Source organism: Blautia sp. LMAG:89 (assembly GCF_008679485.1).
Taxonomy (GTDB): Bacteria; Bacillota; Clostridia; order Lachnospirales; family Lachnospiraceae; genus Blautia_A; species Blautia_A fusiformis.
Map to the genome: position 1 here is coordinate 1 of NZ_NANC01000009.1, position 57,671 is coordinate 57,671.

A 57,671-nucleotide genomic window follows, 5' to 3' on the forward strand; every position below is an offset into this window, starting at 1 on the left:
ATACCACCGGGGCGGTTGCCCCGGCAGGAACTTTTCTCTTATTATAACACCAATCTTGTGAAATCACAATTTATTCTTGTAGCCTGCCGCTGATACCGTCTGGATTGTGCATTCCCTTTCTTTTTGTTCCCTTTAATTAGCCATGAACTGTTTTATTCCTTGTGACTTTACTGATGTGCGATAAAGAAGTAATAGAAGTGTAAAAAATTTTGCCGTTCCTATCCGGCACTTAGCTCTTGTGTCGGACAGGTCGGGCGGTTATTCGGGCAAGTCCACCTTGCCAACAAAAGAATAATAAATCTCAATGTCCTGTCTGCGGGTCTTGTTCTCGTCATAGCTGCACTCATGTACAACGATTTTCTCTACAAACTCCCGCAGCAGAGTAGGGGTAAGTTCTTCAAAGCTGGTATGCCGCCGAACAACATTCATAAACTTTTCTGCGTTCACGGTGGCTTCCTGTGCTTTGGAAAGCTCCGCTTGGATAGCAGCGGCTCTTTCTTTCAGCTCCCGTTGTTCTGCTTCATAGTCTGCCGACAGCTCTGTGAAACGCTCGTCTGATATGCGCCCGGTCACGCTGTCCTCATACAGCCGCTTGAAGATAGCGGATAACTCGGCTATACGTTTCTCGGTGGCTTCCAGCTCCTTTTTCTTGGCGGCGTTCCTGCGCTTGCCCCCGTCCTCGTTCTGCTCAATCAAGAGCTTCATAAACCGAGCTTCATGCTTTGCCGCATAGCTTGTCACTTTCCGCAGATTGGAGAGTACACCAGCGGTCAAAAGGTCGGTGCGGATGAAGTGCGCCGTACAGTCATGGGTGCGTTTCTTGTAGTTGCCGCAGATATAACAGTCCTGCTTGCGCTTGTCCGTCTGGTATCGCTGCTGGTACATGACGCTGCCGCAGTCCGCACAGAACAGTATGCCGGAGAACAAGCCCACTTCATCATAGCGGTTGGGGCGTTTGCGCTGCTTGCGAAGCTCCTGCACCCGTTCCCATGTCTGGGTGTCTATGATAGGCTCGTGGTGGTTCTCGAAAATCACTTGCTTTTCCGGGGGATTTTCTACACTGTGCTTGACTTTGTAAGAAAGTTTTTCTGTCTTGAAATTTACCAGACAGCCTGTGTATTCCCGGTTTTCAAGGATATGCACAACGGTATTGGTCGCCCACTTGCACTCATAGCCGGGGTGGTAGCGGCGAGTGCTGCCCGTCCTGCGGTATTCCAGCGTCCCCGGCGTGGGGATTTGCTGCTCTGTGAGCATACGGGCTATCTTGGTCGGACCGTTCCCGGCAAGGCAGAGGTTGTATATCTGCTTGACTACGGGTGCAGCTTCCTCGTCAATAATGAAATTTTCGTCCTCGTCCATGAGGTAGCCATACACAGGCTTGCTTGTGATAGGCTTGCCACTCATGCCTTTTGAGCGTTTTACTGCTTTGATTTTCTTGCTCGTATCTCTCACCAGCCATTCGTTAAAGATATTCCGCAGCGGGGCAAAGTCATTGTCGCCCTGTGCGCTGTCCACTCCGTCATTGATAGCAATGAAGCGGACGCCTTTCTGTGGGAAAACCATTTCCGTGTACATTCCCACTTGTAAGTAGTTTCGCCCTAACCTCGACATATCCTTGACGATAACTGTCCCGACTTTCCCGGCTTCAATGTCCGCAAGCATGGCTTGAAAACCGGGTCTTTGAAAGTTCGCACCAGAATAACCGTCGTCCGTGTACCAGCGCAGATTGGAAAAGCCGTTCTGCTTTGCATAGGTTTCAAGGATACGCTTCTGATTGGAAATGGAATTGCTTTCGCCTTGCAGCTCGTCCTCATGGGAAAGTCTTGGGTAAAGGGCGGTAATTGGTTGTTGGTTGGTCTGTCTTAACATAAAATCCTCCGTTTCCGACAGCCAGCCCCACTATTCCGTACCTTGATTGTACCACATGGGGCGGCTGTCTGTATAGCGGCAAAAGCGTCAAATCTGCTTCTTTATGGTCGGTCAAATCGCCGTTTTTTGTGTAGCAGCTTCCGCTTCCAGCACTTTCATCATCTTGTCGGCTGCGGTGTCGGTTGCACCCTGCTTGAAGAAGCCGGAAACGGTAAGGACGGAGTTGCCCATGCGGATTTCCGTCACACAGTCCGGGCGGCGGTCTGTTTTGGTGGTGCTTGTCTGTTTGGTTTCTGTCATAGGCTCTCCTTTCGCTGCTTCATCAGTTGCTTTAATCGTTCCAGCTTTTCCTGTGCGGTTTCCTTTCGGAAGTTGCTGCCCGTGAAGCGGACGGGGGCGCACATGGAAGTCAGCCTGTCATAGATACGGGCGTGGGGCGTGTCCTGCGGGTGCTGCAATTCCTCCAGCGTGAGGTTGGTCGTAGCGATCAGCGGCTTGCCGCTTCGGTAACGGCTGTCAATCACGCTGTAAACCTGTTCCAGCCCGTATTCCGTCCCTCGCTCCATACCGAAATCATCAAGTATCAGCAGAGGGTAGCTGCAAAGGCGGGAAATATATTCGTTCCTGCCCTCAAAGCTGGCGGCAAGGTCATTGAGTATGGTTGCAAAGTTTGTCATGCAGACGGCAACCTCTTTTTCCATAAGGGCGTTGGCGATACAGGCGGCAAGGTAGCTTTTTCCTGTCCCCACGCCGCCCCAGAACAGGTAGCCGATATTTTCAGCCTGCATGGTTTCCCAGCTATCCACATAAAAGCGGGCGGTTTCGGTCTGCGGGTTTCTGCCGTTGTCATGCTCAAATGTCCAGTTCCGCATAGCAGGGTCGGTAAAGCCCCGGCGTTTCAAGTCCTCCACTTTTTCAAGGTGCTTCTGTCGGCTTTCGGCGGCTTGCTGCTTTTCACGGGCTGCTCGCTGGCAGTCGCAGTCTGTTGGGTGGCGGTCACGCCCGAAACAGGTCTTTCCCTCTGCAAAGTAGGCTTCTTTGGGCGTATGGCACTTGCCGCAGTATAAAAGCCCGTCCTCGCCTGTGTAGTCCTCCGCTTCGGCGGTAGTGGCTGTAATGTCCGTAATCATAGCTTCCATCTCGTTTTTCATAAGCTCTCGCCCTCCTTGCATGAATAATCGGGTATGCCCTGTTTCGGGGCAGCCTTGCCTTTGGCAGTGTCCTCCTGCGCCCACTTGTAAATGGTGGCTGCATGGCTGTGGTACTGCTTCCCGGTGGAAGCGATATGGCAGGAAAGCCGGTCAATATAATACTCCCACTTGTCGGGCAGCTCTGTTTTCAGCCCGGAAAGCTCTGTATCGGTCAGTATCACATTGTTGTATCTGCCATAAGCGGCGGGGGCGGGGTGTCCCGTTTCTCCCTCTCTCTCTTTTTCTATCTCTATCTCTTTCTCTAACTCTATCTCTTTCTCTGGTGGACGAATGTCGGACAAATGTCCGCCTTTTGTCCGGGGCGGTAAAAGTGCCTTGTTTTCCAGCCTTGCAGCCCGTTTTCGCTCGGCTTCGGTAGAGGACTGTCCTATCATCAGCTCAATGTCGGTCATATAGAAAGCCCCGCTGTCAAGCTGCTCCACAAGCCCCAACTGCCGGAAAATCTCTAAAGCCCTCTCAACTGTCCCTATCTGGTGGCGGGTCAGTGTCGCTATCATCTGCGCTGTGTAGGGGATATGCTCGTCAAGCTGCAACTTCCCGCCGTTTTTCAGCGATTTTAAGTACAGCTTCAAGAGAATATTGGAATATAAAATCCCGTCTTTCATATCTTCCAGCAGTACAATGGAGTCGCTGTCAAAAAAGTTCTCTTTCAGCTTGAGGTAGTAATACTTGCGGTTATCTGCCATTGTCCCTGTCCTCCTTTTTCCGGCGTTTGGAGTAGTAGCGGGGGCAGAGTATGATAACCGCCCGGAAGCTCTGCTTGCAGCTATGGGTACAGCTCCGGCAGAGGTCGTTGTATGTGATACGGTCGCAGGTGGTATTCCCGATTTTTACTTGCCGCAGGAAAAAAGACCATTCCAGCCGCCGTTTCTTGCTCATTCTTGGCATGGGTGCGCTCCTTTCTGCCGTTTCCGCTGGTGTGGCGGTATCGGCGGTAATTCTGTATTATCTCGGTATCATTTTCGGGGTTTTTCTGCCCTGTAAGCCCGTTAAAAAATCCTTTGGTATTGCGGATAGGGTACGGGGCAGCCCCCTTGTTCTGTATGGGTTCGGGTACATTTTGGGGTGGTTTTTATCGCTCCTGTTCCTGCCTTTTCACAGGCTTGCGTTCCCGGCGTAAAATCTGGTCGATATTGCCCTTGACGGTCTGTAAGCGGCGGTATTCCTCCCGTTTTGCCCGGTAATCGTTATAGCCGCTGTTTTTCTCTTTGATAAGGCTTTCAATCTCTGCTTGCAGGGCTTTATAGCTCGGCAGCTTGGAAATGCCGTTCTCCCTGAAATAACGGGCGGCTGCGTCTGCTATGATAAAGTCGCTTTCGTGCTTCTGACGGTAGGCTGCTTTTGCTTTGGCGTTTTTCTGCTGTTTCAGCCCGTCCCGGACAGGGCGGGTCTTGGAATAGGCAAGCACCTGCCGTTGCAGCTCCTTTTTCCCGTTCAGCGTCTTTTCCACCTGCTTCAGCTCTGTAAGGCTTTCCCGCATGGCGGCATAGGCGGCAGAACAGGCTTCGTCCAGTTCCTCCGGGGAAGAAAAGCCGTACTGCTGGTAGGCGGTAACGGTAGTTGCCATTTGCTTTAGATTGTGCTTTGCCGCCCAGCGGTCATAGCCCACGCCCTTGCCCTCGGCTCGCTTGGCTTCCCGGTCAACCATGCGCTGCAAGGTGTTGTCTGCCGGGGTAGTTTTTGTGGGTTTTTCCCCTTGTGACGGCTTTTTAACTGCGACAAGGTATTCGGGTATGGCTTTGGTCTGCTCGGTGGCTTTGTGGGCGTTCTGCGTGAGCAGGGCAAGGACAGCAGCCTTGTCAAAATTGTCCCCCAGCTTCCGGGCTGTGATAGGCTTTGTCCTGTCCGGCGTGAGGTAGGAAAACCGCCCCCGGCTCTCCTTGACGGTCACGCCCTCCCGCAGCAAAAGGGAAGAAAACTCATCAAAGCTGCCAGCTTGGGAAAGTGCCTGCCGTATCGTCCGGCGCAGCTTCGCCTTGTCCGTTTCAAACTTGGTGGGCTTGGTCGGCTGTCCTGCGGCTTCTCTGACAGCGTTCTCTTTATCAAGGGCAAGCTGCCCTTTCTTTGCCGCCCAGTATTCCCGTTCCGTTATCCGTTCCTTGCTGCCGTTTAGGAGGTCGATTTGGTAAAGCCCCTCCCGGTGGCACATCTCCATGACTTCACTCTTGAAATATTCCATAGCGGCGTTGGTGCAGCGGTGCTTGCAGCCCGCCCTTGTGTCGGCTGGTCTGTCCATGTAGGGCAGAAGCGTGACTTCATAAATCCGCAGGGAGTTGATGACGATATGCACATGGATATTGCCGCTGTGGTTATGCCCGTCCGGGTGGGTGCATACAAGGGCTTGGTGTCCGGGGAAATGCTCTTTACAGAACTTCTCGCCCAGCTCCTGCGCATGGTCTACGGTCAAGCCGTTGTCTGTCCCGTCCCGTGGGTCAAAGCTGATGATATAGTGGTGGCTTTTCACATCTTCCCGTTTTTGGTTTTTCTCATAGCGGAGATTGGCTCGCATACAGGCAACGGCGAAATCCTCGTCCCCGCAGTTAAGGGAAGAAATGCGGTAATCCTCCCTCGGTATCAGCCGCCCGTTTTCATCAAGGGTGGGCTTCATGGTAAACTCGTCATGCTCAAATGTGAGGTAGGCTTCCGCTGCGCCATAGTCCGCATTTTTAGAGCTGATATGTTTGAATGTTGCCAACAGCGTCACCCACTTTCTGCAAGACTTCAAACTTTAGGGCGGCAAGGTCGGAAACCGCCGCCCGTATTTCCCCGGCAAGCTGCGGATAGGGACTGTGCCACTCGTTCAGCGTCCGGGCTATCTGGTTTAAGTTGCCGCCGATCCTGCCGTATTCGGCGGTCAGCTTCCCGACAGCGGCAAGCAGCTCGTCATTGACGGGGGAAACAGTTATGATGGGGCGTATGGCTGCCCCGGTTATGGCTTGCCGGATAAACTCGGCTTGGCTCATGTTGCAGGCAGAAAGCCTTTCCGCAAACTCGGCATATTCTTCCTCGGTCATGCGTGTCTTGACTACATGGCTTCGGTGAGGCGTATTGTATCGCTTTCCTATGGGTATCAACTCCTTTCACTTACCGCCGTTTTGTGGGCGATTTTTTAAGTATTTCTTGGTGGGATTTTCAAGCGGCACAAGCCGCATAGCAGGGTTTGGGGAAGGCACTCCCCAACAAGATTCCCGCAGGGGCAAAATGAGCGATAAGCGAATTTTGGCACCTCGGTAGAATCTTGCTCTCCGTGACTGCAAACTTTCTCTCACTTCCGTCCGCCACTTTTTTGGAAAACTGCAACCACAAAAGTTTGTTTCTCTTTTTCTGCTACTACTAATCCTGTAAAGGGCATTCCTGCCCGCTTTCGCTAAAATGACACCGGACGCAGTGGTTTCTACCCGGTGTTGGAGAAATCCTTTCTCTTTGCCCTCTACTACGGGTAAATGCTCCAAATGCCAAACACCAGGGCAGAAAAATTCCCTCCTCGCTTACTACTACAACCGGCAGGGGGCAAAATGGCCGGGAGCGGAGCCGGACAACAAAAAAAGCAGTAAATCTTTTTCAAGACTTACTGCTTTCGCTGGCCGCGTCGGTGGCGGCTGGTATTCAGTTTTTATGACTTGTCCGGTGGTTCGTCAAGCCGGAACTTGAATTGACAGTCAATTAACCGCTGCTTTACATAGTCCTCCACCTCGGCGTTGACCTGCCCGTTCACTTTTGAGAAATAGCGGATATATCCGGCGTAGTGGAGCAGGACAGCGTTCACGGCTTCTGGGTCGCCCTCACGGGCTTTGAGGATTGTTTCATAGGGGAGAAGTCTACTCATACCGGCTCACCCCCATTTCTTCGCGTAGCCGCTGCAAGGCAAGCTGGATATGCCGCCCCGCTGTGCTGCGTGACCGGCCAATACACGCGCCGATCACGCGCTGCGGCTGGCGCAGAAAGTAATAGCGCAGGATTTCTTCCCGCGTCTGCTCCGGCAAAACAGAGATCGCGTCGGCAAGGGCGGCGTTGCAGAGCAGGACGGTCTGACCGCAGACGGTAAATGGGTATTCCTCGTCCGGCTCCGACGCGGCAAACTGGACAAACTTCTCGTTCATCAGATAGTCAAGGGAAACTTGCCGTTCCCATTGCCGTTTAAGCTTCAAAATCTTGTCCAAGGCGGCACAGCGGATAACAGTCTTGCAAAAGGCGTTGTACCTGCGCTGGATATATTCTTGATAGGCTATCTGGTCGGTCATGGAAATTCCCCTTTCTGAATAATAGTGCGGGGCGGTGGCACTTCTTGCTGTCGCCCCTTGATTGCCTACCAGCAAAGGCGGGCGGGGCTGTCAACGGCTGCGCATATGCGCCGTTCATCTTGACCGTTGACTGGCTCGGCTGGGTTTGCTATTTACCCGACAAACTTGAATTTATTTTAAGCTATCACGTTTTACCTTCTTAAGCCTTACTATCATTACCATAGGAATTTCTTTGTTGGTTTTAAAACATTCTTCATAAAATCCATCAATGACAAATCCAGCTCTAAAACAAAGGTTAAAAATATCTTGTATGGAACGATGATAATAAATCTGCTCTTTCGGTTGCCCTTCAATCGCTATATCATAGTAACTGTGCGGTGTCATATATTTTTCAGTCAACGTGACAAAACAAGGGTGTTGCGTTGCAAAGACAAAAATTCCGCTTTCCTGCAACAGTTCATAAACAGCCATAAGAAGTGGTTCAATATCCGTAATATCCATAATTGCCATATTAGAAACTGCTTTCGTAAAGGCTCGATTTCTTTTTAATTCTAATATACTTTTTCTATCGGTCGCATCCGCCACACAAAATTCAATTTGTTTTGCATATTGTGATTGCCGTCTTTTAGCCAATTCTATCATTTTTTTGCTGTAATCAAAAGCGACAACCGAAGCGCCTCTTTGTGCAAGATACGAAGAATAATTTCCATTGCCACACGCAATATCCAAAATGTAATCCGCAGGATTAGGAGATAGAAGTTCCGTTACTTTGGGACGCACTACCTCTCTGTGAAATTCATTAGATTCGTCACCCATTGCATTATCCCAAAATTGTGCGTTCTCCTCCCAGATTTTTTTACTTTCCTCTGTTCCCATGTTCTCTCCCACTCCCCAAATTTGCTTTTTTGCTTCCATTAAATCTTCCTTACTATATTCCATTGTTACCCTCCATAACTTCTGATTGTTGCCGTCTTGACGATTATGTATCTTTACATTACCTTCTGAAACATATGGCGCACCTTGTCCAGGCGGCTGTTTGGACGGCGGGGCTGGATGACCGGCTGACCGACAGCGGCCTGATATCCTTTCAGCTCTGTAAGGCATACGCTCCGCCCGTTGGTGTAAAAGGCCAGATCAGTACGGTATGCCTGTATACAGCGGGCGGGAATCTCGCCAGTAAAGACAACTTCATCCTTTTTTACCTGGGCCGTTTCGATGGTGGCACAGTATTTCGGTGCATCATGATAAGCCCTGGAAAGGTATTCCTGGGGCGCATAGAGGATGAAGGAGAGATAAGGTTCCAGCAGCTGCGTCCCCGATTCCTTCAATGCCTGTTCCAATACAATCGGGGCCAATGAGCGGAAGTCCGCCGGCGTGCTGACCGGACTGTAATAAAGCCCGTATTCAAAGCAAATCTTACAGTCCGTTACGTTCCAGCCGAACAAGCCCTGCTCCAGCCCGTAACGGATACCATCCCTGACAGCGTTTTGAAAACTCTGGTTCAAGTATCCCAGCGAAACCCGGCTCTCGTATTGTACACCGGAGCCAAGCGAGAGTGGTGTAACAGACAGTCCTATGGATGCCCAAAACGGGTTGGGCGGCACCTCGATATGGATGGTGTGGCTGGCTGCTTTGAGCGGCCGCTCCATATAAATGACGGAGGGTTCCTTTACCACTGTTTCAAGCTTGTATTTTTCCGACAGCAAAGCGGAAACAACCTCCAACTGCACCCGGCCCAAAAAAGAAAGAATGATCTCATGGGTGATGGAATCCACTTCGCAACGCAAAAGCGGGTCAGTATCCGCAAGTTGCGTAAGAGCGTCCAGCAGCCGTTCTCTTTGCGCTGCCGTTTTCGGCGCAATCGTCGTCCGCAGCATGGGGAGGGGGTCCTCGCGCCACCTTTTACGAGGGAGCCGGGTTTGGTCCCCTAATACATCGTTTAACCTCACGCTGTCGCTGGGAAGGATAACAATTTCACCCTGATAAGCGGTGTCTGTCCGAACAATTTCCCCTTTGGATGGAATACGCATCTCTGTGATTTTCAGCTTTTCTCTCCCGGCCAGGGCCACCGTATCCCGCAGGCGCAGCGTTCCGCTGTATAACCGTAGATAGACACGCCGCTGGCCGCAATCGGTGTACTCAACCTTGAAAACGCTGCCGCATAGGGCGGCGCCCCCCTGTTCCCCAATCGGTTGGAACAGCCCTGTCACCGCATCCATCAACGGTTGAATGCCAAGGCCATTTTTGGCGCTGCCATGATAGACTGGGAACAGGGAGGCGTCTTGAACCCGCTGCTGTTCCTCCCGCGCAAGTTTTTCCCGGCTGATTGGTTCTCCTGCGATATACTTTTCCAATAATTCATCGTTATTTTCGATGACCGCATCCCATGCTTCTATGTCGGTATTTTCCTCCAGGACTATTTCCGGGGACAGCGACACCGTCTGCTTGATGATAATATCGGCGGAGAGCTTATCCCGAACAGACTGAACCACGCTCTGCAAATCAACGCCAGCCTGGTCGATCTTGTTGATAAAGATAACGGTGGGAATGTTCATTTTCCGCAGGGCATGGAACAGAATACGGGTCTGGGCCTGCACGCCATCTTTAGCGGAGATCACCAAGATGGCCCCATCTAAAACAGCCAAAGAGCGGTACACCTCCGCCAAAAAATCCATGTGGCCGGGCGTATCCACAATGTTAACTTTACATCTGTGCCACTGGAAGGAAGTGACTGCCGCTTGAATGGTAATCCCACGCTGCCGCTCCAAAAACATGGTGTCCGTCCTCGTTGTCCCTTTTTCGACGCTCCCCGGTTCTGAAATGGCTCCGCTGGCATATAGCAGGCTCTCCGTCAAGGTCGTCTTTCCAGCGTCTACATGGGCAAGAATTCCAATATTGATTATTTTCATGTGATTGTCCTCCCTTTACAGCCCCAAAGGGCATAAAAATCCCCAGCAGTAAAATACTTTTACCACTGGGGATTATAAGTTGCGGACATACACATATACAGCATACACCTGTTTGTGATTGCTGTTTTTGGGGATATGTCAAAATTGATAAGGCAAAAGTATTCTTAAATTGGGTACAAAAAACTAAGCCCCTACAAAAGGAGCTATCATAATCCTTTGTTCCCACTATTTGATTATAGTTTTATTTAAGAATACCTTGCCGCATATTTTTTACTCCTTTTCTGGATTAAATCATTGTATCACATCAGTTTTAGGAAAGCAAGTACCTAAAAGAAATTTTTCTTCCCCTTATATGTAACAATCATACCGGCTTCCTAGCGTTCAGAATGTTTTCTGCTGTCTGCTGTGGTGTTTGGTTGGAATTGTCCAACCAAAAGCCGATCCGTGGTGTTGTCTGCATTTTACTAAATACAAATTCAATGTATACAGAAAGATATAAGGAGTGGGAGGGATTCCGCCGTAGTTGGCATTGTAGGAAAATCCAAAAGTTTAGATTTTCCCACAATGCTTATCTTTTGGTCTTTGGTTCGGAATAGTGTAGTGCTGGCGGTCTATCTCTTGTTTTCGGTTGCTTGCTTCCTTACCGTACATGAGCATTTGCACCTGGATTGTCCGTTCCATATCCTTCCAGCAGATTGATCACTCCCCAAGCTGCAAGTCCGGCTCCGATCGCACAAACCAATGTTTTTAAGGTCGTAATTGCCGTTGTAAAAAATGCCATAAGTGTACCTTTGGAAAACTTACATTTTCCAATCCTTTCTTAGATTTTTTCCAGAAAGGGAAGAAAACACTATATAAACCCTGCCTTTTGTGCTACACTAAGCATAGGATTTTCTACTTGGAAAATTCCTCACACGTACAGTCGGTATATTCATTTTCGTCGATGGATACCGACTGTTCCTTTTTTCCAAATTATTCATGATTTCCTCCCATAATCCACTTCCCGACAATTTGTCGAGAAGTTACATCTGATACAGTTCCACTTCATCCTCTGGTTTTAATATCAGATTAGTACTCAGATATTTTTCAATATCAAAAGTATTCTTTTTGTCATAATCGGACAGATATTTGTAGTTTTTATGTTTGCAAATATCGTATTTATTTGAGAAAAATGGTCTGACACCTCTCACCTGCAGAATACATTTTCCCCCGTCCATGACTGCTATTTCATCCTGGCTCATCAACTCCTTTCCTGTTTTCTGGTAGTTCATTCCATAAGACCGCTGACTGCCTCTCGTATCCGATGTGTTATACAGATCTATGGTTTCTTTTCCCAAAATCTCCGCTATTTCCTTTAATGTCGTTTTTTCCTTTCCCCCCAGGAATAAGGTCGTATCACAGTTCCCTTCGATGGTATCGGCATTATCCTTATAAATTGCCTTAAGCTGAGACTTTGACTGCAAAATAATAGAAGCTGAGATTTCCCGGCTTCTAATCGTAGCAATTAATTTTTCAAATTTAGGAATTTGTCCGATGTTCGCAAACTCGTCAAGGAGACACCTCACATGAATTGGAAGTCTGCCTCCATATACATCATCAGCTCTGTCACAGAGCAGATTAAAAAGCTGTGTGTACATAATAGAAACAATAAAATTAAAGGTATCATCGGTATCTGAAATAATAACAAACAATGCAGTTTTCCTGTCACCAACCAGATCCAATTCCAGCTCGTCATAACTCATAAGCTCCCGCAGTTCCGCAATATCAAAGGGTGCGAGTCTTGCACCACAACTGATCAGAATAGATTTTGCTGTCTTACCGGCAGCCAGCTTGTATTTTTTGTACTGCCTTACTGCAAAATGGTTCGGGTCTTTCTGCTCCAATTCATCAAACATCAGATCTACTGGATTCTTGAAATTCTCATCATCTTCCCTGGCTTCTGACACATTGATCATTTCCAACAGAGTATTAAAATTCTTTTCTTCTTCCCTGCCTTCATACCAGATATAACGTAAGCGTCAAATAAAACAGTGTATAGAAAAATAACCGTCAGCCTTTTATACTAAAAGGTCAACGGTTATCGACAGAATTCTTTTACAAGAGGATTCCAAGGCAGATAATCATCCAGATATTCAGGATGTTCAAGAAAAGCACTCCCCGGCATGTCGGACAGGATATATTTTATATATTTCATCGGGGCAAGCCCATTCGCTTTCGCTGTCTCTACCAGTGTATAGATTCCTGCACTGGCTTCCGCCCCTTTCGGACTGCCGGAGAACAGCCAGTTCTTTCTGCCGATCACAAAGGGACGGATACAGTTTTCCGCAAGCGAATTACTGATGGAACAATTCCCGTCTTCCAGATAATTCCAAAAACCTTCACGGTTATTTAAGGCGTAATGAAAAGCTTTTGAAAGTTTGGATTTCGGCAGCTCTCCGATGGCACTTTTTTCTGCCCATGACCAAAAAGCCTCGAGAAGCGGTTTCTCGCGGATAAGACGTTCTTTTTTCTTCTGATCAGGAGGGAGCGCCTCCAACTCTGACTCTATGTTAAAGAGTTGATTCAGACGGAGGATTGCTTCCGCAGGTTTTGATGCTTCCGAATTATGGATGTCTTTTGGGAGCGCATCCACGAAAGCCCGGCGCAGATGCGTATAGCAAAGACATCTTTTTACTCCTGAAACTGCATTGTATCCGGAGTAAGCGTCTGTATGGATATAACCTTCATATTCCCTCAGAAACGCTTCCGGATATTTCCCGCTTCGTCCCGGCTGGTACTCGAAGTAGCGGATGGGATTTACGGCATCTCTGATGCTGCAGTAAACCCACATATAGGAATCGGACGTATTTTTCCGTCCCGGTTCTTTCAGCACCTGTACATGTGTTTCATCGATATGAAGGTATCTCTGTTTCAGAAGTTCCAGCTTCAGACGGTGGACGATGTGTACAAGCCAGTCCCGATAGACAACCAGAAGCCAGTTTGACATAGTCGCTCTGCTTAAACGTAATCCCAAAGCCTCCCATTCTTTTTCCTGTCTGTACAGCGGGATGCTTAATTCAAACTTCTGGTGGATGAGCCAGGTGATGGTAGATGCAGATGCCAGAGAATGCAGGACGGGAGGATATGGCACCGGAGCCTTCTCCATATAAGGAGTTCCGTTTTTCCGGCATGACCTGCATTCATACGTTTCCCGGTAATGGTCAATCACCTTGAGTTTTGCAGGGATAAACTGTACTTCCGTGCGGACGAATTCTTCCCCTACTTTCACCATCGTACTCCCGCAGTTATCGCATATCTGTTCCCTTTCATCTATGGTATGGAGTACTTTGCTGTGAGGGAGATTTTTTACCAGTTCTTCCCGCTGACCGGTGTACTTCCTTTTACGTAGGTGCTTCTCTATCTCAACAAGCTCCGGTTCGTGTGCATCAGGATCCGCACAGGTTTCGATTTCATTAAAAAGAGACATCTGCCCCTCGATTTCGAGAGTAGATGTCTTCTCGGATTTTGTTCCATAAAGTTTACGGGTCAGGAAATCAACCTGCTCTTTCAGGAGCCGGACCTGCTGTTCCAGTTCTTTGATATGATTTTTATACTCCTGTTCCGTAGCTGACATAACCTGAAAACCCTTTCGTTTCGATAAGATTATTATACCATAGAATCGTCAGATTTCCCAGCATTTCTAAGGATTTTCAGTATTTTCAGACTTATGCGGGAGCCATTTCTGAACTGCCTTTGGCTGCTCCGGGTTCAAACCTTCCAGAAGCCAGCGTAGCTGCTGATCAGAAATCTGTTTTGCTTCTTCGCCGGTCCGCGGCCATTGGAGACGTCCGTTTTCGTACCGTTTGTATAAAAGGCAGAAACCGTCTCCCTCGTAATGGACTGCTTTGATCCGGTCAGCCCTCTTTCCACAGAACAGGAATAAGGAATTGCTGTAAGGATCCAGTTTGAAGTTGTACTGGATGATATCCAGCAAGCCATTGAGCTGCTTCCTCATATCGGTGTAGCCGCATCGGATATAGATTTTCTCCACATGGGAAAGATCTCCTAACATGACTGCACGGCTTTCAGAATGTTTTCCAGCATCTGGGCAGATGTGCCTTCATAAAGTTCCACTGTTATGGATCCGATATGAAGTATGGCTGCAGGAGTGGAACGGGAAATGTTTCTGTCCGGAAGTGAAAGCTCCGCAAACTCAGCCGGGGATTCCGTTAAAGCAGTTGACTGTTGGTCTGTACACATGTGGATGCCGTTTTTCTTGCGGGGCAGTTCTTCCAGGGCAAGCTTTCGAATTTTGGAAAGCCAGTAATAATAACTTTTCAAAGAGATATCGTGTTGTTCACACCAGATCTGATTTGTCAGTCCGGAGGCCCTGCATTGCTGTATTACATCCAGCCAGTATTGAAGTTTCACCTGTTTGTCTGGAGTCAAAGAAGAAAGATCCATAAGCCTGCTCCTTAGATTAGATTTAGAGTTTTTAGAGTCAACTCCCAAAACTCTAATCAATAGTTTACATGCAACAGCCAGAAATTTCGATACACCCTCTTATTGGACGCTTACGATATAACCAATCAGGGCACAATAATAGAGTTTTTCCGCCTTTACCCAAAAATCCTCACCCGATTGCTGCCCTTCACCTTTGGTGTTAGCAATAATGGTTGTTACCAGTTTTAGAATATCTTTTTCACTGCGGATATATACAAATGGATTATAGTGCATGGATTTTTTGAAGTTAATTGTATTCAAAACTTTGATTTTATACGGTTCGTATATAACTTTTCCCTCTTTGTCCCGCACGATTTTTCCATTCTCATCCGTCATCGGACTGCCTTTTGCCAGCATACTGCCAACCTCCAGAAGCACAGTTCCCTTCGGATCAGTAATCACATAAGAGCTGTGCATCTGCATAATGTTAGGCTTTACAAAAAATCTGGTTTTTCCAGAACCAGAACCGCCAATTACCAGAATGTTTTTATTCCTGGCGTATTTCGGATTCTTTGGTCTGCTTGACATAGTAAGACTCTCTGTTTCTGTGAGAATAATATTATTTTCAAATTCAGGATCCGCATATGGTCGTATATCTTTTTCTATTCCCCATCTGGCAGAACCATACTCCACACCCAGTCGATATTTCCTGGCATTTTTCGTGCGGTAAATAATAATAAGCTTTACAGCCACGCCGCCTGCGATTCCACACAACAAATCTATATGATTCAAACTTGGCCAGAGATTCTGAAACGCCAGTTCAAAATAAGTAATGGTATTCATAAATTTATCCCAGGAAGTTGCTCCGGTGTTTACCCGATACAACCAGGCAATCTTATTGAAAAAATAGGCAAACATCAGATATGGGAAATTAGCTAAAAACAGCTTTTTCTGATCTGCCCTCTTCAATTCACTTACCTTGTCCGTAATCAGATTTTTCACATCTGCAAGCATTTTTCCTGGTATACTCTCTGAGGAAAAAACAGCTTTTCCAGATATTTTTCTCTTTTTCGGAGAGCCTCTGATATGCTGAACTTTTCCTCTTTTCTTCTTATGCTGCTGTTTTTTCTCCGTCATAAACTCTGCCCTCTGTCTTTCTGCTGTTCTCTTGCTCGTTCTCTGTTCTTTCCTTTAGACACAGCATCCTTAAAGTGCATAAGTTTTTTCATAATAGATGGCTTATCCTTTTTGTTCATCTGTACACCCAAATATTTCTTAAATGCCAGATTCATCATTTCTGTATCCTGCCCTTTAAAGAACACATAGTAGGTCGGTGGCTTGGTCGAACTGTCTTTTTTCAAGGCAAAATCTAAACGGTATTTTTTCGCCACACGCTCAAAGGACTTGATATTTCCATCTGTGATTTCAATATTGGATAAACCAGAACCCTGGCTTTTCAGTTCTTTGTATGACTGTTTTCCAACCTTATAAGGATTCTTTCCTTTTTGTTTCTGTCCTGACAGATACTTCCGCAGCATATTTTTTAACACGTCGGCAGTCACTCTTGCAGTTTTAACCGACAATGCGATTGTTTTCTGTGTAACTTCTTCCTGCAATTTGCACGCCTCCTTTCGATTCTGATCAGCAAATTACGGTGGCACTAACAGATGGGGGAGATATATTTTCATCGGAATTTGGCTCCTTTCCACTTCCCGACAAATTGTCGAGAAGTCCTCTCTTAAATATAAAAAGCCGACTGATTCCAATTTCTAATAAACTGGACCAATCGGCCATATATTAATCATTTAAATACAAATCTGCTTTTTCAATTAAAACCGTATCATCTCCTACTTTTACTTCATGATAATCAGATGATATCGTTATATATTCAAATTTTGTTTTTAATCTACTAATTTCATCCCACAAAGTGCTTAAATCTAATTCATTATTATTAATATATTTCTTTAAAAAATAAATTATCATATATTCAGACACCATATGTCGATCATCAATGTGCATTTGATTTCTTTTATCCACTGCCAAATAATAAATTGTAGGAAATTCTTCTGACTGAACATATCTTTTATCATCTTTAAATAACAAATCAATATTTTCTCTTTTACTTAAAAACTCTCTATGCTTTTTTATTTGCTTTGAAAAAATACTGTTTAATGTATTTAAAATTTTCCCATACCGTTTATCAATTTCATCCTCATAGTGTTTATCAATCCATTTTGCTTCAATTACTAATATTACATTTCGTATTTTATCATAAATGGCAAAATCTATATCACTACATTGTATTTTTCCATCATTATCTGTATACGAATATGGCCATGTTTTTGAAACAGCAATATTGGTTACATTTTTTAATGTCTCTTCTATTCTTCCTTCAGTAACTATTGATAATGTTTTTTCTCTATTTTTTATTACTTTCTCTTTAGCGTAGTGTCCATTTATAACGGTAAATTGCCAATCATTAACAATAAATAGCGATGGAATAGTTATTATATTGTCTTCGATTTCAAACAACGGAAATTCCATTAAATTCGTATTTCCTTTATTAACAAAATAATTTACTATACGATCAACTATTGGTAACTTTAACTCACTCACAGTCGCAATATCCTGTATACATTCTTTTTTATTGAATACCATAAGTATAGAGGTTGCATTATCCATATATGTTTCGTCTTCTAAAGTCTCAATTCGAATTCTTATAGATCTAAGTACAGATTGATAATAGAAAAAAGCAATAACCTTAGCAAGTTGTTTCGGATTATCAAAAACCACACTTCTTACATTTGATGCCCATTTTTTTAAATCTTTTTCAATTATTTCAATACACCCTTGATATAACATTTTATCTACATATTTTTCTAATTCATCAAATTTTCTCTTTTCTTCAAATATTTTTCGAAAAAACTTCCCATGCAACGCCATTATTTGTTTATATTCTAATTCGTTGCGTTCAGAATCATCTGCTCCAAAAAAATACATGTTCTCCTCATTATACCTATCGCTAACTAAACATGTTGTCAATTCATACTTATGTTCTTCAATCTCCTTAAGTCTGGGTTTTGACACCGGATTTATGTCATTTATTTCTCTGGAAAATCTATAATTTTGATATATTTTTACTAATACATTTTCATATTCTCTTATATACCTTCTCAATCCGGGTATATTTATCCTTTTCAAGTAAAATTTCTTTTCCATTTTAAGTGCTTTAGCATAAACAAAAGAAGTAACACACCGTTTTAACAGGTTCATCGTAGTTTGCGGTTCTTCATTCATAGCGCCCAATTCTACCATTATCAACGGATATACTAACCAATAATTTACATCATGGTTTTCAATCCATTCTTGTATCTTTTTATCCACATCAGCATCAATTATCTCATGTAATCCTCCTAATAATTCATATTCATCCATACCGTTTCCTCCAATATCTTCCCTTTATTCTAATAATACAATTTTATATTTTTATTGTATCTTATTTTTGTTACCTTGTCATGTATATACACATTTTTATTTCTACCCTGCCAGTAAATATATGGTACTGAACTGTACATAAAGTTTTCCTTCTTCCCAATCCATCTGATCCATCAGTAAACACTGAAATAATACATCTACATCCTGCAATTTATAAATCCGATTGCACGTTTCTGACAAACCTTTTAATTCCAGAACCTCTTGCATTGCGTTTCGCCTGTGCATAAGGCATTGCAGATATAATGCTTCCAGATGTTTCTGACTGAAAATAAGTGCTGTGATATCCTGTTCATTAACAGTACATTTACGTTTTTCTAACTCTTCCTGGGAAATATCCAGAAAACACCGGATATTTTCGACATATACATCACCATCAAATGTTGGATGCTTTTTCTTAATCCATCGTTTCGCCGCTACCTCCATATTCTTTCTGTCTCGATCAGATCTGGCACTACGGAAATTCAGCCTTTTGCCCATTTCTGCATAGATATTACTTTTCACCTGCCGATCTGTCAAAGCTGCGTATTCTTCATTGCGAAAAAAATAATCTAAAAGTTGGTTCATCTTAGCCTGACTATCTACCAAATGATAACATTCCTCGGAAAACCCCAAACCCGCAAATGCAACTGGCGCACTTCCTTTTTTGATTTCTTTTTCAATCACTCTCAAAATGTCTCTCTTTGATTCCATTTCTTGCTTTCCTTTCTCTTCTTCAATTTTCTGATTCTGTTCACAGATCATCAATAAGTTTTCATCTGCTCTTTTCGCTGTCAGTGTTAATGAATAACAAACCAAAACCAGAAACAGTGATATCAATGCACTTCCTACACCAATCATAAAAACTTTTCCCCCTCCAATACATGAAGCAATCCGTCCCACTTAAAAAACGGACTGATTTTTTTCAGCATAGCAATCAAGTCCGCTTCATTTTCTATTTCAATATCCAAAAATTCTATTACACTAATTTCAAGTCCATCCGCAATTTTCTTTAATTGTTCTACTTTCGGCTTTCGTATGCCTATTTCATACTTCCGAATTGTATTCACATTAATTCCTGTTCGTTCTGCAAGCAGCTCCTGCGATAGCCCTCTCTGTTTCCGAAAATAACGAATCTTTTCATTTATCTCCATGTCTTTCATCTGTTGAACTTCTCGACAATTTGTCGGGAAGTTGTTCCCTTTCCCAGTTTTCTTTTCCTTCATATCCATACATAAATATTTCCTCATCCAATAGCCTTGCAACCATAAAGCAACAAGACAGCAAAAACAAAAGCACTATTCCTGCCATAATAATAATTATCAAATCAATCACATCTCATCCTCCTATGTAAGCGGTACAGAAAAAGCAGCCTTGACAGACTGCTTTTTCAATCACCATATTCTATTTTTGTTCTCATGTAAAAAGGCTTCCGAAATTGTGCGAATCCCAAACGCTAATCCATCTATGTAAGCGTCTCTCTGTTCTGTTTGTTTAAGATTTAAAGTATATTCCTTGTAATCCTCAAACATTGCCTGCAGATCCGGACTCATTAGACTTATCATTTCCTTTTCTAATGTTTCACACAGTTCCTTTGTCTCTTCATAACTTTTACTTTGTGTCTCACATTGATTCATTGGATAAATGCTATAATACAATTTTTCCAGTTGCTTTTCGCTCATTTTTGATCACCATTTCTTTCAGTCTTTTTATGATCCATATAATTCCAGAAATGCCGTTTTTTAGCAAAATGCCTGCTACAGCTAATAATCTCCAGGCAAGAACCCCTATTCCAATCAAACTTCCTACCATCAGTTTAAGTACCACCAAACCAAGCATTTCCCCTGTCCCCACATTTCTTGGAACGACCAACAAAAACATTTTCTGGATTCCGAAAGGAATTCCCACAAAAAGCAATAATTTTCTCCAGTCTAATATTTCACCATTCATGCACATAGGGTGAACAATTAAGCAGATAATCATAGCTATTGCACCAGGAATTATCAATTTTGTTATAATTTCTTTTCCTCTCATATGCCACCTCCGTACATATCATGATTTACTTTTGCCTGGTAATAATTGCCTATTGTCGTTATTGAATTCATAAGACAGGTAAGCAAGTACGCTTTTATGTTCTTTACTTCCCTGGTATTCTCATGCAGACAATCAATTACATACTCTATGTGGCTTTCTTCCAGCAACAATAATCTGCTTTTTACGAACTGATATGGGTATTTCACTCCACTGATCGTAATATTCTCCCGTTCTATGCTGATTGTTTCCACAATTAGTGCCACAATTTCATCCAACTGTTGCTGTTCCCCTAATCTGCATCGTTGTACAAGACAGTCATATTCAATATTTCTTTTTACAAGTGCAGTATTCATCTGGAATAGTTTCATCTCTTCCATCAAATCCATTGACTGCTGTTCGGAAGAATCTGAAAGATTGATAAGATCAGTATTACTTCTGTCAGTATTACTAATATCAGTATAATTATAATTAGTATTATTAGGGTCGGTTTTTCCGACTTCTGTACTTCGGTTTTTCCGAACTCCAGACTTCGATTTTTCCGACTTCCAGACTTCGGTTTTTCCGAACTCTTGACTTCGACTTTCCAGAACTCCAGACTTCGGTTTTTCCGAACTCTTGACTTCGGCTTTTCCGACTTCTTGACTTCGGTTATCATTCTCTGCCGAATCTAATACTTTTTCTTTTCTATATACAAAGCTCTTTACATAAATAATTGTTGGTTTTCCCAATCCTCTCTTTACTCTTTCAATCAAACCAATTCCTTTATCAGTATCTAATTCTGCAAGAATTTTCACACCTTTGTCTTTTCCGCAGTTCATATATTCCATCACTTGTTCCAATGTAAATATGATATAAACTTTCCCCTCATTGTCCACCCAATTATTTCTGATAGACAAAGCCATTCTGTCCAGCATCAGCCCATAAAGAACCTTTGCATCGCTGGACAGATTACGGAAATATTCATCTGTGAATAATACTTTGGGAATACGGTAAAAAGCAAACTGTTCCGATTCATAATCGTGAAAATAACCAAACTCTATTTTTGTGCTTTCGGATTTTGCCATTTTGCTTTCTCTCCTTCCCTCGTTATTGGCTTTTCTTCCAGTTATCAAGCAGTTCATAGATAACCTGTTCAATCTGTTCTCTGTTATATTCCTTTGGAAAATACTTTCGTATTTTCTTTTCAGTTAAAGTAACTTTTCCTGTCTCTGTTTTCTTTTCATTCAGAATAAGCTGTACCGCTAATTCTGTCAGTTTACCTTCATCGCTGTATTGCTTCAGTTTTGTTGCCATTGAACCTGTAACAGAGCTTGCTCCAGACACTATGCAGTCTTTCACCCAAATCTGCTCCGTTTCTGATAAATAGGTTAATGAAACACCTACTGTAAAATTAATCTTTCCTTCATCCAACAATTTCAGCAATTCCGGAATAAGACAGGTCAAGCGTATGTAACGCTGAACGGTTCTTCCACTGTCACCGGCAGCCTGTCCAACCAGATCTGCACTGTCAACAGAAGCTGCGTTTTCGTCTTTTATGCCCTGATGTTTTACTGCATCCATCTTCATCTTATAAGCATATGCCTTTTCGCTTGGAAGCAAACTTTCTCTCTGTATATTAGAATCCACCATAACGATTACGGCTTCATCATCGGTATAGTTCCGTATGAGTACTGGCATTTTACTTTTTCCAGCCAGTTCGCAACCACGTTTTCTCCTGTGACCAGCAATCAGTTCATATCCTCCCTCTGCGCGAGGACGTACCAATGCAGGATTTAAGATGCCATAATTCTTGATACTTTCTACTGTTTCAGCCATTTTTTCATCATCATTTACATGAAATGGATGATTTCTAAAAGGATGTAACTCATTTAATGGCACTTCAACAATCTGATTAAGAGTATTCTGTTCGGCTTCATTGATTCCAAGCAATTCATCATAAGATGTAAGCTGAATTTCTTTCTTAGGTTTACGCATGATTCAGCACCTCCTGGGCGAGAATCTGATAACTGTACGCACCTTTACTTTTTGCATCATAGGAAAAGATACTAACACCTTCTGATGCAGTTTCGGCAAGAGTTTCTGTTCTTGGAATCGTTTGATCGAAAATTTTAATCTCTGCTCCATAAGCATCTCGCACTGCCTGCTTGTTTCTCTTTGAGTTGTTATAATGACAGCTGTCCATAGTAAACAAAATTCCCTCAATCTGTAAAGCTGGATTGAATCTCTGATGAATTCCTTTCACAACTTTCAGCAATTCCATAAGTCCATCTGCCGCATAATATTGTGGCTGTACCGGAATCAATACACTGTCAGCTGCAGTGAGGGCATTGATTGTCAACATTCCCAATGAGGGCATACAGTCAATCAGGATATAGTCATAATCATTTTCCAAAAGTTCCAGATATTCTTTTAAGACTTTTTCTCTGTCCTCTACCGTAAATAATGACATGTCCATTCCCGAAAGAAGTTTATTAGATGGAATTACATCTATTCCTTCCTCATGGTGTAAAATTGCTTCCCTGGGATCAAATTCTAATCCCATAATGATATTTTCCATCATTGTTTTCAATGTTACCCTTAAGTTCTTTGGAAAACCAAGTCCCATTGTCAAATGTCCCTGTGGATCAGCATCTATCAGCATTACACGTTTTCCAACCTTAGACAGTCCTACTCCAAGATTAATAGTTGTTGTAGTCTTTGCTACTCCACCTTTTTGATTTGCGATTGCGATTATTTTGCACATGATATAATTCTCCTGTATTTCTACTATTTTTTATTTACATTACTTTTTTCAATTTCAGCATAAGCTCTATAATATTTGCTCGTCCCTTTATTGGAATAAAGTTCCGATAATTCCATAACTTCAATTTTAGGATGACGCTGCAGGATTTTCTGAAACCATGCAATATCATTTTTTGTTCCCATCAGTCTCACTTTCAGCATTAATCTATTCCTCCAAGCATGGCATGTAACTTTTGATTGTACACTACATATTCCGGATAACGGATCTGTATTGCCTGCCAAAAATATGGTGCATATGCACAGCAGAAGATATCCTCTACTGTATACTGTCTGCACTCGTTTACCTGTTCCTCTGCATCTTCATAATCCCAAACGCTTGGCGTGCTGTTACAGTACAGATTAAATGCCATCCTTACCACTTTTAAGCTACCGCTTGTCTGCCATCCTTCATGTAAACATTTCGTTTTAACAGACCCCGTTTTAAAATTATAAATTCTGTCAGCATTTTTTCTGGTATCTCCATTAATACCCAGACAATAACACAATGCCTTATGGTACACATCCTGATACCGTACTTCTTGTAATTTTTCATAGTAGAATTTTTCATGTGCATCACTGATAAAAATAATGTTTTCTGCTCCTAACGCTGTACTTTTCATTTTGAACCTCCTTGAAATAAAAAAGGACCTTACCAATTGTTCTACCAATTAATAAGGTCATACTATATGTTACTTTTCTAAATTCGTGCTAGGGATTCCTCTCTTTAGTAAAAACTTAGTAAAACATCCCTACTGGTTCAAAAATATACTGTAAAATCAAGGTTTTTCAGAATTTTGCTAAGGTAGTGCCGTGGCAGACGAAAAGTACTCGAATCATTGTTTTTCTCCTCTCAAATTGCCTTGAAATGCCGTATTTTGCAAGGTTTTATCAGCATTTCAAGGTATCATAGTTTTCTTCTCATTTACTACATTTTTTGCAAAAAAGTGCAAAATGAAGCAAATCACTTCCATCTGTAGTAGTCAAATCGTAGTCAGTTTAGGGGGTGCAGACTACTGCTCAAACAAATTTCCCAACTTAATTAATCTTCTAATATCTTTAAAATGCAGTGCTAAAATCTTTCTTCACTTTAATCATTTAACTGCATTACATGAACATCCATATCCAATATTATAGGAACATACATAATAAAATACATTCAGTGATTTCTCCGTTATTTCGGATAAAAAATGCTGATACAGAAACCGTATGGAATGTGCAGATTCTAAGGTCAGTATGGATAATATCAGCAGAAATAAGGTATCTGCTGTCGGAACAGAAAAAGTTTCAAAATAAATCAAAAAATATTGATGAAGTCTACCAATCAGTGTTTTTTCGTTGTATAATGTTTTTGTCGTACAGAGTCACTTTCCTTTGTAATGTTTTGGGTCAAATTCATTATACATCAGAAAGTCCTGTACGATATTTTTTTATGAAAAAGTTGTAAAGTGGTGATCATTATGAAAAAAATAGAGAAAATTGGAAAAATCCCTTCAAGTCCGTAAAGTTGTTGTATCCTCCAGTGCAATCGTTCAATCCTTTTGCAGAACGGACGAGAAATCCCTTAGAGTTCATCATGTCGAAATCTATGGGGTGGTTCCTGCATTCATGGAATGAAAAATATGCATACTTTTTTTGTTTCGTTGTCCTTAAAATATCCGCACATATCGTAATGCCCCGTCTCAAAGGTAATAAGCCTTAATCCATATTTTGCGGCATTAATTTTCATGCTCTTTTTCATGTCATTTGCAAAATCTATAAATTCCTTGGAATTTTTTCCCATAGTCATCTTTTATTGTTTTTCCCTGATATTTTCTGTATAGTTCTTCCAAAACGTTTTCCTTTCATATTCTGAACTTTTGAAATGATGTCGCCATTGATAACATTTTTATTATACAGGAATGAGGCGGTAATCGCAAACACAATCCACAATACAAAATGATATTCTTTTTTTCTGGATGTTTCTGTGATATACTTATACGCGATCGTATCAGACCGGAAAGGAAATATTATGTTACAAAAATTATATGTTTTTTTCAGGAAAGAAACCGTTTTGTCAATTGCAGTGATCCTGGCGCTTCTTTCTATGTTCTGGGTCAGACCGGATAAGGCTTATTTTACTTATATCGATTTCAGGACTCTCGGGCTCCTATTCTGTTTGATGGCAATTGTAGCTGGTTTGAAGGCTGTTGGTGTTTTTGATATACTTGCCAAAAAATTGCTTATGGGAACATCGGGAACTGTGGGTGTGATCAGGCTGTTGGTACTCTTATGTTTCTTCCTGTCAATGGTGATCACCAATGATGTAGCATTGATTACTTTTGTTCCTCTTGCACTGATCATTGTGCATAAACTGCCAAAGGAACTGGGCAATTACTGGCTTCTTAAAATAGTAGCCATGCAGACAATCGCTGCTAATCTCGGAAGCATGCTCACACCAATCGGAAATCCGCAGAACCTTTATCTATATGCCAGAGCAGGGATGTCCGCGGCAGAATTAATAACCCTGATGCTTCCCTATTCCGCCACAGCACTTATCCTTCTTCTGATATGGATACAGGTAGCCGCTGCCAAAGCACCTCACGTATGCGGTTCCGAAAAAGATAAAACTCTTTTGGGATTCTCTGACAGAAAAGAACTTAACATGGAATACCTGGCCGCTTACCTGATCTTATTTACAATCTGCCTGCTCACTGTTGCACGTATCATTCCATACCAGATTCCTCTTGTATTGGTTCTTATATATATGCTGCTAAGAAACAGGGAAAATATAAGCAGGGTGGATTACTCCCTGCTTGCCACCTTTATCGCATTATTTATTTTTATCGGCAACCTTGGAAGGATTCCGCAATTCAGCAGTTTTCTGGAAAGAATCATGGCAGGAAGGGAAACACTTACTGCTGTTCTTGCCAGTCAGATTATGAGCAATGTTCCCGCTGCGCTTCTTTTATCCGGCTTTACAGATAATTGCCGGGCTTTAATTGTCGGAACCAATATTGGAGGTCTCGGCACTCTGATTGCATCCATGGCAAGCCTGATAAGTTTCAAATATATTGCAAAAGAAAACAGGAATCTGAGAGGGAAGTATTTGGGAATATTCACAGCCTCCAATATTATATTCATGATATTCATGTTAATATTATATTTTTTTCTTAGATAAAGGTTTTCCCAGAATTACAAAAGCTATAGCAATTCTTTCTTCGCAAAAAATTCTCCGCGGCACTCTCACATCCTGGAAGAAAAGCCGCGGAGAAATAAATATATTTTCGGTGCCAATACAAAGATCATTAATCTTTACACCACTTTACAACTTTTTTTCCAAGCGAACCCATTCTGTTTCATCATTCAGAACTGCTTTATGGCCAGTATGCATACTGCAACGTGTCTTGTCCTAGATTCTGGTTCCAATATAAATCTCATCCCGGACAATTGCCGCTACTGTCGTAGCACTCCAGTGTTTCTTTTTGATCGTCTCAAACCTCTGGAACTGCACCTGATCCCCTCTTGATAATTTCTGCTCATCACAAGTGGCAATCGCCTGTCTGTTCAATTCCCTTGTAATATCTGCAAAACTTGTTCCTTCCGCTGCCCTCTGAAAAATCATTTTCACGACTTTTGCAGCCTCCGGATCAACTTCCAGATAGTCTCTTCCGAATCTGGAAAAGTCTTTTATAACTACACAGCCGATTTCTCCACTTTTCATGTCATCCTGCAGCTGTTGAAATCCCTGCTGTTTAAAATGAGTACCGCTGACACCGTCATCCACATATTCCAGGATATCCTCATCAGCCACCCCCAGCTGATCACTTAACAGGAATACCCGAAATCATAATAGGATAGCAAGGCTTAAATCATATACCAATATATGAAGTATTTTCTTCTATTCAGCCTTCCCCTCTGGAAAAATAATTTTAAACACAAAGAAAAAAATCACCATGGAAACTCCACCTGTGATAATTGTCACAAGCATGTTATAGACTGCCGGTGCCACATATGCAGATGCAACTGGCATCCACAGATTATTAAATCCATTACAAATCAGTGAAATTATCACCCATGCAACAAAATACCAGATTGCCTGATATACAGGATTTCCATGGCTTTTAAAAGTAATATTTCTCTGAAGTGGAAAATTGATACACTGTGCAAGAAATGACCCCAATTCATAACTGATAAAATAGCCAAGTCCACCACCGATCAGTATATTCCCCGTTGCATCACGCAATACATTGTACCCCAGCAAACTCCATGTAAATTTTACTCCAAACAGATTCATGGAAACCTTTGGCCACATAAACTCTGTACCAGCCAGACCAATTCCCAAAATCCCTGGTAAAAATGTAAATACAAGATACTGGAACACTGTCACGCCCATACTGAATATAACAAAATAGAATATCTGATAAAGCCATTTTGCCAAAGCAGAATGTTTCGCTTCAAAATGTTTCCATATATTTTTTATATGATTCATCTGCGCTTCCCTCCGGCTCCTTTTAATAATTTTTCATATTTCTTATTATTTCTTCTGTTTCTGAAATATCCACCAACTACTTTTTTTACTCCAAGCATAAAGTGGCCATTCACAGCATCGACAATTCCATATACCATTTCCATACTGACTGCCCCGCCGGTCATCTTGGCAATCCCCCGAAACGGCATATTGTAAATAAATAGAATATTCAGATCCGGCTTTCCCTGTGCCTCACTCTTCTTTTTTATTTTTGTGAGACATCTATATATCATTCTTGCAAGCCGACTTTTTGCATAATACATCTGACAAATTGCATCATTGATTTCCAGATTTCCACTCCATCTTCTGTTCGGTATCTCATGGCCAAGAAGTTCACGAAATTCCTCGTCTGATATTTTCTGCACGATTCCTGTATAATAGTAAGGCATTTTTGCCGGATTATACGGATACCCTTTACTATTTCCTGTTCTCTCAGTCATACCTGTTAAACGAATATCTGCAACACTGGCTCCTACCATAATCTGATAAGTTCCTGTTTCTATTTCCCACTGTCCCGTTTTTATATTCCAATAACGGAAAGTCTTATCATCAAACGGAATCCTGAGCTGTCTGCTTTCTCCTGCCTTCAGATAAACTTTTGCAAAACCTTTCAGTTCTTTTTCCGGTCGGAACACGATTGCATTAGGAAGTCCTACATACATCTGAACAACCTCAGCTCCATCTCTGTCACCTGTATTGGTAACCGAAACTTTGATTCCATCCTCTTCTATGATAAGATCAGAATATGTAAATTCCGTATAGGAAAGTCCAAAACCAAATGGAAACTGCACCCGTACTTTTGAAGTATCATAATAGCGATATCCTACATAAACACTCTCGCGGTATTCCGATGTTTTCTCATTACTTGGATAATATCGAAATGCCGGTGTCTGTTCATAAGATATGGGATATGTTTCTGCCAGTCTTCCTGATGGGTTCACCTTTCCGGTCAGAATATCCAATGTTGCAGAAGCGCCTGCCTGTCCATTCAGATAGCCATGCAAAATCGCTTTGCAGCAGGTGTGCCATGGCATTTCTATCGCTGATCCAGCACTCAGTATTCCAATAACATTTTCATTCACCTTACTAATATCCTGCAGAAGATCGATCTGATCCTGCGGAATACGCATATGGGTTCTGTCCAGTCCTTCTGATTCACTGATCTCATCAAGACCAAAGCAGAAAATTACAATATCCGCATTCATAGACAAATTTAATGCAAACTTTCTATCATTCTCATCTACATCTCCATTTCTATGATAGCCTCTTGTCATTCCCAGAATATTCAAATCATATTGTTGCAAAATCGATGACATATCTTCTACTTTTGTTGGATTGACCATAGAAGATCCTGCCCCCTGATATCTGGGTGAAAAAGCAAAATCTCCAATAACAGCGATGGATTTTTTGGTATCCAGCGGAAGAATCTGTTTTTCATTTTTCAGAAGAATCATGCTTTCTGCTGCTGCTTTCCTTGCCAGTTGATGATGTGCGTTTCTGTCAAAGTTTTTATCTGAAAGCTTCTTCCCTGATGTCAGTTCCATCACTGCATCCACCAGTTCTCCAACTCTTTCATCCAAATCCGCTTCCTTCAGCTTTCCATTTCGGACAGCAGCAATCACTTCTCTTGCAGAATCGTACCCACAGGACGGCATCTCCAGATTTGAGCCGGCAGCAACACCTTTCACATGGTCATTGCTTCCACCCCAGTCTGTTACTACAATTCCATCAAATCCCCATTCTTTGCGCAGGATATCTGTCAAAAGATGTTTGTCCTCATTAGCATAAATCCCATTAATCTGGTTGTAACTGCTCATGATTGCTTTTGCGTGTCCTTCTTTAACAGCTATCTCAAAACCGGTCAGATAAATTTCTCTTAATGTCCGTTCGTCAACAACTGCGTCCATTGCCATTCTCCGAAGTTCCTGACTGTTAACCGCCAGATGCTTCGGGCAGGCATAAACGCCTTTACTCTGTATTCCACGAATATATGATGCTGCCATCTTCCCGGAAAGATATGGATCTTCTGAAAAATATTCAAAATTTCTTCCGCATAATGGGCTTCTTTTAATATTTAATCCCGGACCAAGCAGGATATTTACATCCATACTTGCTGCTTCCTCTCCAAGAGCCTGTCCAATCTCTTCCCCCAGATCCTGATTCCAGCTGTTTGCTATCGTCGCTGCTGTGGGAAAACAAGTTGCATTCAAGGATGCATTCAGTCCCAGATGGTCTCCTGCTCCTGCCTGTTTTCTGATTCCATGCGGTCCATCTGAAAGAAAGATGGACGGGATGGAAAGCCTGTCAATTTCTCTGGTCTGCCAGACAGTTTTTCCACTGAGTATCGCTGCCTTTTCTTCTATTGTCATCTTTTCAACCAATTTTTGCTGTTTCATAACTGTTTTCCATCCCACTTTCATCCTTATTCAGCATTCTTTCTTTTCTTATATCCTCTGATTACCAGTACTTCCATTCCTGCCATGAAAAGTGCTATTACAATGTCGATACCAATTCCTGCTTTTTTCCAGTTTTCCATACCTGTTTCTTCGTGTTCTCCATCATAAGCCCAGCTGCTTACAACTGTATACATGACATTTTTGCAGGCATTCCTCATCTGAAGTACAGATGTTGGATGCTCCGGATTGGCTACATTGTTCTCTTCTCCGTTGAATGTGGACAACATTGCATCTACTCCATTCGCCAAAGCTGCATCTGCATTCATAAATCCATGACCATTGTTTCGGAAGAAATCTGTAAGCGCCATTCCCCTGAATCCCCATTCATCTCTGAGAACTGTATTCATAAGGTTACTGCTTTCTCCAGTCCATTTATCTCCAAGGAAACTCCAGGAAACCATAACCGCATTTGCGCCCCCCTGTTTTACAGAAATTTCAAATGGTTTCAGATAGATTTCCCGGATTGCCTGCTCATTTGACCAGACACTTACCATCTTTGCATTTCCCTCATACAGAGCAAAATGTTTGATATAAGAATAAACTCCATATTTTCTTGCTCCTTCTACTGCTTTTGCTCCCATATTTCCTGCAAGAACTCCATCTTCCGAAAAGTATTCATAGTTTCTTGCTCCAAATGCGGTTCTATGAGTATTCATACCTGGTGCATACCAGCCCTCTGCACCCATTTCCTGACTGATCTTGCCCATGCATTCACCCCAGGCCTGTGCAAGTTCCTTATTCCATGTGGAAGCAACCACAACTTCAATTGGAAATCCAATAGAACCAACTCCTGTAAAGTTGTTATTAATTGCTGCTGGTCCATCGAAATCAAGTGTAGCCACTTTTCCCACAGAATCCATGGCTGCTGTCTGATAACCTGCCATTGCAATCATATTTGCCATTTCATCAACAGTAAGCTGATCCAGAAGTTTTTCCCAACGAGGATCGTCATAATCAGCATCTCGCATATCAGCTAATGTAAGTCCATTATCTACTCCCGTTGTCGGCATTACATCCTCATCATTGAGGTATGTAGTCTTATCAAAGTTGCTGTTCAGATGATATTCAGAAACATATGGCTCACCCAGCTCTGCAGATGCCGGTGCTGCTGTAGCCTCTTCATAATTTGCAAAATGATCTGCTCGTGATAAATATGTCACATCGCCTTTTGCATCTTCAAATACATTTGTTGCTGCAGTATCATCTGATGCTCTTTTATTTTCTCCCTTATATACTACATCTTTATCTGCAGTATAAGTTTTCTGATCCAGCACAGTATGTGAATCGCTGTTGATAGAAATCACATAATCGCCTTTTTCAAGAACATATGCTTTTGCATTATTCTCATCATAAGAGGCCATATCTTCTATACTGAATGTAACTGTAACAGTCTGAGATTCTCCTGGCTGAAGCAGATCTGTTTTTGCAAACTCGATCAGATTTGCAGAAGATTTCTCAATTCCGCCATTTGTATATGGCGGTTTATAATACACTTCTACTACATCTTTTCCGGCAACATCTCCGGTATTGGTTACTTCTACATCTACAGAAATCTGTCCGTCTTTTTCTTTCAGTTCACCCATTTTCTGTTCAAATTCCGTGTAACTCAGACCATATCCAAATGGATACTGTACAGTCTTATCGTAATCAATCGCACCTTCCTGTGCAGCTGTTTCATAGTACTTGTATCCTACATAAATGCCTTCCACATAATTGGTAAATGCCGGAGCATACACCTGCGCAGTTCCTGCGTTCATTCCTTCAACGGCCATATCTGCCAGATTTGTATACTCCGTTTTTTCTGCATTATTCCACCACGGAGCAGTCGTCATATCATAAACAAATGTATCCGGTGTTTTTCCGGAAGGATTGACTTCACCTGAAAATACTTTACCAAGTGCATTAAATCCCACATTTCCCGTTCCGGGACACCATACAACAGATTTAATCTGAGGATATTCATCTGCGAAACCAAGTTCAAACTGATTTGCTCCATTATAAATCACAATCACATTATCAAAGTTTGAGCAAACCATATCCACCATATCTCTCTCAGTTTGTGAAAGCTGTAAATAATGCTCTCCCTCAGGAAAATCATCATATTCATCTGAATTATTATCATATGCTGCTTTTCTTACATCCATAGGAATATCATTATGACCTTCACCTGCTTTTCTGGAAAGAACCACAACTGCTACATCAGAATACTCTTTCGCACTTTTAATAAGCTCATCACTGTAAGTATCTACAGGTGGCTCAGGTAATGTCCAGCTCTGTTTCTGGATAGACATTTCCGGATTATCTGCACCATAATTGTTATAAAAATCAACCAGTTTCTGGTTAATAGAAAATCCGGCATTTTCAAGTCCCTGATTAAGACTGACAATATCATACAGATCATTAATTCCACCGGAACCAGCTCCTCCGTAAGCCGGATTAATAGATTCCCAGCCAAAAATATTCAGTTTTTTTGTTTCATTTAAAGGAAGCAGGCTTTCATTCTTCAGAAGAACAATTCCGTCTTCCATAATTTCTTCTGCTGCTTCCGCAGCTTCTTCATTTGTTTCATCGCTTAAAGTTCCATTTCCCGTTGCCAGTCCAATCAACGTAGCCATTGGTCCAAAACAGATCATATTCACGCAGACAACAACTGCAAGAACCATTGCGAGCGCAGCTTCTCCTCTTATCAGAAATTTTTTGCCCCTGGACATCCTGCGGCATGCGATCATAATTACGATTCCAATTACAAGTGCAGCAATAATACCGATAATATACGGTTTGCATAATTGTAATACCGCCAGAACATCTTCCATTTCAACACTGATCATTCTCTTTTTTCCTCCTTTGACTCTCTCGTCTTTTTCAGGTATCATTTCCTGTTGGCATTACTATAACATGGTTATTATTTCGTGCCGTTTTTGGCACAAGATGCAGCAAATATGGCACAAAATACAAAAATACCCAGAGCATTACAATACTCTGGGTAAAAGGATCTTTAGTTCAAACCAGTTCTGCTGTACTCCAAACACTACAGAACCATCATATTTTTCTACAGCTTTACGAATACTCTTCAATCCAAAACCATGGTTTTTACTATCCTTTTTTGTTGTTGTAATCAGATCTTCTTCATTTTTGGAAATTTCTGCTTCACAATAATTCTCTATCTTAATGAACACAAATCCTTTTTGAGCGGATACTGTCAGATGGATCAGTCTTTTTTCCGAATCAGGAATCAAAATTACATGTTCAATCGCATTATCCAAAGCATTTCCAAATATAGAACATATATCTGTTACATGCATATGATCCAATAATTTTCCATCTGCCACACAGGTAATCTGTATATGATTTTTTCGACAATGGAAAATCTTAGCTGCCAAAATCGTATCAAGTACCTGATTCCCCGTTCTGCTTATATTTTCAAAAGCAGCGATTTCCTTTTCCATGGAATCAATCCATTTTTTTCGTTTCTCTTCATCTGATTCCGCACGAAGTCCCGTTATCTGGTGTTTCAGATCATGGTATTTCATTTGTATGAGATCCAGGCTGTCCTGATAATTTCGGTATTGATCATACTGGCTTTTCAGCATCACGTTCATTACTGAAAGTTCTTTCTCGGCAACATACTCACTGATCCTGCTCTGATAAGCATGCAGGATTGCAATTCCTCCAAAATCGATCAGTGTTCTGATAGAAAAAATATCTGCACGTTCTCTGCTCGCAAATGGTACATTTTCATTTAAAAAGCTCAGATTACTAAAAGCAAATGTTGCAACAGCCATGATTGCCGCCGCTGCTACTTCCTTTACTGTCATCTGTTCAAGATAATTCTGCTTCAGAAGATCTTTTTCTAAATAAATATCTATAGTAAAGCAGCCTCCAAAAATAACCATCGTGATCAGAATTTCAACCCAAATGCTCTGATTCCCCCATGTCTGTACACTAGATATCATCTGCCACTGCAGCGAAGCTGCAAACTCAGCAAGAACAAATGCACGGGCACAGCAATAAGCCGCTCCCAGAGGCTTCATATTTCCTCCGACCATAAGAAATCCATACATCATACCTGCAGCGATCATCATACAGGGAATCCACAAAATTTCAGTTACGCTGCCTGTCAAAGTCAGAAAGATACTCTGCATTGCCAGCATGAAAAGACTGCCTGTAAGAAAATGTACAGATTTCATGTTTTCTTTTTTTAGGATATAAAGATAAACCAAACACGATCCCCACTCTGCTATTGCCGTATAAATTCTTGGAATATCCTGATATAACATAGTATCCTCCATTTCGCATGAAATCATTCCATATTGAGGTTTTGCAAAAGCAGATTCATGAATTCTTTTTTTCTGGTTCTGCTGACAGGTATATGTACATTATGGATCACACAATCAGAACCAACAAATCCCTCTACATGATTCATATTTACCAGATATCCCTTTGCACATCGAAAAAAATTATGTACCGCAAGTTTTTCTTCGAGTTCTCTCATCGTAATTCTTGAACAGTAATCTCCTCTCGAAGTATAATAAATTACATTATGTCTCTGCCCCTCAATATAATAGATATCTGCTATATCTATCTTTACAACTCCTTCCCCGATCGGAATCGTAAGAAATTCTTTAACCTCAGAGCGCATACGTCCAACTGCTTTATCCAGTTTCTGCGAAAAAGAAAAGTATTCAACTGGTTTTACTACATAATCCATTGCATCAACTTCATATCCACGTACTGCATATTGAATCATATTTGTAATAAACATAATAATTACTTTCTGATCCATCTGACGGATTTTTTCTGCTGTTGTCATACCGTCCATAAACCGCATCTGAATATCCATCAAAATAATGTCAAAACCGCCACTGTAATTCTCAATGATATCTTCTCCATCACCAAATACCGTAACCTTTATTGATCTTCCCCTTTCCGTTTGATATTTTCGGATATACTCTGTTAATTGTTTTACATAAATTTCTTCATCTTCCACAATTGCAATCTGTATCATCCTATACCCTCCACAAGAATTACATTCTTTGTAACTGTTCAATCACACAATATAGTCCCAGGTTTTTATTGTTATTTTATAAATAACTTTTGATTCAGTATATCACTGCTTATTTCTTGCGTCAAGTGGATGTAATATTACAAATTATAGCTGTATGATCTGGTGTTCTTTTATCATATATCCACAGTAAATCTCCTCATTCTTTAAATAGAAAGTAGAAATTCTGTTAAGTTTTCAATAGCATCTGGTTTTTCTGATAGTTCTTTCCCCATCAGTCCCTCTCCCATAATACCAGGATCCGCACTAAGAGATACAGCGACTCGACTTGAATTCCATACAGCTTCATACATCATTTCCTGATTCTCTTTTGTTACTTTATTAAGAACGTAATAAAATGGTTTTCGAATACTTTCCGATAATTCCCCGATTTTTTTGGAAAGCTGTAGGGATTCATAGGATGGATCTATGATTATCAATATCAGATCTACACCGTTATCAACTCCACGTCCAAAGTGTTCAATACCAGCCTCCATATCCATTAGCGCAAATTGGTCTTCTGTAAGCCTGAGATTTTGGATGAATTGAGTCATAACAGTTCCCATAGCACAAGAACACCCTTCATTTGCCTGATGAATTTTTCCACTGGTCATCAGTTTTACACCGTCCTTCAGGCTATAATAATCTTCTGGTATATCATCTATAGTCCAAGTTTCCTCAAAAAACTGATGAGTAAATTTTGATAACATCATATCATTTAAAACATTTTGCTTACCACCGAAATAGTCTGTAAAATCTCTGGGAAGCTTCATACCTAGCTGTCGGTGCAGACCATAATTAGATTCATCGGAATCAATTACCAAAATTTCTTTTCCTCGTCTGGCTAAAGCCTTAGCCAAAAGACTGGTTACTGTACTTTTTCCACATCCACCTTTTCCGCAAACTGCTATTTTCATCTCTATATTTACTCCTTTTCTTTTTTCTAAATAATAAGCATTACATATGACCATACTTCAAACTGTTTTCGAAAAATAATTAAATTAATATAATGTCTATTTTGCCATTACATCAAATATCTCCTTAATTTTTCGAATTTCATCCGTAGCTGTCTTGCTGCATCCATAAGGGGATCTTCCTTCTCTGTCTGCTTCTATAACTTCTGCATTATAATGAACACATCCCAAAAAATCTTGCTTCGGGATTCTAGACCTTACAAACTTTTCATCTTCATCATTTCTGATTTTATTTGCTATGACCTTTACTTCCTTTACACCCAATTCTTCTGCCAAACGTTTTACATTTTTATAAGTCTGAACACTTCTGGCCCCCGGCTCTATCACGACGATAAATTGATCCATCCCTTCCGTTGTTCCCCGTCCTAAATGCTCAAGTCCTGCTTCCATGTCCAAGATTACTATATCATCTCTATGTAAAACCAAATTATTAATAATTCGTTTCAACATTACATTTTCAGGGCATACACATCCGCCTCCCGCAGTTTCCACAGTTCCCAAAACCAGAAGTCGAACACCATTATTTTCTTTTCCGTAAATTTCAGGAATATCATCCACTTTTGGATTGACTTTATAAAAAGTATTACTTTTATCTGCACCTGTTCTCTCCTCGATCAACCTTCTCATTTTACTGATAGGCGTAATACTCTCCAGTTCTTCCTCTGAAAAACCCAGTGCAAGTCCAAGATTTGCATCTGGATCCACATCTACAGCAAATACTTTTTTCCCTTCTTCTGCATACAGCCGTGCTAATACTACAGATATCGTGGTTTTCCCTACTCCGCCTTTTCCAGTTACAGCAATTTTCATCTGTTATCTCCTTAAATGCTTCTTACTCCACTTCCTCCAGTTCTGTTCCTTCTGGAAGAATATATCCGCAGTTATCACATACTCCATCCTCTGCAAGTATCCCGTCTTTCACAAAGGCTTCAATGCCTCCCGGTTCATGACAGCGTGGACAATCTAATTCCCGTATCTTTTTCTGATTTCTTACATCCTGGCAATTGGCAAATCCAATTTTACCCATAGTGATTCCTCCATTTTCATTCCATATCAATTTGTCTTCGCAAAAAAGTTCCTACCATACGGGAAAAATTGCTGATATTACGAATATAGGCAAAATCTTTTCCATAGATTCTCTTTTCCACGGAGAGTTCTTCTTCATTCCCTACAAAAATACCAATTACGAAAATTCCCTGATTTCTGGCCCGGCGCACCTCATATGCAGTATCTTTCACAGCTCCTTCTCCATCATAGATCTTGGGCTGGCGGGTTCCTGGTCGTTGTATGCTCATATCACAGGGTTTTCCATCACTTAATACGATTAAAATCTTATTTTTTTCCGGTCGCTCCATGAGAGAGGAACAAACGGTTTTCAGTGCAAGCCCATCTCTGTTATTGGCATACGCCCGAAATTGAAAGATTCTTTCATTTGTTTCCCTTGGATCTTCATAATCCCGAAATCTCTGAAGTACTGTATATCCCCAGAAAGCACAGTATCCTGTCACCCGATGAGGAATTCCTGCCTGGCTTAATGCTTCACTGATAATATATCCCTGCGCCGCTACCTGAGCCTGTCTGCCAGCTTGGGAACCACTGGAATCAATCAGAACGTCTATTACAAACTCAGAATCTTCTGATCTCTTTTTTCTATTAAATAACTTGTCATCGTCTGTTCTTCCAATTTTCCATAACCTTTCAGGAACAAGCTGCCCTGCATCAGATCTGCTGACAAAATCATCCTTTCGGATTATAAATGCCCGTTTCAGTGACTCTGCCAACTCAGAAATATTTCTTTTGATGATCCAGTGATTATTTCCATAATAGGCTTTATTTTTTTCAAACTGCAGCTGAGAAAAACGGTATTGATTATTTTTTATCACAGGGTTCTGTAAAATCCCATCTGTAAGATACAGGATACAGTTTTTGTGGATTCCTGTACAAAATTTCCGGTTGACTCTGGCCTGCTCCGATTCACTTAGATACGATTTTCCGTAATTCAGTTCCACATACTCCCGTATCCGTCGCACTGCCTGTGGATTTATATTCTCCGAGCTTTCCGGAACTTCTTCATTTTCCGGAGAGAAATAAAATCTTTTTTTCTTTTTGTTTCTGATGTCCAGACTCATCATCTTTTTTTTGAGATTAGAAAGATATTTTTGAATGATGTCTTCCATCTGTTCATCCGTCATGCATTCCTGCCACGCGTCATTGGCCAATGCCATATCCGGTAAATTCAGAATCTTCTCCAGATTTCCATTCCTTTTTTCAAAAGAGGGATCCAGAACATGATTATAAATCTCATCTATCACGTTTATGATCTCTTCCGTATTTTCCGCATCCTTCAAAGAAAGAATCTTGTACAATGCAAGCTCTGCCTGTGGATCCATTCCCTCATCGTCTGTGTTCTCCAGAACATGCCTTATATACAGAAGCCTAATCCTGTAAATCAGGTCTGTTCCAGCTTTGTCTGATACCTGCTCTTCCTCGGCCTTTTCCAATTCTCTGAACGCCTGTTCTCTGATTTCCTTTGTTCCCAAACGTTCTCGAATGATAAAACGATTCACTGCAGCATCCATGCATAATCCGGCAAGAGGCAAAAGCATATCTTCTCCAGCAGAAAAATGTAATTTTTTCATCAAATACATGCCAAGTTTCTTCTGATCAAAATATCGTGCAAAGGCACCCTGCTTCACTGCCTCATACAGAACTGTTTGTTTTGAATAAACATATTTTTCTGTATCCGGTTCAAATTCCATATCATAATCACCACTGACTGTCCAAAAAAGATTTCTAATACGATTGCTGATCTCCAGACGATGTTCTTCCAGTTGTTCCGCCGGCCATCTGACATCCTCCATACAAGCTTACCCCCATATATCTTTTCCGGTCCAGGAAGATGGGATTCTGGTAGAAACCACATCTTCTACGATCTCTTTTTCAAATACATCAAAACTTTTATTTATGATCCCCATCTGGATTGCATCAATTGGAGAAAGTCCGCTTTTTGTTGCTTTTACAGCAGAAACCAGTCCTCTCAGGTCAAGAGATTTTGTTGAGATTTCTCCATGATAAGCTTTGATCTGCAAATCCAGAAACAGTCCTGCAAAAGCTTTCAGTGCACTTTTTTCCCCATCTGGAAAATGTTGTCTTAATACAAAAAGGACACTATCCTCATCCATTTCAGGCATATCAATTACCATAAACCTTGAAACCAATGCTTCATTTAGCTCTCTGGTACCTGCGTAGCCATAATTCATCGTGCCGATAAATCGTGTTGCCGGATGAAGTAAAATCCTGTTATATCCTGGAATATCGATTCTGCGCCGATGATCCAGTGTGGCATGCAGTACAGAAACCGCATCATTTTTTGCCATATTGATTTCGTCCAGGATTCCAAATCCTCCAAATTCCGCGCATTGGTAGATGGGGCCTTTCCGAAGGCGAACCTCATTATTTATAAAGGTATCCGTTCCGATCAGATCGGCACTGTCTGTATTTACATGAAAAGAAATGTCGTATTCCGGTCTTCCGAATATCCATGCCAGTGTCTCGCATAGTACATTTTTTCCTGTAGCTTTCGCACCGGAAAGTAACAGGTTATCTCCCTGAAGAAGCGCTGCTATTGACATTTCCAGAATCTTTTTCCCATAAAATAGGATATCCGGTTTTTCTACCCGTTCCTTTACCTGATCCTTTACCTCATAACGCATGTGAAAATCTCTCAGTTCTCCAATCAGTTCCTGCGCTATCTTCTGGTCTTCTAAATATTTTTCTATTTCTGTCCAATGATTTCTCATGAGGATTTTCCTTTCTTTGCAATTGGTTATACCAAATCAGATAATATTTCTGTTTACTCAATCTTCAAACTTTCAATCCTCCAACTCACAATCCTAATTTCTTTACAATTTCTCCCAGTGCACTTCTTACAGGAGAATCTTTCGGAAGCCGTATGATCGGCTTTCCAGCACAGTCATACTGATATACCTGGTCATCATGTGGTACAACCCCTAACAGTTCCAGTCCCTGATTTCGGATTTCTTCCAGAGTTCCGGCATCCAGTTTTCCATCTGGAACACGATTCACGATCAATCCGGTTTTCTGTGGTTTAAAGTTTAACTCCTTCATCAGCTTTGCAATACGTCCGGCCGCCTGAACACCTCTTCTGGAACAGTCACTTACAAGAATCGCAACTTCCATCATTGGCAGGATTCCTCTGCTGATATGTTCCATACCTGCTTCGTTATCAACCACAATATATGGATAATGGCTTTGCAGTTTCTGAACCTGGGTCTGCACAAGACCATTTACAAAACAATAGCAGCCCTGTCCCTGGGTTCGCCCCATTACCATCAAATCATAATCATCTTCTTCTGCAATTGCATCGGAGAGACGCATTTCCAGATAAGCCTGTTTTGTTATTCCTGTCGGAATCTGATACCGTGGATCAACTCCTGCACGTTCAATCTCTTCTCTCAGTTCTCCGAGTGTAATCTCCGGTTCAACGCCGAGCACTTCATTCAAATTCGCATTTGCATCTGCATCTACAGCTAAAACCGGATGTTTTCCATTTTCACATAAATATTGAATCAACAATCCACAAAGGGTTGTTTTCCCTACACCGCCTTTTCCTGATACAGCAATTACATGTCCCATGTTTTTCCTCCTAAAATTCTGAACAATCTGTTGACTTTTTCTTTAAATCTCATTATAGTTGTTACTATATAAATTACAATAATCAATCTGTGAGATTTGTATGGCTACTCAACACATCAGAAAAATTGTTGAGGAATCATATGATACCAAATAATACAGGAGTATATAATGTCAGAAAAAACGAGAAAACAAGATCGCCGTACCCGCTATACCAGGCAAACCATAAAAGATACGTTCTTAGAATTGTTAAAGCAGAAGAGTTTTACGAAAATTACAGTTACAGAGATCTGCAAAAATGCTGAAATCAACCGTGGCACTTTTTATCTTCATTACTACGATATCCATGATGTATTATCAGATATTTTTAATGATATGACTCAGGATATGTTAACAACTGTAGATCATTTATTCTGTCTAAATCAAAAAAGCTGTTCCTATCCGTTCTGTCAGAAAATACAGATGGAATCACAATACAGGGCACTGTTTCTGGATGATGCAATTGCCCCCATTCTTCTGGAAAAATTAGCAGAAAATACAAAAGAAGGCTATGTGACCTGGCTTATGTCACACAGCCTCCTGACCTTTGAGCAGGCAGAATCGGTTTTTTATTTTCAAATGAATGGCTGCCTTTCCATCAACAGACTGATGCTACGCAATCACTGTAATGACTGGAAACAGATTCAGACAACAATTGACAAATTTATCAAAGCCGGACTGGAAAGTTTTCTGATCCATGATCAGAGGGAAGAAAATGCTTCCGATAATTTTTGCAGCAAAATTTCTCCAACTGTTACCGCATCTTCTACACTCAGATAATGATCGGCATGATCCTGAAGAAATATTTTGCCAGATGCAGGAAATTCTTCATCTGCAAACCATATCTTTAAAGTTACCGGATATCTTGGCAGAACTGGAAAAACAGCACACAAATCCGCCTTTGTCTCTGTGAATTCTGCACCCAGGTTTTTACATGCTTTCTGAATTTTCTCAGGATCTTTATCCTGCAAAAGCTTTTCCAGTTTCTGCTCTGCAGTCCGGTCAAACTTGGTTCCTCGAATCAATCCATCTTTCAGGTTACCAAAAGTAATGAGCTTCTGTGAACCTTCTGTTCCATCGGCCATATCCAGATAATGCAGCAATGTCAGATAATGCCATTCGTCCATGTTTGAGTTAATACGAAACTCAGGGAGTTGAATTTCAATCGTTTCATAAAAACTCAGTACTTCAAGCACATTTCGACTGCTATGAAAAACAGCCCCACTTTTTGCAGCAAGATCCTCTCCGGAACGATTTTGCAGCCGTTTTACTGCTGCCTTCAACATTTCCTGAAATGCACGATTTTCTGTTTGATTTTTGTATTCCATAAGTTCTCCTTTGCCGTAAGTTTCATTACTGTGTTGACTTTTCCTTTAAATTTCATTATAGTTGTAATTATATTATTTACAATCATCAAAATAAAAAATATGTACAGTTTCTCAACACATAAAAAAGAACTGTTGAGAACTTGAAATGTTTTAGCCAAACCAGAAATATTTTTATCTCAAAAATGTGAAAAAAAAATCATTATATCATACTATAAGGAGTTTCTTATCATGAAATATTCAACAAAATTAAGCGATACTGTTCATGTGATGGTTCTGATTGCTATCAACCAGGAAAAATCTCTCTCCAGTGCCTCAATTGCAGAAAGTGTCCATACAAATCCCGGCTTTGTACGCCAGCTTATGTTAAAACTAAAAAAAGCCGGACTTATGACCAGTGTAGCCGGACATGCCCGTCCTTCTCTTTCAAAACCAGCAGATCAGATTACATTGCTGGATATTTATAAAGCAGTTGAAGGTGAGAAGCCGCTGCTTCATTTAGATACTCATACCAACCCTGATTGCGGCGTTGGCATTAATATTCAGTTGTCTTTACAGGAATTCTATAATGAAATCCAAAAAACTGCTGAAGAAAAAATGAATATGATTACTTTACAGGATATCATAGATACCTATTATCAGCGAACATCAATCCTCAATATCTCCCCGGTTAGCCATCACGGTTAAATTTTCATCCCGATTTACGGAAAATGTTCCTACTACATCCGGTTCACCTTCCTTATGACCGGATTCAGGTTTCCCATAAATACTTCCTGCACAGCCGGATCAGGATTATCAAATCCTGCATCTATGGCTATCTGCATTTCTCTGCGTACCTCTTCTGGTGTTGTGTTGTACTTTTCTGCAATCTTTTCTTTTACAAGTTTACATAGCAGCCTTCCTGCAAAACTCCCACCTGCGGTCACTATGAAGAAGGTAACCGGAAATATCACAGTATCTGCTTTAATACTTGCCCGATAAAAAGTATAAAACAATGATATTGGAAGTGTAAAATTCATAACCAATGCCTGAAGTCCTTCAATTCCCTCTGGGCGGATCAGTTTTTTCTCTCTGCAGATTATCCCAATAATAAGCATTATGATCACGGGTAAAATTACTTGTAATAAACTTACTATTGTTCAGCCTCCCGTACCTGTTTCTCAGCATTCCACTGCTACTTTAATCACACCATCTCTCTTATTTTCGAACAATTCATATGCCTCTTCAATCCTGTTTAACGGATAGGTATGCGTAATCAGCGGTTCCGTGTTGATCTTACCTTCTGATATCAGCTTCAGAATTTCTTCGCAATCGCAGCCATCCACTCCACCTGTTTTAAAAGTGAGATTTTTACCATACATATCTGGGAGTGGTAACATCTGCGCTTTATCGTAAAGCGCAACCACTGTCACGATTGCATTTGGTCGGGCACATTCCCACGCCAGTTTAAATGTCGATTCTGCTCCGGCAACTTCAAGGACTGCATCAGCTCCACCATGCTCACTATTAGTCTTAACAAACTCTTTACAGTCTTCCGGTGAAACAGTAAGAGTCTCCGGATAATGCTCATTAATAAAGCGAATACGTGTCTCGTCCTTTTCACATATAATGATCTTCGCTGGATTTTTCAGCATAACACTAAGTAAAGTACATATTCCTGTTGGACCGGCTCCAATGATCAGTACAGTATCTTCCTCTGTGATTTCAGAAATACGTGCTGCCCAATAACCAGTAGCAAGAACATCTCCTACCAGTAAAGCCTGTCTGTCCGTAACACCTTCCGGGATTTTATTCAATCCCTGATCTGCAAAAGGAACCCGGACATATTCTGCCTGTCCCCCATCGATACGACAGCCAAGTGCCCAGCCACCATTCTTGTCGGTACAATTGTTTACATATCCTTTCTTACAGAAAAAACACTCTCCGCAAAAGGTTTCTACATTTACAGTCACCCGGTCTCCCGGTTTTACATGCGTCACCTTAGAACCGACTGCCTCAACAATACCTACCATCTCATGGCCAACTGTAATTCCCGGGACTGCACGCGGAACACTTCCGTGTTTAATATGCAGGTCACTGGAACAGATGCTGGCCAGTGTCACCTTTACAATGGCATCTCGTTCATGCATGAGCACTGGTTTCGGTTTTTCCATTAGTTCAAATTTTCCCTTTGAAACATATGTATAAGTCAGCATTATTTTGCCCCCATCTATTAGAATGTATGCTAGTAAAATATCCGGTACGGAACACATCTGTTCTTATACCGGATATTTCTAATTCTATTTTGTATACACTGTTTTACCTCTTGCTATTACCTCAACAAGCTGCAGGTCCTGATCCAGGATACAAAGATCCGCATCATAGCCCTCTTCAATCTTTCCTTTTCCATTAAGGCGAAGGATTTCTGCCGGATTGGATGTTATTGTTGAAAGTGCAATTTCCAACGGGATATCCGCTTTAAACACACACTCTTTAACTTCCTTCAGAAGGCAGCTGGACTGTCCAACGCCCATTCCAAGGAATTCGCCATCACTGCTGTACATCGGAAGGCTTCCCTGTCCATCAGAAGAAATTGTCATGCGGTTAGGATTTACTCCTGCATCTAACATCCGTTTGATACCATTACATACTCGTACCTCATCACAGATAGTTTCCCAATAGTCAATATCTTCATTTCCGGTAAAATCTACTGCTCCGCCTTTCAGCGCATATTCCATCGACTTGCAGAAAAGCAATTCATTTCGATTGATATGTGTTGGCAGTATTTGAGAAGTCGGTATCTCTGTCTCATCTACCACCCGTTCAATAAGATCCAAGCATCTCGGACTGTCACCAAGATGAACATTTACAATACCAGCTTTCCCGGAAAGAACACCACCAAGTCTTGTATCCGCAACGACACGTACAAATTCCTCAAAAGTCGGCTGTGAAGACCGATGATCAGAGATCGCGATTTCTCCAGTTCCAATGATTTCCTGAATCATCATAATATCTTTCACAATACTGTCAGTCAACGTACGAACCGGAATCTGATAACTGCCTGTATAACAGTATGCAGACATTCCCTGCTCATTCAATCCTTTTGTCTTTGCAACCAGTGCGCATATATCACGACCGATTCCATCTGTTCCAAGGCAGCCAACAACTGTTGTTACTCCAAACTTCGTAAGTCCTTCCATAGTTGCTTCCGGAGTACGATTGGCGAATCCACCTTCGCCACCGCCTCCTAGTACATGAACATGACTATCAATGAATCCCGGAGTTAAAAGTAACCCCTCTCCATTGATCATTTCTGCCTCAGAAAGAAATCCGTCTGCGGATATAGAACCTGCATCTTTAATCTTAACAATCTTATCATTGATCATAAGTACATCTTTTTTCCCCAGATGCTGTGGAGCATAAACATCAATATTCTGAATTAATTTCATCATAAATCACTCCCAATTATCCAATGCATGTTTTAGAATCCAATCCCAACTGCAATAAGAACTGTAATGATTGCACCAATCATTAAGACGCCAAGGAATTTCCACATGAATTTAATCCAGTTAGACCACTCGATCTTTGCAATTGCAAGAGATCCGATCAGACATCCGGATGTAGGAACAATCAGATTTGTAAATGCATCACCAAGCTGGAATGCAACTACAGCTGTCTGTCGTGAAACACCTAACAGGTCTGACAGTGGAGCCATGATCGGCATTGTGATCGCAGCCTGTCCTGTTCCGGATACAACAAAGAAGTTAAATACGGACTGGAACAGATACATAAGTACTGCTGCAACCGCTCCGGAAACTCCAGACAATGCATTTGAAATATTATACATAATTGTATTGATAACTGTAGGTGTGGTCGGATCAGATCCACCAAGAACCTGCATGATACCCTGTGCCATAGCAACAACAAGTGCAGCACCAATCAGATCTTTTGCTCCATCTTTGAATGATATTGCAATATCATTCAGTTTCATATCGTTCAGTTTAAAGATAACTCCAATCACACCGGAAACAATTCCCATAATGAAGAACTGTGTAGCAATCTCCGGCATGTAGTATCCTTGAGTCATAACTCCCCAAATTACCCATACTACTGTAGCAGCCAGTGTCAAAAGAACTAAAATGTGTCCAAGACCAAATGAATGTCCTTCGTCAATTCCTGTTTTTTCATTCTGCTCACGGAAATATGAATCAGTCTTATATGCGATTGAGATTGTCGGAGTCTTTTTGATCTTTGATGCATAGAACATAGTCATTCCACAGCCGAGTGCTGTAAATACTACCCACATTACCATACGGAATCCTGCTCCGGAGAATACGTCAATACCTGCAATACCCTGTGCAATACCTACAGAGAATGGATTCATCCAAGATGAACCAAAACCAATCTGTGTTGCAACATAAGTAACAAGAACTGCGATAACTGAATCATATCCAACTGCTACAAACAACGGACAAAGAATCATAGTAAACGGAAGCGCTTCTTCTCCCATCCCGAAAACTCTCCACCAAGAGAAAACAGTACGAAAAGTATCGGAATCAGTAGTTTTTCTGCTCCCTCTGCCTTACGGATCAATCCGATCAATCCAGATTCAATCGCACCTGTACGGATCATGATACCGAATGCACCACCTACTACCATAAGAAATGCGATAATCTCGATTGCAGAACTATTTACGATTCCGTTATACATATAGTTGAAAAATCCTGTTCCACCATCTCCACTAAAGAGTGCTACTCCTTCTGTTACTACATTTCCCGTATCATCTGTCAGATACTGGAAACTTCCGTCTTTGATTACCGTACGGGTTTTCTCAACACCATTGATCATATATGAAATATCCTGTGTTTCGTAAAATCCCTTTGGTACAAGAAATGTCATAAGTGCTGCGACAACAACTACTAAAAAGATGATAATGTAGGTATCAGGCACTTGGAACCCCTTGTTAAAAGACTTTAACCCTTTTCCTTCGTTTTTGCTCATTTTTGAATCTCCCTCCCATTTTTGATATGCTATATTAGTGTACCACAAAATGCTTAAAATCCAACTAAAACTTTACATATTTTATCAAATTTATTTGTTTTATAAGAACCTGTCAAATTATCTTAACTAAATGCAGATCCACACCTTTTTGAAACATGAAATAATCCCAGTATTTCCTGTATTTATGACACCAATAGCTACACCATGTCAGATTATGATCATTGGACCAGACTATATAAAAAAATGGTGTTGGATATTATGTTCAGCACCATTTTTCATTAAACCTGTCAATATTATTTTTCAAAAAAACTGCTCTTATTTCCTGCTGCGTCCAAGTCTGCCTTTAAAATCTTCATACCCAAAATCAGTAAGACGTTCCATGGTTTTATCGCCATGTCTCAGCCATATATCAGGCAAAGGCATTCCATTAAAGGTATTGTTCTTGCAGGTTGTATAAATGGCCATATCACCAAACATGAGAATGTCTCCATACTTCAACGGCTCTGAAAAGCTGTAATCTCCTATGATATCTCCTGACAGGCAGGTTGGTCCTCCGAGTCGGATTGTGACTGCATTTTCTCCCGGTTCATCTGCTCCAAGAAGAGGAGGACGATAAGGCATTTCCAGAACATCCGGCATATGACAGGCAGCACTTCCATCCAAAATTGCAAGCCGGGTATCACCATTTTGCAGCACATCCAGAACAGTTGTCAAAAAGAATCCTGCATTTAAGGCCCATGCCTCTCCGGGCTCCAGATAAACATCTACCTTCCATTCTTCCTTTGCTGCTCTAATGCACTTCTCAAGCCGTGCAATATCATAGCCTGGTCTTGTAATATGATGTCCACCTCCCAGGTTCAGCCATTTCATCTGAGAAATCAGATCTCCGAATTTCGTCTTTACTGCTGTAAGAGTAGTTTCCAGATCAGAAGAGTCCTGCTCACAAAGGGTGTGAAAATGAATACCATCCAATAATCCGATCAGCTCCGGATGCTTTCTCACAGCAGTCTCCCACTGTGCTCTTGTAGTACCCATGCGGCTGCCTGGGGCACAGGGATCATAAATAGCATGTCCCTCCTGGGTAGAGCATTCCGGATTGATCCGAAGCCCTGCACTTTTCCCGGCCTCCTTCACTCTTTTTCCAAAGCGAAGAAGCTGAGAAGGAGAGTTAAACACTATATGATCTGCAAAGCTAAGCAGCTCCTCAAATTCATCCTCACGATATCCGGCGCAAAATACATGTACCTCTTTTCCGGGCATCTCCTGGGCACCAAGCCTGGCTTCGTACAGTCCGCTTGCTTCTGTTCCTGTCAAATATGGTTCCAAAAGATGATAGCAGTCATAATTACTGAAAGCCTTCTGTGCCAGGAGCATTTTGCAGCCTGTTCTTTTGGCAATATTCCCCATTAATTCTGCATTTTTTATAAGCGCCGCTTCGTCGAGAACATAACAAGGTGTTTTGATCTTCCGCAGCTCCGGCGGAATAATTCCGCCGGACGCTGCAAAGGGTGGTCTTGTATCTGTTCTTTCCATTAATCCACCAGCTCCGGATCATGATTTTCGCTGCGTGGAAGTCCATATTTGTCAAGTGCTTCCAGGAACGGATCCGGGTCAAATTCTTCTACTGTGTACACTCCCGGGCGGATCCATTTTCCGGTAAGCATCATTAATGCTCCGCACATAGCCGGAACGCCTGTCGTATAGCTGATTGCCTGACTTCCAACCTCTTTATAACATTCCTGGTGGTCACAAACATTATAAATATAATAGGTTTTCTCTTTTCCATCCTTTACCCCGGTGAAAATGCAGCCAATATTAGTTTTTCCCTTAGTACGTGGACCCAGGCTGGCCGGATCCGGGAGAAGAGCCTTCAAAAACTGGATAGGAACGATTTCCTGTCCATTATAGTTGATCGGAGTAGTAGAAAGCATTCCCACATCCTCCAGACAGCGCATGTGATCCAGATAGCTCTGTCCGAAGGTCATAAAGAAACGGATTCTCTTTACTCCCGGAATTGTCTGGGCAAGGGACTCGATCTCCTCGTGATGCAGAAGATACATATCTTTATCACCAACCTGATCAAAATCATATTCCCGCTTGATCGCCATCGGAGGAATTTCCACCCAGTGTCCATTCTCCCAGTAGCTTCCGGGCGCACTTACCTCACGAAGATTGATTTCCGGATTAAAGTTGGTTGCAAATGCATATCCGTGGTCTCCTCCATTGCAGTCCAGAATATCAATGGTATCGATCTGGTCAAACTCATGCTTTAATGCATATGCACAATATGCCTGGGTAACACCCGGGTCAAAGCCGCAGCCAAGAAGTGCTGTAAGTCCTGCCTCTTCAAATTTCTTCCGGTATGCCCACTGCCAGGAATAATCAAAATATGCGGAAAATCCCGCTTCCTTGCAGCGTTTTTCGTAAATAGCACGCCATTTGGGATCATCCGTATCCTCCGGCTCATAGTTTGCCGTATCCATATAGTTTACACCACATGCCAGACATGCATCCATGATGGTCAGATCCTGATACGGAAGCGCAATGTTCATTACCAGATCCGGTTTGTAACTATTGATCAGCTGGATCAGCTGGTTTACATCATCCGCATCCACCTTTGCGGTGGTAATAACTGTTTTTGTTTTTCCTTCCAGTTTCCGGGCAAGTGCATCGCATTTTTCTTTTGTCCTGCTTGCTATACACAGTTCTGTAAATACAGTATCTGCCTGACAACACTTCTGGATTGCTACACTGGCTACTCCGCCGCAGCCGATTACAAGTACTCTGCTCATGTTTTTTGTCTCCTTTTTTATACTCAATTTTCGTAACAGTTTTTATTTTGCCACCGCCAGCAGCAGTTCCCTGACCACCTTACATGCTGTAGCTGTGGAAACACCGCTTGGATCCAGCATAGGTGCCAGCTCATTGACATCTGCTCCCACAATATTTAATTCTGATACCTTCCGGATAGCAGCGAGCAATTCAAGGAAGCTTACGCCTCCTGCCTCCGGTGTACCGGTTCCCGGAAATACAGATGGATCCAGACAGTCCAGATCAATGGTAAAATATACCGGAACCTGCTTCCTGGCCAATTCCTGTACGGTTTCTTCCAGGCATTCAAAGGTAAAGGGATGAAAATCTGTATGCTCTTTTGCAAACCAGAATTCTTCTCTTTCCCCGCTTCGGATACAAAACTGATGTATCCTCCCATCTCCCAGAATATCATAGCATCTGCGGATAACACACGCATGACTTAAATGGGCACCAAGATAATCGTCTCTTAAATCTGCGTGCGCATCAAAATGAATAATATGAAGTCCCGGATATCTCCCGGCGACAGCTCTCACAGCAGCCAGTGTCACCAGATGCTCTCCCCCCAGAAGCAACGGCATTTTTCCCTCTTTCAGGATTTCCTCTGCACGATCCTGTATATCAGCAAGCGCTTTTTCACTGCTGCCGAAGCAAAGCTCCAGATCTCCACTGTCAAATACCCGGATATCCATAAGGTCACGATCCTGATAAGGGCTGTAGGTTTCCAGTCCAAAGCTTTCATGACGAATGGCAGAAGGACCGAACCTGGCTCCCGGACGAAAGCTTGTGGTCGAATCAAAGGGAGCTCCGTAAAGAACAATTTCTGCTTCCTCAAAGCTGCTGTCACAACCGATAAAATTTTCAATATTTGGTAAGATCATAAATCAGTCCTCCACCTCCTGAAGCATTTCCTCCAGAAAAGCCGGAAGATAAAATGCACCTTTGTGAAGCCTTGTAGTATAGTAACGGGTGCGAAGATTCAATGAATTCCATGCCTTCGAATCCAGGTCATCCACAGGATGATATTTTTTACTTGCAAAGCCAAACAGCCAGTAGCCGGCAGCAAAGGTAGGAATATGAGCCTGGTAAACACGGCTGATCTGGAAAGTACTGGCAATTCTTTTGTGACTGCGCTGCATAGCATGCGCATCCTCGGAATAAAAAGGACTTCCCTGCTGATTAACCATGATTCCATCCGCCTTCAGCGCATTATAGCAGTTTCCATAAAATTCACGGGTAAATAATCCCTCCGATGGGCCAAAAGGATCCGAGGAATCTACAATAATAAGATCATATTTATTTTCGCAGCGGCGTATATATTTCAACGCATTTTCATAATGAAGGTGCACTCTCCTGTCATCCAGCCTGCAGGCATTTCCCGGAAGATATGCGCGACAGGCTTCTACTACCATAGGATCCATCTCTACCAGATCAATATGGCTGACACGATCATACCTGGTCAGTTCACGTACAACTCCGCCGTCTCCTGCTCCGATCACAAGAATATCTTTAGCTTCTTTGTGAATAGCCATAGGTACATGCGTGATCATTTCGTCATAAATAAATTCGTCACGCTCTGTGAGCATTACATTACCGTCCAGTGTGAGCACCCTGCCAAATTCCGGTGTCTCAAAAATATCAATTCTCTGATAGTCACTCTGCTTTGAATAAAGCTGACGGTTTACCCGGATACTATGCTTCACATCCGGTGTATGAAATTCCGAAAACCACATTTCCATTTTCTTTACCTCCCTGCCAGTACGTTTAAACGCAATATATCCGGATCTTCAGGGCCTGTCATATTGCATCCTTTTGCCTTAGCATATTCAATATAATCCAGGATTTCCGGAGTGATTCGTTCCCCCGGAGCCAAAATCGGGATTCCCGGAGGATAACACATTACAAACTCGCTGCATACCTTGCCTTCGGTTTCTCTGAGAGGAAGGCTGCATTTTTCTGCATAAAAAGCTTCCTGAGGACTTGTCACTACCTGAGGATCGATATATTCCTGATCCAGCAATCCTGATTTATCCTTCTGGAATCGCCTGCGGATCTCCGCAAGAGCACTTACCAGCCGCTCTATTTCCTGGGCACGATCTCCGATCGACAGATAAGCCAGAATATTTCCAATATCCCCAAATTCGATCTGAATATCATATTCATCTCTCAGTATATCGTAAACCTCGATTCCTGCAAGTCCGATATCCAGGGTATGTACACTTAATTTCGTAATGTCAAAATCAAAAACCGAATCTCCATTCACCAGCTCTTTTCCAAATGCATAATAGCCGCCAATAGCATTGATCTCTTCCCTTGCATACTCTGCCATATCTGCTACCTGATGAAAAATCTGGCGTCCTCGCTGTGCAAGATTCCGGCGCGAAATGTCAAGACTTGACATCAGAAGATAGCTGCCTGAAGTAGTCTGAGTCAGATTGATGATCTGACGGACATAACCGGCATGAACACCTGGTCCTGTAAGAAGAAGGCTGGACTGGGTCAGGCTTCCGCCGCTTTTATGCATGGATACAGACGCCATATCTGCACCAGCTGCCATTGCCGAAACCGGCAGACCTCCGCCAAAATAAAAATGAGTTCCATGTGCCTCATCTGCCAGACACAGCATTCCTGCTTCATGAGCCATGCGTACAATTGCGCGAAGATCACTGCAGATTCCATAATAGGTGGGATTGTTCACCAGCACAGCCACCGCATTTGGGTGCTCCTTAATTGCCTTTGCCACCTGTTCACGTCGCATTCCAAGAGAAATCCCAAGTCTCTGATCCACCTCCGGATTCACATAGACCGGGATTGCTCCGCACAGAACCAGCGCATTCAGCACACTTCTGTGGACATTTCGGGGAAGAATGATCTCATCTCCCCTCTTACAGGCAGTTAACACCATAGTCTGCACTGAGCTTGTAGTTCCTCCAACCATAAGAAATGCATGCGCTGCTCCAAATGCATCTGCTGCCAGCTCTTCCGCCTCCCGGATCACAGATACAGGATGACAGAGATTATCAAGCGGTTTCATGCTGTTTACATCCACACCTACACATTTTTGTCCCAGAAATTCAGTAAGCTCCGGATTTCCTCTTCCTCTTTTATGTCCCGGCACATCGAAAGGTACTACTCTCATACGCAGGAATTTTTCCAGAGCTTCATGAATTGGAGCATGATTCTGGTCCAGTTTAAAACGACTTCTGTTCATTGCTTCTCCATTTCCAGTTCCTTTATCCGCACAAAAAAAGCAGGCCGATACAAAACCGTAAACCTGCTTAGATCATTCTTCCTGATTTTATTTTCATCGCATATAAATATGAGAATCCCCATATTTACATGAGATCAGAATCCGGATGATATATGTCAGAGTCTATATAGCAATCATACTTTTACTACTCTTATTGACCGTTTCACAAGTCTGCGCAACAGGCGCATGACGGTTATCAAAGGAACCAACTTATAAAATTTGAGCTTCTAACTCAATCAATAAGGCAACCAAAGTTACCATCAGCGGCAGTGGACCCGGCTGTCCGTATGGCCTTGACCCCAAAATGGAGTGGTCCAAAATAATTGCTTTGAAAAGACTCTTTCTTGTCCTTCAAAATCTCCATAAGCATAGCATATCTGAAAATTCATGTCAACTATCAAAATCGTTTAAATACTTATAGTATGAACCATTTATAATAATGTCAGAAGGATATTCTTTTCTTGAATCCCTCATATTTTCATGCTAATATGTATAATTAGGTCAAAAACTACAAAATACAAAATGGAGGAAATATGAATCAAAAAAGTACATCTGCTCCCATAGCAGAAAACAAAATGGGGACCATGCCCGTAGGAAGGCTTGTACTAAACATGTCTCTGCCAATGATGATCTCCATGCTGGTGCAGGCATTGTACAATATTGTAGACAGTGTTTTCGTTGCCATGCTTTCCGAAAATGCTCTGACGGCAGTTTCCATGGCTTTTCCACTGCAGACACTTCTGATCGCAGTAGGTGCAGGTACTGGTGTGGGTATGAACGCACTGCTTTCCAAATCCCTTGGAGAAAAAAATTTTAAAAAAGCTGATCGGACAGCCAGCAATGCTGCTTTCCTGTATGGCTTAAGCTATCTGGTTTTCCTGATCCTTGGATTTACAGTAGTAAAACCATTTTATGCCAGCCAGGTACATAACGCAGACCCTGAGATCCTTAAATTTGGGATTGAATATCTGAGCACAGTTATGATATTCTCCTTTGGTCTGCTTGGACAGTTTTTCTTTGAACGTCTACTCACATCCACAGGAAAAACCATATTCAGCATGACTTCTCAGCTGTGCGGTGCCATCACCAACATCATCCTTGACCCGATCCTGATCTTTGGTCTGTTCGGTGCTCCGAAAATGGGTGTTACCGGAGCTGCTGTAGCTACTGTGATCGGACAGTGTGTAGCCTGCATTGTTGCAGGAATCTGCAACCATAAATTTAATCATGAAGTCCGGCTCAGCTTCAGGGGCTTCCGTCCTGACCTTAAGATCATCGGCCATATTTATGCAGTAGGTATTCCATCGATCATCATGCAGTCCATCAGTTCTATCATGACCTACTGCATGAATCTGATCCTGGTACAGTTTACAGTCACTGCAACTGCAGTATTTGGTGTTTACTTCAAATTGCAGAGTTTTTTCTTCATGCCTGTATTTGGACTTAACAACGGCATTACACCGATCATTGCCTATAATTATGGTGCACGCCACAGAAAGCGTATGCTTAAAACTGTCAAAGTCAGCATGTTCATCGCATTCTGTTTTACATTCATTGGTTTTCTTGCCTTTGAATTTATTCCGAAAACACTGCTGGGGCTGTTCAGTGCTTCCGAAGATATGCTTACCATCGGAATCCCTGCACTTCGTATCATAGGAATCCACTATCTGATCGCATGGTTCTGTATCATTGCGGGAACTGTATTCCAGGCACTCGGAAAAGCTGTATTCAGTATGATCGTATCTATCATGCGTCAGCTGTTTGTCCTGGTACCTGCTGCTTATATCCTTGCTTCCATTGGCGGACTTCACGCAGTATGGTGGTCTTTCCCCATTGCGGAGATCATTTCTCTGATCGTGTCCGTAGCTTTCCTGGTTGTCATAAACAGAACGATCATTCAAAAAATTCCGGAAGCCTAAGGACATCAAAGCTTCCCATTCCAATTTATACAAAAAGAAGACAGAAGATTTCCTTTTTCTCTTCAGGATATCTTCTGTCTTTTTTATTGTTATTTATAGATCCGGTAGCCATCCCTTCCGGAGCGTTTTACCTGATAAAGGGCAAAATCTGCTTTTTGATACAGTTCCATAAAGGTATCTCCATCCTGTGGTGCAAAAGCAATTCCTGCACTAAAAGTAAATGTATGCTCTCCCATGCCTTCCATACGGATCTCCCTGAGCTTTTCATGAAGTTTTTTTATTCTGCTCTCCATATTTTTCCGGGAACCGATATTACAGAGCAGGATCACAAACTCATCCCCGCCGATACGCCCGATCACATCCTGTTCCCGGAACTGCTCTTTAAGAAAACCTCCCAGCATCTTTAATACATTATCTCCCATGACATGTCCGTAAACATCATTCACTTCTTTAAAATGATCCATATCCAGGATCAGGAAGCCATGAAAGCCTTCCGGAGCGTTTTCTCTCAGAATAGCATCGATCACCTTCTGCGTATTCTCTCTGTTATAAACGCCTGTAAGCGCATCCTTCTGGGCAGAACGCACCAACTCTGCTTTCTCTTGGTTATTTCTTACAACAATATACAGGAGCAGGAGAAGCACCAGAATACAGAAGCTTCCCATAAATAGGATTTCATAACCGGAAATGAATTCATAAGCCTGCTGTGCACTTTTTACAGGAATTGCATAACAGATCATCCAGTCGTTGTATCCAAGAGGCATATATGCCAGATACCGGTCTGCTTCTTTTCTCTCTTTGAGACTAAGCTTCACCAGACCACTTTCGCCAACTTTAAAATCTTCCTGAATATCCTGAAGAGTATGCTTTCCTTTGAGATTTTTTTCTCCGTAATATTTAAAAAGATTGATTCCATATGTGATCTCCGTACCAGACGCCGAACCACTGTCAAAGGCAATGATCTCTCCATCACTTGTAGCCAGAAGACTATTTCCCGCTCCATCAAAAAGATCATTAAAAAGCATATGGCTCAGCGCTGTAACATTACAGGATCCGCCCAACACACCGATCACTTTATGGTCTTTGTATACCGGCACACCTAAAACCACCCGCACCTTATGGTCCACACTGCTTTCCAGGGGATCGCTGATGGTCTGCTCTCCACTGATAGCCTCCTGAAAATATCTGCGATGAGAAACATTCTTGGTTACTCCATTGTCGTAGTATGCATCTCCATTCTTATCAATAAGAGCAGCCCTCTCCAGGTCTGTCTTTTCATAAATGGATATCAGTCGTTCTTTATTTTCTTCTGAAAAAAGTTCTTCTGATCTTCCCATTGCAGAGGCAATCTCATTCAGATATTGATAATTAATATCCAGTATCGTCCGTAAGTGTTCACTTTGTCTCTCCACATTTATCTTCAATGTATTCTGAGAATTCACCTGTACAGCCCTCTGCACACACTCGAAAAAAATAAGAATCCCTGCTATAACCGCCAAGATAAAAACGCCGGTTGCCATAACATAATTTTTTAATTCAAAGTGATTCTTTTTCATACGTTTTCTCCTGATTTAACCTTTTTTGTCATGCATTTTTATTTTACCATGATTTTTGTTTTTTCTCTATAACAAAAAATCTGCAGATTCCAATCATAAGATTGAAAAATGCAGATTTTTTACAACGATATCTGATTATTATGCCTTATTATGCCGCCTTCCGCGACTTACGTCCGGCTTATATTGCTGCAATAAGAACAACGTTATTTATTTTTCTTTGTGTTTACGATCAGCGGAACAATTTCCCCTTTTTTTACATCCACCAGTCCCTTATCAGTCAGCTTCAGTGCCGGGCTTACCGGTAATCCAAGTGTTGCCACTGACATGATCGGATTATTATGCACATATCCCAGATCTGTAAGGCTTTTTCTTACCGCCTTCAATGCAAGGCCATTCTCCCTGATTGATTTTTCGGATAAAAGCCCACATACCGGAAGTGCAAGTTCAGAAAGGATCCTTCCATCTTTTACTGTCAGAAATCCCCCCTGCAGTTCCCGGATCCTGTTTACAGCAAATAACATATCATCCGGAGAGCTTCCTGCCACAAAGAGATTATGATGATCATGAAAATATGTTGTTGCCACAGTTCCCTTTTTCAAGCAGGAGCCTGTAAGAAATCCATAGCCGATATTTCCGTTCTTCCCATGACGTTCCACCACCATAGCCAGAAGACATCCGCTGTTTTCCCAGCAGATCTTTCCGGCTTTCACCGGCATTTCCACCAGTTTTTCAGTAGTGTGGGTACGATCCGGATTGATCTCTATCACACGAACCGTTGCATATCCTTCCTGAAAAGGAGCATTCACCTGAAAATCCTTCAGAAAAATCTCCGGAAGCTGTACACTCCGGTAAAAATCTGCCGGAAATTCATATGTGGAAGCAGACAGCGGCAACTGCGGTTCATCCTTTGCATAAATCGGAACACCATTTTTGAATACAGCTTCCGGTTTAAGAACGGACGGATCTTTAAGCAGCATAAAGTCCGCAAGTTTTCCCGGTGCGATAGCTCCTCTGTCATAAAAATGCATCCGCTGACATGGTGTATATGTGGCACAGTAGATTGCCTGTTCCATCGGAAATCCCATATCGATTGCTTTCTGTACCACTGCATTCAGCGGTCCCTGCTCATACAAAACATCTGCCATGGTATCATCTGTTACAAAGGAACAATACTCGTAGAGCTGGTTCTGACAGATATATTCCAGGATTTCCGGTTTCAGCA

At 41.9% G+C, this 57,671-nt stretch carries 55 protein-coding genes and 4 pseudogenes (1 of these 59 running past the window's edge); 4 read left to right on the forward strand and 55 right to left on the reverse strand.

All coding sequences use genetic code 11. From position 1 onward, the window contains the following. The 31 genes and pseudogenes from CCC70_RS16575 to CCC70_RS11760 all read right to left on the reverse strand — a co-directional run. Positions 1-67 (reverse strand): annotated as a pseudogene (locus CCC70_RS16575) (helix-turn-helix domain-containing protein); the annotation flags it as partial. A gap of 191 nt (positions 68-258) precedes the next feature. Then, on the reverse strand, positions 259-1,869 hold the full coding sequence (locus CCC70_RS11615; RefSeq protein ID WP_287084879.1) for a recombinase family protein: 1,611 nt from the start codon (positions 1,867-1,869) through the stop codon (positions 259-261). Between the two features lie 111 nt (positions 1,870-1,980). Continuing rightward, positions 1,981-2,169, reverse strand: a complete 189-nt coding sequence (locus CCC70_RS11620) for a transposon-encoded TnpW family protein (protein WP_002569233.1) — start codon at positions 2,167-2,169, stop codon at positions 1,981-1,983. Then, positions 2,166-3,020: an ATP-binding protein gene (locus tag CCC70_RS11625; RefSeq protein WP_136891405.1), complete on the reverse strand. Its 855-nt coding sequence runs from the start codon at positions 3,018-3,020 to the stop codon at positions 2,166-2,168. The genes CCC70_RS11620 and CCC70_RS11625 overlap by 4 nt, the downstream gene beginning before the upstream one ends. After that, positions 3,017-3,766 carry a phage replisome organizer N-terminal domain-containing protein gene (locus CCC70_RS11630; RefSeq protein ID WP_117888470.1) on the reverse strand — a complete coding sequence of 250 codons (750 nt, stop codon included), beginning with the start codon at positions 3,764-3,766 and terminating at the stop codon, positions 3,017-3,019. Before CCC70_RS11630 ends, CCC70_RS11625 begins: the two co-directional genes overlap by 4 nt. After that, positions 3,756-3,968 carry a hypothetical protein gene (locus tag CCC70_RS11635; RefSeq protein WP_117536991.1) on the reverse strand — a complete coding sequence of 71 codons (213 nt, stop codon included), beginning with the start codon at positions 3,966-3,968 and terminating at the stop codon, positions 3,756-3,758. Before CCC70_RS11635 ends, CCC70_RS11630 begins: the two co-directional genes overlap by 11 nt. A gap of 184 nt (positions 3,969-4,152) precedes the next feature. Continuing rightward, entirely contained in the window at positions 4,153-5,775 is a 1,623-nt protein-coding gene (locus tag CCC70_RS11640) for a relaxase/mobilization nuclease domain-containing protein (RefSeq protein WP_173905320.1), read from the reverse strand. Then, on the reverse strand, positions 5,747-6,145 hold the full coding sequence (locus tag CCC70_RS11645; protein ID WP_330577215.1) for a plasmid mobilization protein: 399 nt from the start codon (positions 6,143-6,145) through the stop codon (positions 5,747-5,749). The genes CCC70_RS11640 and CCC70_RS11645 overlap by 29 nt, the downstream gene beginning before the upstream one ends. Before the next feature lie 548 nt (positions 6,146-6,693). Continuing rightward, the gene (locus tag CCC70_RS11650; protein ID WP_002586615.1) at positions 6,694-6,906 is read right to left on the reverse strand and encodes a helix-turn-helix domain-containing protein; all 213 of its coding nucleotides are present in this window, start codon (positions 6,904-6,906) and stop codon (positions 6,694-6,696) included. Beyond that, a complete protein-coding gene (locus CCC70_RS11655) occupies positions 6,899-7,321 on the reverse strand; it encodes a sigma-70 family RNA polymerase sigma factor (protein ID WP_002586616.1) in 423 nt (140 codons plus the stop codon). The genes CCC70_RS11650 and CCC70_RS11655 overlap by 8 nt, the downstream gene beginning before the upstream one ends. A gap of 171 nt (positions 7,322-7,492) precedes the next feature. Next, positions 7,493-8,260 carry a class I SAM-dependent methyltransferase gene (locus CCC70_RS11660; RefSeq protein WP_002586626.1) on the reverse strand — a complete coding sequence of 256 codons (768 nt, stop codon included), beginning with the start codon at positions 8,258-8,260 and terminating at the stop codon, positions 7,493-7,495. 50 nt (positions 8,261-8,310) lie between these two features. Then, a complete protein-coding gene (tet(W), locus tag CCC70_RS11665) occupies positions 8,311-10,230 on the reverse strand; it encodes a tetracycline resistance ribosomal protection protein Tet(W) (RefSeq protein WP_002586627.1) in 1,920 nt (639 codons plus the stop codon). Positions 10,231-10,870: 640 nt separating this feature from the next. After that, a complete protein-coding gene (locus CCC70_RS11670) occupies positions 10,871-11,011 on the reverse strand; it encodes a Maff2 family mobile element protein (protein ID WP_092070311.1) in 141 nt (46 codons plus the stop codon). A gap of 241 nt (positions 11,012-11,252) precedes the next feature. Continuing rightward, positions 11,253-12,239, reverse strand: a pseudogene (locus tag CCC70_RS11675) (VirD4-like conjugal transfer protein, CD1115 family); the annotation flags it as partial. Positions 12,240-12,307: 68 nt separating this feature from the next. Beyond that, positions 12,308-13,843: an IS66-like element ISRob1 family transposase gene (locus CCC70_RS11680; RefSeq protein WP_004611469.1), complete on the reverse strand. Its 1,536-nt coding sequence runs from the start codon at positions 13,841-13,843 to the stop codon at positions 12,308-12,310. 66 nt (positions 13,844-13,909) lie between these two features. After that, on the reverse strand, positions 13,910-14,260 hold the full coding sequence (gene tnpB / locus CCC70_RS11685; protein WP_158526524.1) for an IS66 family insertion sequence element accessory protein TnpB: 351 nt from the start codon (positions 14,258-14,260) through the stop codon (positions 13,910-13,912). A 14-nt stretch (positions 14,261-14,274) separates the two neighbouring features. Further along, positions 14,275-14,673 (reverse strand): IS66 family insertion sequence element accessory protein TnpA, encoded by a 399-nt coding sequence (gene tnpA, locus CCC70_RS11690; RefSeq protein WP_249308030.1) that lies wholly within the window; start codon positions 14,671-14,673, stop codon positions 14,275-14,277. 114 nt (positions 14,674-14,787) lie between these two features. After that, positions 14,788-15,666 (reverse strand): annotated as a pseudogene (locus CCC70_RS11695) (type IV secretory system conjugative DNA transfer family protein); the annotation flags it as partial. A gap of 119 nt (positions 15,667-15,785) precedes the next feature. Beyond that, positions 15,786-16,268, reverse strand: a complete 483-nt coding sequence (locus CCC70_RS11700) for a PcfB family protein (protein WP_117457903.1) — start codon at positions 16,266-16,268, stop codon at positions 15,786-15,788. Between the two features lie 181 nt (positions 16,269-16,449). After that, positions 16,450-18,087, reverse strand: a complete 1,638-nt coding sequence (locus tag CCC70_RS11705; protein ID WP_227222459.1) for a hypothetical protein — start codon at positions 18,085-18,087, stop codon at positions 16,450-16,452. A 102-nt stretch (positions 18,088-18,189) separates the two neighbouring features. Then, positions 18,190-18,984: a hypothetical protein gene (locus CCC70_RS11710; protein ID WP_227222460.1), complete on the reverse strand. Its 795-nt coding sequence runs from the start codon at positions 18,982-18,984 to the stop codon at positions 18,190-18,192. Next, positions 18,981-19,286, reverse strand: coding sequence for a helix-turn-helix domain-containing protein (locus tag CCC70_RS11715; protein WP_227222461.1), 306 nt, complete (start codon positions 19,284-19,286; stop codon positions 18,981-18,983). Before CCC70_RS11715 ends, CCC70_RS11710 begins: the two co-directional genes overlap by 4 nt. After that, positions 19,264-19,458: a hypothetical protein gene (locus CCC70_RS11720; protein WP_178087513.1), complete on the reverse strand. Its 195-nt coding sequence runs from the start codon at positions 19,456-19,458 to the stop codon at positions 19,264-19,266. The genes CCC70_RS11715 and CCC70_RS11720 overlap by 23 nt, the downstream gene beginning before the upstream one ends. Before the next feature lie 59 nt (positions 19,459-19,517). After that, positions 19,518-19,805 carry a DUF6809 family protein gene (locus CCC70_RS11725; RefSeq protein ID WP_015541255.1) on the reverse strand — a complete coding sequence of 96 codons (288 nt, stop codon included), beginning with the start codon at positions 19,803-19,805 and terminating at the stop codon, positions 19,518-19,520. Beyond that, entirely contained in the window at positions 19,771-20,157 is a 387-nt protein-coding gene (locus CCC70_RS11730; RefSeq protein WP_005426609.1) for a DUF6050 family protein, read from the reverse strand. The genes CCC70_RS11725 and CCC70_RS11730 overlap by 35 nt, the downstream gene beginning before the upstream one ends. Further along, complete coding sequence (locus CCC70_RS11735; RefSeq protein WP_287084902.1) at positions 20,154-21,221, reverse strand: DUF6017 domain-containing protein; 1,068 nt, start codon at positions 21,219-21,221, stop codon at positions 20,154-20,156. The genes CCC70_RS11730 and CCC70_RS11735 overlap by 4 nt, the downstream gene beginning before the upstream one ends. A 22-nt stretch (positions 21,222-21,243) precedes the next feature. Then, positions 21,244-22,131, reverse strand: a complete 888-nt coding sequence (locus CCC70_RS11740) for a ParB/RepB/Spo0J family partition protein (protein WP_227222462.1) — start codon at positions 22,129-22,131, stop codon at positions 21,244-21,246. Continuing rightward, a complete protein-coding gene (locus CCC70_RS11745) occupies positions 22,124-22,900 on the reverse strand; it encodes a ParA family protein (RefSeq protein WP_118051258.1) in 777 nt (258 codons plus the stop codon). Before CCC70_RS11745 ends, CCC70_RS11740 begins: the two co-directional genes overlap by 8 nt. 23 nt (positions 22,901-22,923) lie before the next feature. After that, positions 22,924-23,100 carry a hypothetical protein gene (locus CCC70_RS11750; RefSeq protein ID WP_005426617.1) on the reverse strand — a complete coding sequence of 59 codons (177 nt, stop codon included), beginning with the start codon at positions 23,098-23,100 and terminating at the stop codon, positions 22,924-22,926. Further along, a complete protein-coding gene (locus CCC70_RS11755; RefSeq protein ID WP_055066383.1) occupies positions 23,100-23,558 on the reverse strand; it encodes a DUF6075 family protein in 459 nt (152 codons plus the stop codon). The genes CCC70_RS11750 and CCC70_RS11755 overlap by 1 nt, the downstream gene beginning before the upstream one ends. 983 nt (positions 23,559-24,541) lie before the next feature. Further along, positions 24,542-24,718 carry a hypothetical protein gene (locus CCC70_RS11760; RefSeq protein ID WP_161215702.1) on the reverse strand — a complete coding sequence of 59 codons (177 nt, stop codon included), beginning with the start codon at positions 24,716-24,718 and terminating at the stop codon, positions 24,542-24,544. 228 nt (positions 24,719-24,946) lie between these two features. Here CCC70_RS11760 and CCC70_RS11765 point away from each other — a divergent pair, with 228 nt between their 5' ends. Continuing rightward, the gene (locus CCC70_RS11765; RefSeq protein WP_287082530.1) at positions 24,947-26,095 is read left to right on the forward strand and encodes an SLC13 family permease; all 1,149 of its coding nucleotides are present in this window, start codon (positions 24,947-24,949) and stop codon (positions 26,093-26,095) included. Between the two features lie 231 nt (positions 26,096-26,326). Here CCC70_RS11765 and CCC70_RS11770 read toward each other — a convergent pair whose 3' ends face one another. The 12 genes from CCC70_RS11770 to CCC70_RS11825 form a co-directional block, all read right to left on the reverse strand. Next, entirely contained in the window at positions 26,327-26,728 is a 402-nt protein-coding gene (locus CCC70_RS11770) for a recombinase family protein (RefSeq protein WP_287084910.1), read from the reverse strand. Between the two features lie 87 nt (positions 26,729-26,815). After that, positions 26,816-27,406, reverse strand: coding sequence for a hypothetical protein (locus CCC70_RS11775; protein ID WP_287084912.1), 591 nt, complete (start codon positions 27,404-27,406; stop codon positions 26,816-26,818). Beyond that, positions 27,403-29,841: a glycoside hydrolase family 3 C-terminal domain-containing protein gene (locus CCC70_RS11780; RefSeq protein WP_287084914.1), complete on the reverse strand. Its 2,439-nt coding sequence runs from the start codon at positions 29,839-29,841 to the stop codon at positions 27,403-27,405. Before CCC70_RS11780 ends, CCC70_RS11775 begins: the two co-directional genes overlap by 4 nt. A 26-nt stretch (positions 29,842-29,867) precedes the next feature. Continuing rightward, the gene (locus CCC70_RS11785; protein WP_287084916.1) at positions 29,868-32,729 is read right to left on the reverse strand and encodes a glycoside hydrolase family 3 C-terminal domain-containing protein; all 2,862 of its coding nucleotides are present in this window, start codon (positions 32,727-32,729) and stop codon (positions 29,868-29,870) included. 141 nt (positions 32,730-32,870) lie between these two features. Then, positions 32,871-34,178 carry an ATP-binding protein gene (locus CCC70_RS11790; RefSeq protein WP_186582172.1) on the reverse strand — a complete coding sequence of 436 codons (1,308 nt, stop codon included), beginning with the start codon at positions 34,176-34,178 and terminating at the stop codon, positions 32,871-32,873. Positions 34,179-34,201: 23 nt separating this feature from the next. Continuing rightward, the gene (locus tag CCC70_RS11795) at positions 34,202-34,906 is read right to left on the reverse strand and encodes a LytR/AlgR family response regulator transcription factor (protein WP_092070343.1); all 705 of its coding nucleotides are present in this window, start codon (positions 34,904-34,906) and stop codon (positions 34,202-34,204) included. A gap of 203 nt (positions 34,907-35,109) precedes the next feature. Then, positions 35,110-35,859: a nucleotide-binding protein gene (locus CCC70_RS11800; RefSeq protein WP_287084918.1), complete on the reverse strand. Its 750-nt coding sequence runs from the start codon at positions 35,857-35,859 to the stop codon at positions 35,110-35,112. A gap of 96 nt (positions 35,860-35,955) precedes the next feature. Then, a complete protein-coding gene (locus CCC70_RS11805; RefSeq protein WP_287084919.1) occupies positions 35,956-36,726 on the reverse strand; it encodes a nucleotide-binding protein in 771 nt (256 codons plus the stop codon). A gap of 22 nt (positions 36,727-36,748) precedes the next feature. Further along, positions 36,749-36,943, reverse strand: a complete 195-nt coding sequence (locus CCC70_RS11810) for a hypothetical protein (RefSeq protein ID WP_059085501.1) — start codon at positions 36,941-36,943, stop codon at positions 36,749-36,751. 16 nt (positions 36,944-36,959) lie between these two features. Continuing rightward, positions 36,960-38,777 carry a cobaltochelatase CobT-related protein gene (locus CCC70_RS11815; RefSeq protein WP_287084921.1) on the reverse strand — a complete coding sequence of 606 codons (1,818 nt, stop codon included), beginning with the start codon at positions 38,775-38,777 and terminating at the stop codon, positions 36,960-36,962. A 6-nt stretch (positions 38,778-38,783) separates the two neighbouring features. After that, positions 38,784-39,716: an AAA family ATPase gene (locus CCC70_RS11820; RefSeq protein WP_287084922.1), complete on the reverse strand. Its 933-nt coding sequence runs from the start codon at positions 39,714-39,716 to the stop codon at positions 38,784-38,786. An 85-nt stretch (positions 39,717-39,801) separates the two neighbouring features. Then, positions 39,802-40,572 (reverse strand): ATP-binding protein, encoded by a 771-nt coding sequence (locus CCC70_RS11825; RefSeq protein WP_092070354.1) that lies wholly within the window; start codon positions 40,570-40,572, stop codon positions 39,802-39,804. Positions 40,573-40,740: 168 nt separating this feature from the next. Between CCC70_RS11825 and CCC70_RS11830 the strand changes: the two genes are divergently transcribed. Beyond that, complete coding sequence (locus CCC70_RS11830; RefSeq protein ID WP_059085498.1) at positions 40,741-41,388, forward strand: TetR/AcrR family transcriptional regulator; 648 nt, start codon at positions 40,741-40,743, stop codon at positions 41,386-41,388. Here the strand turns inward: CCC70_RS11830 and CCC70_RS11835 are convergent. Beyond that, complete coding sequence (locus tag CCC70_RS11835) at positions 41,310-41,936, reverse strand: DUF3786 domain-containing protein (RefSeq protein WP_287084923.1); 627 nt, start codon at positions 41,934-41,936, stop codon at positions 41,310-41,312. The genes CCC70_RS11830 and CCC70_RS11835 overlap by 79 nt on opposite strands. A 228-nt stretch (positions 41,937-42,164) precedes the next feature. On the opposite strand from CCC70_RS11835, the gene CCC70_RS11840 reads away from it, so the two are divergent. Next, the gene (locus tag CCC70_RS11840; RefSeq protein WP_110102406.1) at positions 42,165-42,620 is read left to right on the forward strand and encodes an Rrf2 family transcriptional regulator; all 456 of its coding nucleotides are present in this window, start codon (positions 42,165-42,167) and stop codon (positions 42,618-42,620) included. 32 nt (positions 42,621-42,652) lie between these two features. On the opposite strand, the gene CCC70_RS11845 is transcribed toward CCC70_RS11840, so the two are convergent. The 9 genes and pseudogenes from CCC70_RS11845 to CCC70_RS11885 all read right to left on the reverse strand — a co-directional run bounded on the left by CCC70_RS11845 (position 42,653) and on the right by CCC70_RS11885 (position 52,935). Next, positions 42,653-43,039, reverse strand: a complete 387-nt coding sequence (locus CCC70_RS11845; protein WP_287084924.1) for a hypothetical protein — start codon at positions 43,037-43,039, stop codon at positions 42,653-42,655. 54 nt (positions 43,040-43,093) lie between these two features. Continuing rightward, positions 43,094-44,128 (reverse strand): alcohol dehydrogenase, encoded by a 1,035-nt coding sequence (locus tag CCC70_RS11850; RefSeq protein WP_044960967.1) that lies wholly within the window; start codon positions 44,126-44,128, stop codon positions 43,094-43,096. Positions 44,129-44,212: 84 nt separating this feature from the next. Next, positions 44,213-45,361 carry a beta-aspartyl-peptidase gene (gene iadA, locus CCC70_RS11855; RefSeq protein WP_118368405.1) on the reverse strand — a complete coding sequence of 383 codons (1,149 nt, stop codon included), beginning with the start codon at positions 45,359-45,361 and terminating at the stop codon, positions 44,213-44,215. Between the two features lie 32 nt (positions 45,362-45,393). Then, a pseudogene (gene yfcC / locus CCC70_RS11860) lies at positions 45,394-46,913 on the reverse strand (putative basic amino acid antiporter YfcC). A 315-nt stretch (positions 46,914-47,228) separates the two neighbouring features. After that, entirely contained in the window at positions 47,229-48,446 is a 1,218-nt protein-coding gene (locus tag CCC70_RS11865) for a carboxynorspermidine decarboxylase (RefSeq protein WP_287084925.1), read from the reverse strand. Then, entirely contained in the window at positions 48,446-49,705 is a 1,260-nt protein-coding gene (locus CCC70_RS11870; RefSeq protein WP_022426348.1) for a saccharopine dehydrogenase family protein, read from the reverse strand. Before CCC70_RS11870 ends, CCC70_RS11865 begins: the two co-directional genes overlap by 1 nt. Positions 49,706-49,747: 42 nt before the next feature. Then, positions 49,748-50,605, reverse strand: coding sequence for an agmatinase (gene speB, locus CCC70_RS11875; protein ID WP_287084926.1), 858 nt, complete (start codon positions 50,603-50,605; stop codon positions 49,748-49,750). A gap of 3 nt (positions 50,606-50,608) precedes the next feature. Next, positions 50,609-51,463 (reverse strand): polyamine aminopropyltransferase, encoded by an 855-nt coding sequence (speE, locus tag CCC70_RS11880; RefSeq protein WP_015524485.1) that lies wholly within the window; start codon positions 51,461-51,463, stop codon positions 50,609-50,611. 5 nt (positions 51,464-51,468) lie between these two features. Beyond that, a complete protein-coding gene (locus CCC70_RS11885) occupies positions 51,469-52,935 on the reverse strand; it encodes an aminotransferase class I/II-fold pyridoxal phosphate-dependent enzyme (protein ID WP_015524484.1) in 1,467 nt (488 codons plus the stop codon). Between the two features lie 572 nt (positions 52,936-53,507). Here CCC70_RS11885 and CCC70_RS11890 point away from each other — a divergent pair. Further along, positions 53,508-54,893: an MATE family efflux transporter gene (locus CCC70_RS11890; protein WP_110102989.1), complete on the forward strand. Its 1,386-nt coding sequence runs from the start codon at positions 53,508-53,510 to the stop codon at positions 54,891-54,893. Between the two features lie 89 nt (positions 54,894-54,982). Here CCC70_RS11890 and CCC70_RS11895 read toward each other — a convergent pair whose 3' ends face one another. Together CCC70_RS11895 and CCC70_RS11900 are read right to left on the reverse strand one after the other, a co-directional pair. Further along, complete coding sequence (locus tag CCC70_RS11895; protein ID WP_287084927.1) at positions 54,983-56,449, reverse strand: sensor domain-containing diguanylate cyclase; 1,467 nt, start codon at positions 56,447-56,449, stop codon at positions 54,983-54,985. Positions 56,450-56,652: 203 nt separating this feature from the next. Next, positions 56,653-57,671, reverse strand: the 3' portion of a protein-coding gene (locus tag CCC70_RS11900; RefSeq protein ID WP_092070388.1) for an adenine deaminase C-terminal domain-containing protein. The gene runs 718 nt beyond the window's last position; the window shows 1,019 of its 1,737 coding nt (coding positions 719-1,737); its start codon lies beyond the right edge, outside the window — the gene reads right to left on this strand; its stop codon occupies positions 56,653-56,655.

What these genes read in the sequence shown, in the direction of transcription:
- CCC70_RS11765 (WP_287082530.1), top strand. Translation starts at nt 24,947, where the DNA reads ATGTTACAAAAATTATATGTTTTTTTCAGGAAAGAAACCGTTTTGTCA.
- CCC70_RS11760 (WP_161215702.1), bottom strand. Translation starts at nt 24,718, where the DNA reads ATGGGAAAAAATTCCAAGGAATTTATAGATTTTGCAAATGACATGAAA.
- CCC70_RS11615 (WP_287084879.1), bottom strand. Translation starts at nt 1,869, where the DNA reads ATGTTAAGACAGACCAACCAACAACCAATTACCGCCCTTTACCCAAGA.
- CCC70_RS11680 (WP_004611469.1), bottom strand. Translation starts at nt 13,843, where the DNA reads ATGTCAGCTACGGAACAGGAGTATAAAAATCATATCAAAGAACTGGAA.
- CCC70_RS11780 (WP_287084914.1), bottom strand. Translation starts at nt 29,841, where the DNA reads ATGAAACAGCAAAAATTGGTTGAAAAGATGACAATAGAAGAAAAGGCA.
- CCC70_RS11895 (WP_287084927.1), bottom strand. Translation starts at nt 56,449, where the DNA reads ATGAAAAAGAATCACTTTGAATTAAAAAATTATGTTATGGCAACCGGC.
- CCC70_RS11620 (WP_002569233.1), bottom strand. Translation starts at nt 2,169, where the DNA reads ATGACAGAAACCAAACAGACAAGCACCACCAAAACAGACCGCCGCCCG.
- CCC70_RS11820 (WP_287084922.1), bottom strand. Translation starts at nt 39,716, where the DNA reads ATGAGAAATCATTGGACAGAAATAGAAAAATATTTAGAAGACCAGAAG.
- CCC70_RS11790 (WP_186582172.1), bottom strand. Translation starts at nt 34,178, where the DNA reads ATGTTATATCAGGATATTCCAAGAATTTATACGGCAATAGCAGAGTGG.
- CCC70_RS11670 (WP_092070311.1), bottom strand. Translation starts at nt 11,011, where the DNA reads ATGGCATTTTTTACAACGGCAATTACGACCTTAAAAACATTGGTTTGT.
- CCC70_RS11660 (WP_002586626.1), bottom strand. Translation starts at nt 8,260, where the DNA reads ATGGAATATAGTAAGGAAGATTTAATGGAAGCAAAAAAGCAAATTTGG.
- CCC70_RS11870 (WP_022426348.1), bottom strand. Translation starts at nt 49,705, where the DNA reads ATGAGCAGAGTACTTGTAATCGGCTGCGGCGGAGTAGCCAGTGTAGCA.
- CCC70_RS11740 (WP_227222462.1), bottom strand. Translation starts at nt 22,131, where the DNA reads ATGCGTAAACCTAAGAAAGAAATTCAGCTTACATCTTATGATGAATTG.
- CCC70_RS11825 (WP_092070354.1), bottom strand. Translation starts at nt 40,572, where the DNA reads ATGGGACATGTAATTGCTGTATCAGGAAAAGGCGGTGTAGGGAAAACA.
- iadA (WP_118368405.1), bottom strand. Translation starts at nt 45,361, where the DNA reads ATGAAATTAATTCAGAATATTGATGTTTATGCTCCACAGCATCTGGGG.
- CCC70_RS11835 (WP_287084923.1), bottom strand. Translation starts at nt 41,936, where the DNA reads ATGGAATACAAAAATCAAACAGAAAATCGTGCATTTCAGGAAATGTTG.
- tnpA (WP_249308030.1), bottom strand. Translation starts at nt 14,673, where the DNA reads ATGGATCTTTCTTCTTTGACTCCAGACAAACAGGTGAAACTTCAATAC.
- CCC70_RS11795 (WP_092070343.1), bottom strand. Translation starts at nt 34,906, where the DNA reads ATGATACAGATTGCAATTGTGGAAGATGAAGAAATTTATGTAAAACAA.
- CCC70_RS11745 (WP_118051258.1), bottom strand. Translation starts at nt 22,900, where the DNA reads ATGTGCAAAATAATCGCAATCGCAAATCAAAAAGGTGGAGTAGCAAAG.
- CCC70_RS11805 (WP_287084919.1), bottom strand. Translation starts at nt 36,726, where the DNA reads ATGAAAATTGCTGTAACTGGAAAAGGCGGAGTAGGGAAAACCACGATA.
- CCC70_RS11865 (WP_287084925.1), bottom strand. Translation starts at nt 48,446, where the DNA reads ATGGAAAGAACAGATACAAGACCACCCTTTGCAGCGTCCGGCGGAATT.
- CCC70_RS11800 (WP_287084918.1), bottom strand. Translation starts at nt 35,859, where the DNA reads ATGAAAATAGCAGTTTGCGGAAAAGGTGGATGTGGAAAAAGTACAGTA.
- CCC70_RS11635 (WP_117536991.1), bottom strand. Translation starts at nt 3,968, where the DNA reads ATGCCAAGAATGAGCAAGAAACGGCGGCTGGAATGGTCTTTTTTCCTG.
- CCC70_RS11650 (WP_002586615.1), bottom strand. Translation starts at nt 6,906, where the DNA reads ATGAGTAGACTTCTCCCCTATGAAACAATCCTCAAAGCCCGTGAGGGC.
- CCC70_RS11730 (WP_005426609.1), bottom strand. Translation starts at nt 20,157, where the DNA reads ATGAGAGGAAAAGAAATTATAACAAAATTGATAATTCCTGGTGCAATA.
- CCC70_RS11750 (WP_005426617.1), bottom strand. Translation starts at nt 23,100, where the DNA reads ATGCTGAAAGTGAGACTGATGGGAACAAAAAATGATATTGCATGGTTT.
- CCC70_RS11775 (WP_287084912.1), bottom strand. Translation starts at nt 27,406, where the DNA reads ATGAATCATATAAAAAATATATGGAAACATTTTGAAGCGAAACATTCT.
- CCC70_RS11785 (WP_287084916.1), bottom strand. Translation starts at nt 32,729, where the DNA reads ATGATCAGTGTTGAAATGGAAGATGTTCTGGCGGTATTACAATTATGC.
- speE (WP_015524485.1), bottom strand. Translation starts at nt 51,463, where the DNA reads ATGGAAATGTGGTTTTCGGAATTTCATACACCGGATGTGAAGCATAGT.
- CCC70_RS11725 (WP_015541255.1), bottom strand. Translation starts at nt 19,805, where the DNA reads ATGAGCGAAAAGCAACTGGAAAAATTGTATTATAGCATTTATCCAATG.
- CCC70_RS11840 (WP_110102406.1), top strand. Translation starts at nt 42,165, where the DNA reads ATGAAATATTCAACAAAATTAAGCGATACTGTTCATGTGATGGTTCTG.
- CCC70_RS11630 (WP_117888470.1), bottom strand. Translation starts at nt 3,766, where the DNA reads ATGGCAGATAACCGCAAGTATTACTACCTCAAGCTGAAAGAGAACTTT.
- CCC70_RS11850 (WP_044960967.1), bottom strand. Translation starts at nt 44,128, where the DNA reads ATGCTGACTTATACATATGTTTCAAAGGGAAAATTTGAACTAATGGAA.
- CCC70_RS11885 (WP_015524484.1), bottom strand. Translation starts at nt 52,935, where the DNA reads ATGAACAGAAGTCGTTTTAAACTGGACCAGAATCATGCTCCAATTCAT.
- CCC70_RS11715 (WP_227222461.1), bottom strand. Translation starts at nt 19,286, where the DNA reads ATGAAAGACATGGAGATAAATGAAAAGATTCGTTATTTTCGGAAACAG.
- CCC70_RS11815 (WP_287084921.1), bottom strand. Translation starts at nt 38,777, where the DNA reads ATGGAGGATGTCAGATGGCCGGCGGAACAACTGGAAGAACATCGTCTG.
- speB (WP_287084926.1), bottom strand. Translation starts at nt 50,605, where the DNA reads ATGATCTTACCAAATATTGAAAATTTTATCGGTTGTGACAGCAGCTTT.
- CCC70_RS11655 (WP_002586616.1), bottom strand. Translation starts at nt 7,321, where the DNA reads ATGACCGACCAGATAGCCTATCAAGAATATATCCAGCGCAGGTACAAC.
- CCC70_RS11625 (WP_136891405.1), bottom strand. Translation starts at nt 3,020, where the DNA reads ATGAAAAACGAGATGGAAGCTATGATTACGGACATTACAGCCACTACC.
- CCC70_RS11710 (WP_227222460.1), bottom strand. Translation starts at nt 18,984, where the DNA reads ATGATTGGTGTAGGAAGTGCATTGATATCACTGTTTCTGGTTTTGGTT.
- CCC70_RS11755 (WP_055066383.1), bottom strand. Translation starts at nt 23,558, where the DNA reads ATGAAAAGTACAGCGTTAGGAGCAGAAAACATTATTTTTATCAGTGAT.
- CCC70_RS11830 (WP_059085498.1), top strand. Translation starts at nt 40,741, where the DNA reads ATGTCAGAAAAAACGAGAAAACAAGATCGCCGTACCCGCTATACCAGG.
- CCC70_RS11735 (WP_287084902.1), bottom strand. Translation starts at nt 21,221, where the DNA reads ATGGCAAAATCCGAAAGCACAAAAATAGAGTTTGGTTATTTTCACGAT.
- CCC70_RS11705 (WP_227222459.1), bottom strand. Translation starts at nt 18,087, where the DNA reads ATGGATGAATATGAATTATTAGGAGGATTACATGAGATAATTGATGCT.
- CCC70_RS11810 (WP_059085501.1), bottom strand. Translation starts at nt 36,943, where the DNA reads ATGGGTAAAATTGGATTTGCCAATTGCCAGGATGTAAGAAATCAGAAA.
- CCC70_RS11890 (WP_110102989.1), top strand. Translation starts at nt 53,508, where the DNA reads ATGAATCAAAAAAGTACATCTGCTCCCATAGCAGAAAACAAAATGGGG.